A 55,005-nucleotide genomic window follows, 5' to 3' on the forward strand; every position below is an offset into this window, starting at 1 on the left:
GTGGCGCTCCCCCCGCCCGGGGGGGGGGCCACCCCCCCCCGCCCCCCCCGGGGGGGGGGCGGGCGCCCCCGGCGGGGGGGGGGGCCCCCCCCCGCCCCGGGGGGGGGGGGGGGGGCGCCCCCCCCGGCTGTGCGGCTACTGCTTGGGGAAGCGCAGGGTGGCCCCGCTCTCGGAGCTGGTCCGCCCGTGGTCGAGCAGCTCGGTGAACCCGGCGTCCGCCATCACCGCCGAGCGCAGCATCAGCGCGCTGGCCGGTGCCCGGAAGGCCGCGTTCGGATCGTCCAGGCCCTTGGGGTCGGTGTCCACGAGCAGCGGCTCGTTGAACGACCCCCACAGCTCGGGCTCCCCGTCGCGTTCGGCGCCCAGGAGGAGGGTCTCCACCCGTGCCTCCGACAGCATCGGCAGGATGGGCGTGGTCCCGCGCACCGCCTGGTCGTGGGCGAGCTTGCGCTGGTAGTCCTCCAGGAAGGCGTCGTGCCTCTCCACGACGAACTCGCGCAGGGCGTCCTCGGCGGCCTTGTGCAGCCGCTCCTCGGCGTCGGTTCCGCCGCGCCCTCCCGGGACCACCCGGATCGGGACGGTGAGCTGGCGCGGGCCCAGGTTGTCGCGCAGGTAGGCGATGGCCTCCTCGTCGCCGCCGACGATGATGATCTCGGCGCCGACCTTGCGGGCGGCCTCGCGCACGTGCTCGGCCACCTTCGCGGTGTTCTCCCGCCAGAGTTCCTGGGCGGCGTGCGAGTCGGCCCCCGGGCCGCCGGGGTTGTTGCGCTGGCCGCGGCCCCCGCGCCCGCCCAGGCCGTCGATGTTGCGGAGGGATTCCCCGGCGGAGTCGGCCTCCAGGACCGGTTCCCGGGTGGGTCGGGCGGCGTAGGCCGTGACCTTGGCGTTGACCCGGTCCAGGGCCACCAGCACGTAGGGCAGGCGGCGGCCCCGGTCGACGGCCAGGGGGAGCACGTCCGGGACGGGAAGGTACGAGGCCCGGTCCTGGAGGGGGGCTTCGCCCAGGGTGTGGGCGCCGAGGAGGGTCCCCTCGGAGGCGAAGAGGGCCTGACCGTGGTCGCCGTAGGCGCGGGACGTCTTCTCCCCGACCGCCTGTTCCAGGACGTCGAGGGTGGCCTCGTCCGTGCCCAGCGCGGCGAGCTCCTCACGCAGGTGCCGCCAGCGCAGTTCGATCTTCTTGTCGGCGTCGGTGGTGTCGCGGCTGGTGTCCATGTGAACCGAAGCCACCGGAGCGCCGCTCTCGTACAGAGGTCGCAGAAAACCCATGTCCATGTATCCGCGGGGCGTGGTCACCCCCGCCCCGCCCACCTCCTTCTCGGGGTCGGCCTGCGGGCCATCCTGGGGCCAATGGTGCTAACCGTACGTACGCCACGTCGAGGGAGACACGCTCCTTGCCCAAGGATTTCCACGATTTGCCCGAGAACGGAACGGCCGCCACCCGACCGGAGAGGGTCGCGGACTGTCGGGCGCGGAAGGGGGCCGGGTCCCTAACTTCGGTGGTGGAAGAAGGAGGCGGCACATGCTGGACAGGTTGAACCGGGCCCTGGAGCGGATCGAGGAGGACCCCGGGGCTCCGCCGGACGCAGCCGCGATGGCTCGGGACGCGCTGACCTCGGAGCACCACCTCCGGCGGCTGTTCTCGGCCCTGGCGGGGATGTCGCTGTCGGAGTACGCGCGGCGGCGGAGGCTGACGCTGGCGGGGGCCGAGGTGCTCCACGGCGACGTCCCCCTGCTCGACGTCGCGGTCCGGTACGGCTACGGGTCGGCTGAGGCGTTCGCCCGGGCGTTCCGCTCCATGCACGGGGTGGGGCCCGGCGAGGCCCGCCGGACCGGTGCGGTGCTCGCCTCCCAACCGCGGATGACGTTCCGCCTGACCGTCGAAGGGAGCACCACTGTGCGTTATCGGATCGTGGAGAAGAAGGCGTTCCGCCTCGTGGGGCCCAGGGCCCGGGTCCCCCTGGTGCACCGGGGACCCAACCCGGACATCGTCGCGTTCACGAAGGGGCTCGGACGGGCCGTGCTGGAGGAGGTGGGGCGGCTGTCCGACCAGGAGCCGCGCGGCGTCCTGTCGGTGAGCGTCCACCTCGGCTCCTCGCGGGAGGAGGGGACCGAGCTGGACTACTACCAGGCGGCCGCCACGACCGCTCCCGCGCCGTCGGGGATGGAGGTGCTGGAGGTGCCGGCCGGGACCTGGGTGGTCTTCCCGTACTCGGGGCCCTCGGAGGACTTCCCCGAGCCGTTGCAGCGGCTGTGGTCGGACGCGTTCGGGCACTGGTTCCCGTCCCACCCGTCCTACCGGACCGTCGAGGGGCCGTCGATCCTGCGGGTGGAGTACGGGGAGGGCCACGCGGACGCCGAGGCCGAGCTGTGGCTGCCCGTCGAGCGGGCGGACTGACCCGGCCGGACGGGCGCTCCCGCGGCTCCGCCCTGCCCGGGTCCGGACCCTCGGACGCGGGCACGGCCGCGCGGCGCGGACCGCGCCGCGCCCCGCCCGTAGGAGGGCGGGGCGCGGCGGCGTGCTGACCGGTGTGCCCCGCGCACGGGTCCGGGCTCCCGGGCAGGGCGGTGGGACTCCGGCCGCCCGGGGCCCTCCCCGGCCGAGGCGGGCGGTTCGCGGGGCCCTCGTGCGGGCGGACCGGGCGCGGGCGGCGCGAACCCACAGGTCGAGGGTGCGGTCTACGGCGCCGCGACCTCGGCTGAGGCCGCCCCGATGACGTCGTCGAGCAGCTTGCGGGAGCGCTGCAGGTCCCCGATCATCCGGTCGATGCGGTCGCGCTCCACCATCAGGTCCGCCACCAGGGTGCCGTCCGGCTCCGTCGGGCCGCCGTCGGCGTCGCGCATGCACGGCAGCAGGGTCGCGATCTTGGCACTGCACAGCCCCGCCGCGAACAGCTCCTGGATGCGCTCGACCCGGTCCTGCGCGGACTCGGCGTACTCGCGCTGACCTCCCGGCGTGCGCTCGGAGGACAGCAGGCCCTGCTGCTCGTAGTAGCGCAGCGACCGCGTGCTCACACCGCTGCGCCGTGCCAACTCACCGATTCGCATGGCACAGATCACACTCCCCGCACTTGAAGTTGACATTGGCGTCAACTCCTACGGTAGTCGCATGGACACCACATCCGGAACCTCCCCGCTGCTCGCCCCCGCCCGCCTGGCCGGCATCGACCTGCCCAACCGGCTCGTCATCGCCCCGATGACCCGCAACCGGGCCGAGCCCTCGGGCGCCGCGAGCGCGCTCATGGCCGAGTACTACGCCCAGCGCGCCTCGGCGGGCCTCGTCATCGCGGAGGCCTCCACCCCGAACGCGGTCGGCCAGACCTACCCCAACATCGCCGCCCTCCACCGTCCCGAGCACGTCGAGGGCTGGCGTGCGGTCACCCGCCGGGTGGCGGAGGCGGGCGGCCGCATGTTCCTCCAGATCCAGCACGGGGGACGCGTCGGCCACCCCGCCACCAGCGGGCTGACGCCGGTGGCGCCCTCCCCCGTGGCCCTGCCCGACACGATCCACACGCCCGGCGGACGTCAGCCGGCCGTGACGCCCCGGGAGATGGACCAGGAGGACATCGACGGCACCGTCGCCGACTTCGCCGCCGCGGCCCGCCGGGCCGTGGACGCGGGCTTCCTCGGGGTGGAGGTCCACGCCGCCAACGGCTACCTCCTCCACCAGTTCCTGGCTCCCACCACCAACCGGCGCCTGGACGCCTACGGCGGCGCCCCGCGGAACAGGATGCGGTTCGTGCTGGAGGTCGTCGGGGCCGTCGTCGACGAGATCGGCCCCGACCGGGTCGGTGTGCGCGTCTCCCCGGGCAACACCAGCAACGGCATCGCCGAGACCGCCGACGACATCGCGGCCCTGTACCCCGGGCTGACCGAGCGCCTGGACGCCCTGGGCCCCGCCTACCTGCACGTGGCCTTCGCCGACCCCGACAGCCGGATCTGGAAGGAGATCCGCTCCCGCTGGTCGCGGACCCTGGTCGGCAACCCGGTCCTGCCCGCCGAGGGGATCCCCGCCGACGGGGGGCGGGCCGCGGGAGAGCGGATGCTGGAGGCCGGAGCCGACCTGGTCGCCCTGGGGCGTCCCTTCCTGGCCAACCCCGACCTCGTCGAGCGCATCCGCACGGGTGCGCCGGTCAACCCGGTGCGCGACAAGTACCTGATGTACGTGGGGGGCGCCACCGGCTACACCGACTACCCCGCCGCGGCCGTCTGAGCCCGGCGCAGGGCGCCACGAGGCGGGCGGCCCCTCCTCGTTCCGGGCGCCGAGGGGCGGCCGGGCCTCGCCGGACGGGCCGGTCAGACGCGGGTGCGGCAGCGGTCCAGGAACCTGCGCAGCACCTCGTTGAAGCGGTCGGGGCGCTCCAGGTTGGGCAGGTGCCCGGCTCCCTCGATGATCTCCACGACGGAGTCGGGGATCAGCACGTGCATGGACTCGGTGAAGTCCGGCGGCGTGAACCGGTCGTGCTGGCCCGCCATGAGCAGTGTCGGCGCCGAGACGCGCCGGAGCAGGGGGGTGTAGTCGGGGCGCTGGGCGCGCCCGTACTGGGCGGCCGCAGCCCCCTCGGGCGGGGCGGCGTACATCATGGCGCGCACGTGGTCGGCCACCGCGGGCAGGTCGCGCACGTTGTCGGCGGTCATCATGCCGACGAGCATCTCGTCGGTGTAGCCCCGCATCCCCTCCCCCCGCAGCCGGTCGGCCATCGCGACCCGGGAGGCCCGGCCCGCGTCGGTCTCGGCGCGCGGGTTGGTGGCGGCCAGGGTGAGGGAGTCGACCCGGTCGGGGAAGAGCCGGTAGAACTCCAGGGCGACCTGCCCTCCCATGGACAGTCCCACCACCCCCGCCACGTCCAGGCCGAGGTGGTCCATGAGCGCGGCGAGGTCGCGGGCGAACGCGCTCATGGAGGTCGTCCCCGGGACGACGGTGCTGCGGCCGTACCCGCGCAGGTCCGGCACCACCACCCGGTATCCGCGCCCGGCGAACGCCTTGACCTGCGGGGCCCACATCGTCCGGTCGAAGGGGTGGCCGTGGATGAAGAGGACGGGGTACCCGGCTCCGCGATCGGTGTAACTCACGTCGATCCCGCTCACGGAGGCGGTGCCCGGGGCGTCACTGTTCGCGGTGTTCGTCGTCTCGTGTGCCACAAGAACCGATGCTATTCATCGGTGCAAGGAGCCGTTCCACCGGGATGGCCCTGGGAGCGCGCCCAGTCGGCCGGAATCCGTACCGCTTCCGCGAACCGGTCCCGCGCACACCCGCCGTCGCGGCCTCGCGCGGGGGCGGGCCGGACGCCACGTGCCCCGCGCGCACGCCTGCGCGCCCCGGAGGGGCTGCGCCGCAGTGCGGCCCCGCCGGGGACGGGCGGGCCGCAGACGGTCCCTCCGCACCTGCGGCCCGCCGCGCGCCGTGACCCGCCGTCCCCGGGCACGGTGCGCCGTGGCGGACGGGGCCGCCCGCCACGGGCGCCGGAGCGCGGAACGCCCGGCTACAGGGGGAGACGCCCCCGGGCGTCGTCGGGTTCGGCCCTGGTCGGGCCCCGTCTCACCCGGCCCCTCCCCGACGTGTCAGGGGATCGGTCCCGACGGACTCCCCTGCGGCGGGGCCGTCCTCCCGGAGCCCGGGGTCCCCGCCGGGGGAGGCCCCTGCCCGCTTCCTGCCCAGGACGAGGGCCGCGACCAGGTAGGGGGCGGCGAACAGGGCGAAGGCGAAGGCGTGGCCGGCCAGGGCGAAGACCGCCGCGTACAACAGGTAGGAGGCGCCGGTGAAGGCGTCGGAGCCGAGTCCGGCGAGCGAGGTGACCGTGGCCCGGCCGGCCCCGGTGATGCGCTCCTGGAGCCGGGCGTCGGCGACCACGTTCGCGATCTGGCACACGCCGAATCCGGCGCCGATCAGCACCCAGCTGGGGAGGCTGCCGAGCAGGGCGCCGACCGCGATGGCGACCGCCGCCAGGCCGAGCAGGACGGCGAGGAGCCGGACGGGCAGCCTGGACGCGGGTCCGGCGAGCAGGCCGCCCGCGGTGATGAACACCCACACCACCAGGACGACGAGGGGGATGTCGGCCGTGGGGACGCCGGCCTCGCCCGCGAGCAGGGGGACGTACTCCTCCAGCATCTCCCAGAAGGACGTGACCACGACGACGAGCACGATCGCGCCCCGGACGCCCCGGCTCGCGCGGGCCTCGGCCAGGCCCGCGCGCATGGTGGCGAGGTAGCCGGCGGGTCCGTCCCCGGTGTCGGGGCCTCCGGCGGCCCGCCGGTGCTCGGGCAGCGCCAGCGCGACCGCGGAGCACAGCACGCAGGCGGCCACGCTCGCCGCCCCGATGGCCGCGTAGCCGCCGTGTTCCATCACGGGGACCGCCAGCAGGGTGGAGGCGCCGACCGCGGCCACCCCCAGGGCACGGGCCACGCCCATGACCCGGGCGTAGCGGTCGGCCGCGCCGCGGTGCCCGAGTTCGGTGTACACCAGGGCCTCGAACGCGCCGGAGGAGAGGGCTCCGCCCACGCCCCACAGCACGAAGCCCAGGGCGAACGCCCAGTAGCCGGGCAGCAGGAGCCACAGGGCGAAGCCCGCGGCCGCGAACAGCGGTGCGGCGGCCAGCAGGTAGCGCCGGGGCACCACGTCGGCCCAGGCGCCGGCGGGGACCGAGGCGACGAGGGAGGTCAGGGACCAGAGCACGAACAGCGAACTGATCTGGGCGACCGTCAGCCCGGTCTCGTCGAAGAGGATCGCGTACAGGGGGTAGAGGAGGACGAACTCCTCCAGGACCGCGTACGCGTACAGGGGCCGGGTCAGGCGTGAGGGACGCGCGCCGGGGGCACGCGGTGGCAGAGTGGTCATGGAGGTCTTTCGGTCGAGCGGAACGAGGACACCGGGAGCGTGTTCGCCCGGTGGTCCGCGTGCTCGGTCCGAAGACCGGTTCGGGACTTAACGTCTCTTGCGCATGGCCCCAGGATAGGCGGTCGGCGCCCTCGGGGGCCAGTGCCCCGGCACAGGTCCCGACCTCCACGCCCGGGGGCCGGCGCGGCTCAGTCGGAGTGCACCTCGCGGGCCCAGGCCCGCAGGCCCGCGGCGAACCCCTCCCGCTCGGCGGGCGTGAGCCGCTCGAACGCCCGCAGCAGGGGCTGGGCCCGCCTGCTCGCGAACGCGCGCATGAGGCCCCGGTACTCCTCGGCCAGGGACAGCAGGACGCGCCTGCGGTTGGCCGGGTCCTGCCGCCGCACCACGAGGCCCACCCTGGACAGGTCGCCGACCAGCTCGCTGGTGGTGGGCAGTCCCACCTCCAGGCGGGCGGCGAGCTCGCCCACGCTGAGCTCCTGGCCGTGGGTGAGCTGGGTGAGGACCGACCCGTGCCGGGCGGTGAGGCGGTTCTCCTGGAACAGCCGCCGGAGCTCGTCGGGCATCTCGGAGTGGGCGCGGCGGTAGAACGTCTCCAGCAGGGGCACGAACCGCAGGGCGCCCTCGAACAGTTCGCGATCCGGCATCTCGGTGTCGTCCCCGACCGCGTCCTGGTTCATGGGCCGATGCTACCGATCCGCCGGGAAGAGTCCGCCCGTCCGCGGGCGGCCCGGCGCGGCCGCGGGTGCCTCAGTAGGCCACGCCGACGGCCCGCCGCACGGTCGCGGGGTCGTCCAGGACGCGGAGGAGGGCGTGCGCCAGGTCCGCGCGGCTGATCCTGTACCCGGAGGGCACGTTCCCGCCGACCACGAGCCGGTACTCCCCGGTGCCGGGGCCGTCGGTCAGCTGGGGCGGGCGGACCACGGTCCACGCCGCTCCGCCGGCGGACAGGACCGCCTCCATCCGCTCCAGGTCCCGGTAGGCGTCCCGGAAGACCAGGCCGACCAGGGGCGAGAGCACGAAGCGGTGGAACGGCGAACTCCCCTGCGGGTGCGGCCCGACGGGGGCCGCGCTCACCGCGACCAGGCGTGTGCCCGGTCGGTCCGCGAGCGCGGCCAGCACCGCGCCGGTCCAGGTGGTGGCCGGAGATCCGCCCTTGGCCGTGGCGGCGAGGCCCGAGACGACGGCGTCCGTCCGCCCGAGCAGTGCGCGCAGGGCCTCGGGGTCGGGGACCGGCATGCGGACCACGTCGAGGCGGTCGTGGGCGAGGGGCATCCGTGCCGGGTCGCGCACCAGCGCGGTGACCCTGCGCCCTGCGGCCAGGGCCTGTTCCACGACCTGGCGGCCGGTGCCCCCGGTGGCTCCCAGGACGGTGACGCGGGCGGTGCTCTCGTCGGCCATGACCGTTTCACTCCCCGGGGAAAGGACAGTTCGTTTTCACGAATCATAACCCCGGCGGTACCGGGACCGACGGCGCCACCGGGGTGTGCGCGTCCCACCGGTTCGGCTCCGTCCGCCCGGCCCGGACCGCCGCAGGCGGAGGGGGTGCTCCTTTCGGTTCGAGGGGTTCCCGTCGGTGCGGGTCCGGCGCGGAGGGGCCGGGCCCGCACCGGGAGGAGGTCAGGCGTCGCCGTTGAGCACGGCGGCGGTCAGGACGCCGCCGGCGACGCCCCAGCCGCCGTCGGCGACCTCGTCGATCAGCACGACGGTGGTGGCACGGGCCCGCTCGCCGTAGATCTCCGCGTACAGGTCGGTGGTGCGCTCGACGAGCTTCTTCTTGTCCTCCGCGGTGACGGTGCCCGCGGGGACCTTGAAGTTGGCGAAAGGCATGGGTGTTCCTCCCTGGATGGACTCTCCCGCGACGCGGAAGCATGTGTCCGAGAACGTGTGGCCGTGGCGCCGTTCCCGGCCGGTGCCGGCGCGGGGCGGCAGGCCGCCGAGGCCGGGCCGGTGGCAGGACTCCGCGCGGAGCGGTCGGCGGCCATGTCCTCCAGGATGCGCGGCTCCGCCCGGCGGAACCAGGGGATCCCATCCCCTGTGCCGGCGGCTCGGCCGGACGCAGAATGGACGGCATGGGATCTGTGAACCACACCGAGCTGGGGGCCTTCCTGCGCTCGCGGCGCGAACGCATCCGTCCGGTCGACGTAGGACTTCCCCACGGGCTTCGCCGCCGGGTACCCGGGCTGCGCCGCGACGAGGTCGCCCAGCTCGCCGGCGCATCGGTGGACTACTACAACGAACTCGAACGCGGCGCCGGATCCCAGCCCTCCGCGCAGATGATCGCCGCACTGGCGAGGGCCCTGCGCCTGACCGCCGATGAGCGCGACTACCTCTACCACCTGGCCGACCGCCCGGTGCCCGCGCACGGCGGACCGGCCTCGCACGTCCACCCCGGCATGCTCGACCTGCTCGTCCGTCTGACATCGACACCCGCGCAGGTCATCACCGACCTGCACGTCACCCTGGTGCAGAACCCGCTGGCGGTGGCGCTGCTCGGGGACCACTCGGGCCTTCGCGGCGCTCGGGCCAGCTTCATCCACCGGTGGTTCACCGACCCGGACGCACGGCGGATGTATCCCGAAGCCGACCATGCGGGCCAGTCCCGGGCCTTCGTCGCCGACCTGCGGGCAGCCGCCGCCAGAAGAGGCGCCAAGGACACCGAGGCCCGCTCGATGATCAGCTCGCTGACCGGCTCCTCCTCCGAGTTCGCCGCCCTGTGGGCCGACCACGACGTGGCCTTCCGGCGCGACGACCGCAAACGCCTCATCCACCCCGAGCTCGGCCTGATCGAGGTCAACTGCCTCCACCTGTTCAGCGAGAACGGCCGACAGCGGCTCCTCTGGTTCACCCCCGCGGTCGGCACCGACAGCGCCGACCTCCTCGGCCTGCTCGCCGTCCTCGGTACCCAGGAAGTCACCGGACCGACGGTCTGACGATCCCCCGTCCGCGGTGGCGGTGGTCGGCTTCGCGACCCCGCCGGGACGCCCCGCTTCGAGCGGGCGGCGCGCACCGACGGGGTCCCGCCGTCCGTGACCGGGATCGTCCCGCGTCCTCGGCCTCCGGGCACGCGCCCCCCTGGGCGGGCCCGGAGGGAAACCGCCGGGCGCCCTCATCCGCCCGGCCCGGACCGCCGCAGGTGGCGGAGGTACTCCTCCCGGTTCAACGGGTTCCCGTCGGTGCGGGCCCGGCGCGGAGGGGCGCCGACCACCGGCCGCACCCGGGAGCGACGGCTCAGCAGGAACCCCTCGCCCCGCGTCAGGCCGGGCAGCGCCGTGCGGAACCCGTGGACCGCGCGGGCGGGCAGTTCCCCCCTCAGCTCCCACGCGCCGCCTCCCGGGCGGGACTCGTGCACGTGGCCGCCCGAGGCGCCCAGGGCGGCCAGGACCGCGCTCAGCGCGTCGGAGGGGATCTCCAGCTCGAAGGCGTGCACGGGCTCCATCACCCGTGTGCCCGCGCGGTGCAGCGCCCGCATGAGCACCATCGGCGTCAGGCAGCGGAAGTCCCGCGCCGTGCTGGCCGGGGCCACGAACCCGCTGCGGACCAGGGTCACCACGCAGTCGGTGACCTGCCATCCGTACAGGCCCTGGGTCAGGGTGTCGCTGACCGTCTCCGCCACCGCGCGGTCGAACGACGGCAGCAGGGCGCCGAGCTCCACCTCCCTGCGGAACACGACGCCGCTCCCCTCCTCCCCCGGTTCCACCCGCAGGCCCACCGTGGCGACGAACCCGTCCGCGGGCTGGGAGCCGACCGTCTCGACGGCCTCGCCCACGCCGGCGGGGTGCTCGACGTGCACGATGGTGCTGCGGTCGAACACGGCGCGCACGCCGAAGTCGTCGGCCAGGGTCGCGGCGACGACCTCCTTCTGCACCTCCCCGTACAGCAGGACCGAGACGCCGCGGCCGGGCACGGTGCGCACGCCGATCAGCGGGTCCTGCTCGGCGAGCGCCGCCAGTGCGGCGTGCAGGAGCGGGCCCTCGCCCTCGCGCTCCGGACGGGCGACCGCCTCCAGGGAGGGGCGTGCGAAGCGGGGCCCGGGACCGCCGGGGGCGGGAGGGCCGAGCCGGTCCCCCACCCGCAGGCCCGGAAGCCCCCGGACGCGGCCGATGTGGCCCGCCGTCAGTACGCGCGTCCGGTCGCCCTCGGCGCCCACCACCTCCAGGCGGGTGACGCGGCCGCCGTGCGAGGACCCCCGGCCGTCGGGGTCCGTCGAGGTGTTGCGGTGCAGCACGACGCGGTCGCGCTCGGCCAGGCGGCCCGACCGCAGCCGCACGTAGCCGGTCTTCTCCCCGGAGGCCGAGCGCTCGACGGCGAACACCGTGCCCCGCGGTTCGGGGTCGGCGGTACCCGGGGCCGGGGCGGTGGCGGGGAACAGGCCGGTGAGGGCGCCGACCAGCGCGGGGGCGCCCGCGCCGGTGATGGCCGAGCCGAACAGCACGGGGTGCACCAGCCCCCGCGCCACCTGTGCCGCGAGCATCCTGTCCAGTTCGGGCGCCGGCGGGGCCGGGCGGCCGTCGACCAGGCGCGCCAGCAGGTCGTCGTCGTGCGCCGCCAGGACCTCGGCCAGCGCCTCCCCCGCGGCCGGGTCGTCCCGGTCCAGGGGCAGCGTGCGGGCGCCGGGCGTGCCCGCGCCGCGCACGCGGTTGAGCGCGACCGCGTCCGGGGAGAGCAGCCGCCGCACGTCCTCGAACACCCCGTCGGGGCGGGCTCCCCGGCGGTCGGTCTTGTTGACGAACAGCGCCACGGGCAGTCCCGCGTCCCGCAGGGTGCGCATCAGCACGCGGGTGTGGGCCTGGACGCCCTCGACCGCGGAGAGGACGAGTACCGCGCCGTCGAGCACGGTCAGGGCGCGTTCGACCTCGGCCACGAAGTCGGTGTGGCCGGGGGTGTCGACGAGGTTGATCTGCACGGGGCCGGCCCGGAAGGAGGCGACGGCCGTGCGCACGGTGATGCCGCGCTCGCGCTCGATGCGGCCGGAGTCGGTGCGGGTGTCCCCGGAGTCGACGCTGCCGAGCCGGTCGACGGCGCCCGCGTCGAACAGCAGGCGCTCGGTGAGGCTGGTCTTACCCGCGTCGACGTGCGCGACGATGCCGATGTTCAGGATGGTCGGAAGAGATGACAAGGGCGGAGGTGTCCTCGGGGATTCGTGTCCGGTTGCAGGGCTCGAAAACTCCGTAGGACCGGCGCATCCCGCTGTTCCTCTCCTCGGCTGTCGGTGGGCGGTCCGATTGTGGCCCCGCCCCCGGGACCCGCACAACTCGTTTTTCCCGCGTGGGGGCGCCGTCGACGGGAGGAGAACCGGGGGACGGGGCATCCGCAGGCGGCTTCCGGAACGGAGGCGCGTCCGCGAGGGCCGCGGGGAACCGAGATGCGGGAGAAACCGGAGAAGAGGGGAGGAAAAGGGGTGTGTTATTCCACTGGGGGGGCATTCATTGATTTCCAGTTGAATCGCGAACTTGCTTCCGATTTGACTGCCTTTATTTACAGTTCGATTAAGCGAACTATACGAAAGCCGGGGGATGCGGACCGTGGCAACGGCATTCTCCCGGGGCATCTTGGATCTCGGAGCTCTCCGTCACCCGATGGTCACCCGTGCGCATCCGACGTTCACCGGGCGGTGGTTGGGACGTTCCGTTTTCCGTGGCCGGATAGAGCACGGTCCCCGTCCGCCCCGACCGGGGCCGGACGCTCCACGAACTCCAGGAGACCGTGCATGCCGGGAACTCCCCTCGCCCCCGCTCCCTCCCCCGCCCCCCTGACAGCGGTGCCCGCCCCGCCCGCCCCGCCGGAGGGCGCCGCCGCCGTCTCCGCCTCCCTCACGGGAGAGGCCGCCCGCGCCACCCGCCGCCAGCTCCTGGTGGGCGGCGCCGCCACCCTGGGAGCCGTCGCCCTGGCCTCCGGCTGGGCCCCCGAGGCGCGCGCCGACGCGGCACCCCGGCCCGGTCGGGTCGCCGAACCCTTCACCCTCGGCGTCGCCTCCGGAGAACCCCTCCACAACGGCGTCGTCCTGTGGACCCGCCTGGCGCCCGACCCCCTGGCGGAGAACGGGCTCGGCGGCATGCCCGACCGGCGGGTCGAGGTCGAGTGGCAGGTCTCCCGGGACGAGAACTTCCGCCGCCTCACCGCCTCCGGCACCGTCGGGACCGGTCCCCGCGCCGCCCACTCCGTCCACGTGGAGGTCCAGGGGCTGCGGCCCGGAACCACCTACTACTACCGGTTCCGCCACGGCGCCGAGATCAGCCCCGTGGGCCGGACCAGGACCACGCCGGCGCCCAATGCGCGGACGGACCGCTTCGCGTTCGCGTTCGCCAGCTGCCAGAGCTACACCAACGGCCACTTCACCGCCCAGGAACACCTGGCCAGGGAGGACCTGGACCTGGTCGTGTTCCTGGGCGACTACATCTACGAGACCGGTGAGGCAGGGGGCGCCGGCCGTCCCCACGTGCCCGCCAGGGAGGTCCAGACCCTGGCCGAGTACCGCGTCCGGCACGCCCAGTACAAGGCCGACGCGGGCCTCCAGGCGGCCCACGCCGCCTTCCCGTGGGCGGTGGTCTTCGACGACCACGAGCTGGAGAACAACTGGGCCGACGAGACCCCGTACGGCGGCGAACCCTCGGAGGCCTTCCTCCAGCGCAGGGCCGACGCGCTCAAGGCCTACTACGAGCACATGCCGCTGCGCCGCTCCCAGATCCCCGCCGGACCGGACATGCACCTGTACCGCAAGCTGTCCTTCGGCAACCTCGTGGACGTGCACCTGCTCGACACCCGCCAGTACCGGGACGTGCAGGTGGCGGACTCCGAGCGCGGCGACCCCTCGCGCACCCTGCTCGGGGCGGACCAGCGGGCGTGGCTGCTGAACGGGCTGTCCTCGTCGCGGGCCCGCTGGAACGTGCTGGCGCAGCAGGTGTTTTTCTCCCAGCGCGACTTCGCCGCCGGGGCCGCCACCGACTTCAGCGACGACGCCTGGGACAACTACCAGGTCGAGCGGGACACCGTCCGCGACGCGCTGGCCCGTGTGCGCAACCCGGTCGTGATCACCGGGGACGTGCACGCCAACTACGTGTGCGACGTGAAGGCGGACTTCGACGACCCGGGTTCGGCGACGGTCGCCACGGAACTGGTGGGCACCTCGTTCACCAGCGGCGGGGACGGGGCTGAGCAGAACCCGGGCGACGCGGTGCAGCTGAGGGAGAACCCGCACATCCGGTTCATCAACCGCAGACGCGGCTACGTCCGCAACGTCGTGACCCCCACCGGGTGGACGGCCGACTACCGGACGCTCGACTACGTGACCGAGCCCGGTGCGCCCATCGCCGACCGGGCCCGGTTCGTCATCGACGACGGCGTCCCGGGCGTGCGTCCCGAGGGCTGACCGGTCCCCGGCTCCGGAGGCGGGCCGGCCCTGCTCCCCCGCCTTCGGGGCCGGGACGACGGGGGCGGTAGGCGCCCCGGTGCGCCGACCGTACTCCGCCCCGTCGGCCGAACGCCCGGCCGGAGAACTCCGGCCGGGCGTTGCGCGTGTCTGCCCGAGGGGCCATGGTGGGACGGCCCGGTGCCTCCTGCGGTCGGGGCAGGGGACGCTGTTCCGCTACGGGTGTCAAGGGGGACCGGGGTTGAAGACGGAGTGCGTGCCGACCCTGCGCCAGACGACGTGCGCCTTCCCAGGGAAACGCTCGTCCCCGTACTCCCACGTGGCGCGCCCGTCAGGCGCCCAGGTCATCTCATAGACCCCCGGAGCGCCCTGCACGCCCTTGACCCGCAGACCTGGTCGGAACCGTCCTTGCTCCACGTCGGGTGCGAACTCGGTGGTGACCACCTTGCGCAACCGCTCGACCTGTTGAGGCGTCAGCTTCTTGAAGTCGGCCCGGAACCGGGGGGTGGTGGCGAACGTGGCCAGTGCTCTCAGCGCTCCTCTTCGAGGGCGTCGAACATCGACTCCACGTCCTCGAACTCCTCGGTCCGGCCCTCGGTGATCTGCTCACTGGCCTCCCGTTCACCCCGCTGCCATTCGGGGTCCCAGAACCACGCCTGGTCGGCCGGCACGGCAGTCATGCCCCGAAGGGTGACCTGGCCGCTCTCCGTGATGGCGAACTCGACCTCGTCCCCCTCCCGGATGTGGAGGGCCTCCGCCACCTCACGGGGCAGTGTGACCTGGTTCTTGCGACGCATCACCGCGCGTCGGCGTCTCGACTTCGTCTCGCTCACCGGGGTGGCCTCCTCAGGGGTGTGAGAGCGCCGCGTTTCCCGTGCGGTCCCTCGGTTACAGCATGGATCAGAAAGTCGGTCAGTACAACTTTCCTACCGCGTTCCAGGGGAGAGAGCACCTGTGAGCCGGGCCGGGGCAGGAGTCCGGCGTGATCCGGCCGCCCTCGCGCTCCCCCTCGGTCCGGGGCGACGGGGGCTGTAGGCGCCCCGGTGCGCCGACCGGGGGCGGTAAAGAGTTCATCCGCGTACACCCGCGGGCAGAACCAGCGGCACGCCAAGGAGAAAGCGCTTTTTCTTTCCCTTCTCCACGGTTCTTCAACGGAAGGGAAGGGGGCGTCTTTCTTCCAGACATACATGAAGGCTACCTTTGCCAGGCGGTGCGCCCCCGGGTCTATAATCAGGGATAGGCCGAGCGCGCCCCCAGGAAAGCGAGCAGCCCGCGGGCGGCGGCGCTGGAACTGCGAGAAGACGCGCACCGGCCACACGCGGCGGAAGTCCTCGACAGGCCCGCTGCGATTCCCGGAGGATCCGGACGCGAACCCGGGACACAAGGAATGGTGAAGGCGGCGCCGAGGCCCATGTGCGCGTGACCGCGACCCGTGTCGTGAGGTCCGCCCCGGGGTGCTCGCGCCGGCGTGCACGCCCGATGGAGGCGCCCGTGCCGCCCGCGAGGGGGAGATCGAGGACGCCCTCCGCAGATTCGGGCGGCCGCCCTTCGTATGCGAATTCACGGGAAGGGGAGACTGTCTCCGACCTCGCGGAAAAGAGGCAGATTTGGCATCCTTTCCTGCCTTCATGCCGACCGTCGAACAATGGGCGCCCGCGCTTGTGGAGGCGGTGGGGTACCGGCAGGAAAAAGGCGTAGTCCGTCAAGGGTGCGTCCATTCTTGAGATGAACACGCCTGAGGCGGCCAGTCGCGGCACGGTGATCCTGCGATCCGCTGCGACACCACACCGTGGGGCTCCGACAGTCCCACTGGAAGACAAGGGGAATGACATGGTTGGGCTCAAGCAGGGCGACACTGGGGAAAACGTCGCGTACCTGCAGGAACTGCTCATCGCGGCGGGCCACCTGGACAAGACGCCCGGGGCCGACGGCAAGTACGGCCCCGAGACCACCGAAGCGGTCCGCAAGGCCAGGGCGGCGCAGGGGTCGAACAAGCCCGGGACGCCGATCACCGGGACCGCTGCCGGTCAGGTCATGAAGGAGTTCGTGGAGCGGGTGTGCAAGTAGCACGCACCCGTTTCCGAAGGCTGTGACGCCCTAAGCGTCGGCCCCCCGCGACGGAGACGCCGCGGGGGGCTCCCCTGTGAGCGGGCCGGGCCGCTGCGAGGCCGCCCCGGAACCGGTCGGGCCAGGAGCCTGGCCCGGACGCGGCCGAGGTCGTCCTCCCCCGCCCCCGCCTCCAGCAGGAGGGTGCGCGCAGTGCGCGGTGCCATTGCGCCGGTCCCCGAAGGCGAAGGCGCGTCCCGCCCGGTCCGTCCGCGGCGGACGCGCGCCCCGGTTCAGGCCGCGGTCCCCACGCCCATCTCCTCGCGCAGGCGCTCCAGGGTCGCCCGCAGCAGTCGGGAGATGTGCATCTGGGAGTAGCCCAGCCGTTCGGCGATCTCGGTCTGGGTGTGGTCGTGGAAGTAGCGCAGCATGAGGATGTGGCGTTCGCGCTCGGGAAGGCGGGCCAGGGCCGGTTTCAGCGCCTCCCGGTCGACCACCAGGTCCAGGAGGCGGTCCTCGCGGCCCAGGTGTTCCTCCAGCGAGGGTGTGACCTCCCCGTCGGCCTCGGAGCCGTCGGGGGCGTCCAGCGACAGGGCCCGGTAGAGGTCGCTGACCTGGCGGACCTCGTCCACCTGCTCGCGGGTCATCGCCAGCCTGCTCGCGAGTTCGTCGCAGGTGGGGGTGCGCCCCAGTGCCTGGGTCATCTCCTGCCGGGCCTGGTGCAGGCGGATCCGGTTCTCCTGGGCCGACCGGGGCACTCGCACGGCCCAGGTGTGGTCGCGGAAGTGGCGCTTGACCTCGCCGGAAGCGGTCGGCATGAGATAGCCGAGGAACGGTGCTCCCCGTGCGGGGTCGAAGCCGCGGATGGCCTTGCACAGCCCCACCATCGCCGTCTGGTAGAGGTCCTCCACCGGTTCGCCGCGGCCCCCGTAGCGGTGCGCGATCCGCTTCATGGCCGGCGCGTAGTGGGACACGACCCGCTCCTGGAGCTCGTGTTCTCCGGGGCCGCCCGAGTCCAGGGCCTTGAGCTGTCGCAGGAGGGCCTCGCCCGGGTCCTCCTGTTCGCCCGGTCCCGGTCGGCGCGGCGCCGGGATCATCGGACCTCGTGCGGCGGGAGCGTCGACCGGAAGCGCGTCGGTGTCGGTGTCGGACAAGAGAGCCCCCTGAGATCCGGCCTGCGTGTCACTGCCGCAACGGCAGGGCACGGCCCTCGAAGGCACGTGCCGCTGTCATCCTTCCCTCACGAAGGTGACTAAAAGGCACATAGGGAACCTTGGGCAACTCTTGCCGACAGAGATCAAAAAACAGGACATTCAGGGCGGACGTGTGGGGGTGGGCGAGCTACCGGCGTGCCCGGGACGCTCACCCGGGCCCGCGGGGGCGTGTCGGCGGTCTTCCTCTCCCGGCGTCGCGCGCCGTCGCCCCCTGCCCCGGTGCGCACGCTCCCCTGGTGCGGAGAGCGCCGACGGGGATCCCGTGCGGGAATCCGGTGCGGCCCTCCCCTGCTTCTCCGAAGGCGGAAAACACCAGGACGCCCCTGCGGCGGACCCGTACCATGCCCGGTGGCCGCCCTGCGGCGGTCGCCGGTCCTGCGCACCGTGCCAGGACGCGAACACACGAGCAGTCGGGGGAAGACGTTCGATGGCACCATCCGGTATCGCCTCCGTGGTCGGCGAGCACTACGCGCTGGAGGGGGCGGACCTCGTCCCGGTCGGCGGCGGCGCCGACCTGAACGCCTCGCTGTGGCGGGCCACCGACGCCCACGGGCGCCGCTTCGCCGTCAAGTGGAGCAGCGGGGGCTCCCCCGCGGGGCTCCTCCTGCCCGCCGCCCTCAACGCGGTCCGGCCGGGAAGCGCTCCGGAACCGCTGCCCGCACGCACCGGAGCCCTGTGGGTCGACACCGGCGGCGCACGCCTGTCGGTCATGGAGTGGGTCGAGGGCACGAGCGCCCTCGAAACGCCTCCGGGGCCGGCCGGATGGCGTGAGCTGGGCCAGCTCCTGGCCGCCCTGCACGGGGCGCCGCTCGGGGCGGAGGCGCTGGAGCGGGTCCCGCGCGAGGACTTCGACCCCGGCCGGTGGGCCGGGCTGTTCGAGCGCGTCGACACCGCACTCGACACCGGTCCCGCCGAGGGGATCGGGCGGGGACTGGCCGAGCTGTGGTCCGGGAACCGCGCGGCACTGCGCGAGGTCCACCGGCGCACGCTCGCCCTGGCCGCGCGCCTCCGGGAGCGGGACGACCTCCCCGGCTTCGCCGCCTGCCACGCCGATCCCCATCTGGGCAACCTCGTCATCGCCGCCGACGGGCGTCCGGTCCTCGTCGACTTCGACGACGCGGTCCTCGCCCCGCGCGAACGCGACCTGATGTTCGTCCTCGGGGGCGGTGTCCTGGCGGACCGGGCCGCCACGGAGGAGCAGCAGGGCCTGTTCCTCGACGGGTACGGGCACCACCGGGTCGACGCCGCACTGCTCGCCTACTACCGGGGCCTGCGCGTGCTGGAGGACGCCTCCGAACTCGCGGGGATCGTCATCGACCCCGCCTGCGACGAGGAGGAGCGGCGGGAGGCCTTCGGTCACGTCCGCGGCGTCTTCTCCTCGACGGGCCTGCTCGCCCAGGCGCTGTCCGCGTAGGGGACCGCCGGGATCGCCCCTGGTCGTGCCCCCGCAGGAGGCATGGGGAGCCTCGCGGGCGGGTAGCCGGGTGGGCACGGGCGAGGCCCCCGGCGGGGAGCCCTCCCCGCCGGGGGCCGGCAGGCGCCGCGGGCCGCGCCCACCGCCTCCAGGAGACGACCGGCCCACTCGAAGGAGCAGTGTTCATGAAGATCCTCATCGTCTTGACCTCGCACGACGAGCTCGGTGACACCGGACGCAAGACGGGCTTCTGGCTGGAGGAACTGGCAGCCCCGTACTACCGCTTCAAGGACGCCGGCGCCGAGCTGGTGCTCGCCTCGCCCCGGGGCGGGCGTCCGCCGCTGGACCCCAAGAGCAACGAGCCCGACGCCCGGACCGACCAGACCCGGCGCTTCGAGTCCGACCCCGAGGCCATGGCCGCCCTGGAGAACACGGTGCGCCTCGACTCGGTCTCGGCCGCCGAGTTCGACACGGTCTTCTACCCCGGCGGACACGGTCCGCTGTGGGACCTGGCCGAGGACGAGCACTCCGTCCGGCTCATCGAGACCACCCTGCGTGCGGGCAGGCCGATCGCCCTGGTCTGCCACGCGCCGGGGGCCCTGCGCCACGTCACCGGCGAGGACGGCAACCCGCTGGTCCGGGGCAGGCGGGTCACGGGGTTCACGAACTCGGAGGAGGCCGCCGTCGGGCTGAGCGAGGTGGTCCCGTTCCTGGTGGAGGACCAGCTCAAGGAACTCGGCGGCGTCTTCTCCAAGGTCGGGGACTGGGAGCCGTACGTCGTCCGCGACGGCCTGCTGCTCACCGGTCAGAACCCCGCGTCCTCGGGACCGGCGGCCGAGGCCCTGCTCGACCTGGTCGCCGAGGTGGACGGCGAAAGCGTATGAGCGCACCCGCCCGGATCGGGGCTACCCGGCCCCGAAGAGGGAGAGGAGCAGCTGCGCCAGGGCCACGAGCCAGCCCGCCGCGCCGAAGACCATCCCGGCCACCGCGACGCGGTGCGCCGCCACCGCCGACCGGTGCGCCTCTCGGGCCTGCTCGCGTTCGGCGCGGGCGCGCCGCTCCTGGAGTTCCACGTAGGCGTCCAGGCTCTTGGAGATGCTCTCCAGGAGAACGAGGTGGTGGTCCTCGGTGGGGGCGGCACGGTACCTGGCCAGGCTGCGGGTGAGGTCCCTGCGTTCCCCGGCGTGGGCGCCGGGCCCGTCCGGCGGAGTCCCGGCCGGTCCGGGCGGGCGTCTGACCAGGGCCACGAGCCGGGACGCCAGGCCCCTTCTGCGGGGCAGCCCGGCGGGGAGCGGGGGTCCGGGGGCCTTGTCGCCCCGGGGCGGACCGTAGCCAGAGCCTTGAGGCGGGGGCCGCCCCGGCATCGAGATGCCGGGGACCGGCACGGGGCCGCCGAGGAGGTCCAGGACGTGGGCGGCGTGCGCGACCACGGCGGGATCGTGGCGCGGATGGGGAGTGGCGTCCATGCGACCACTCAAGCAGTTCGCCGGAGGAGACGGAAGCGGTCTCCCGAAGCGCGTGCGGGGCCTCAGCCGGTCTCCGGTCCCTGTTCTCTGCGTCGGGCGCCGTCGGGCAGCACCGCCGTGCGGAAGGCACGCGTGCCCAGGGCCGCCGCCCCGGCCGCACAGCACCGCGCCCCGGAGGACGATCTGCCGGGCCTCCGGGGCGCGGCCCATGGACTCGGAGGGGACGCGTCTCACGAGGGGCAGGGCGCCCACGACACGGCCTCGCCCCGGCGGGGCGTGCGGGCCGTGCGCCCCTCCCCCCGGGGTCCTGGGATGATCGGGCCATGAACGACTTCATGACCCCGCAGGAGACCGCCCGCCGTGCCTCCGCCGCTGTCGACGCCGCCGTCGGCGCGGGGCGCGACCTCGGACTCACCGTGACCGACGCGACGGTGCTCCACGACCTGTTCTCCGTCGTGGTCCACCTCGCGCCCTCACCGGTCGTGGCCCGGATCCCCGTCGTCCTGCCGCCCGGAACCGACCTCGACGCCCTCGCACACCGCCAGCGCGCGGAACTGGACGTGACGCGGTGGCTGGCGGCGCGGGGAACGCCGGTGATCCCGCCCAGCCCCCTCGTCCCCCGGGAGCCGGTGCGGCGCGACGGGTTCTCGATGACGTTCTGGCGGTTCGTCGAGGAGGACCGGGGCAGGGAGCCCGACTACGAGGCGAACGCCGAGAGCGTCGCGGGACTGCACGCGGCGATGCGCGACTACCCGGGCCGCCTGTCGTTCCTGTCCGCGGCCGAACCGCAGACCCTCGCCGAGGACCTCGCCCGACTCGACGGGCGCCCCGACCTCATCGACCCGTCCGACCTCGACCGCGCGCGCCGCGAATGGCGTGTCCTGGAGCCCCTCGTGAGTTCGCGCGCGGCTTTCGAGAAGGCGTTCCCGGGGATCGACGTCCAGCCGATCCACGGCGACTCCCCTCCCGCGAACATCTTCTCCGGGGTGGACGGCGACCTCTACTCCGACTTCGAGCTGGTGACCCTGGGCCCCGTCGAATGGGACCTGGCCGCGCTCGGTCCGGAGATTGAATCCTCCTACGACCGCGGAGCCCGGCGCCACGGCGTTCGGGAGCTGAACGAGGACGTCCTGCGCTTCGTGAACGCCGTGGGGAGGCTGCGTGCCATCGCCGCCCTCGCCCTCGTACCGCAGCTGCCCGTGCTGGTGGAGTACCTGGGTCCGGCCCTCGACCAGTGGCGGACGACGCCGTTCGCCGGTGGGATGGCCGACTGACCCCGGACCCGGTGCCGAACCCCTGACCGGATGTGGTCGCCGCCCTTGCGCGGAGCCCCCGGGCGGGTAGCGTGGTCGCACCCCGGGACCAGGCGGCCGGGGGAAGGGCGGAGCCGATGAAGCCGAGTGACCCCACCTGCTCCCTGTGCGGACGGCAGTACGACGGCGAGTTCATGACCGGCCTGCCCTGCCGCGTGTTCAGCCCCGAGGACGTCGTGACTCCGGGATGCCCGGCCCAGGCGCACATGATCGCCGACCTGGAGTCGAAGGCGCCCCGGGGAGGCAACCCTCCGGCGGGGGGATGCCTCATGCTCCTCCTGGCGCTGCCGGCGTTGCTGGCCGCCCTGCCCTTGTGACCCTTCTTCCACGGCGGTCACAGCAACCGCTCCCGTTGCTCGGGGACGACCGCCCCGGGCCGGGCTTCGGAAAGTGCGTCTCCTTCCTCCTGGAGGACCTCGCCCAGGCTGACCTGTTCCGTCAGGAGGCGCCGTACGAAGGCGGGGTCCTGCACGCGATGCTCCAGGAGCCGCCACCCGTGGTAGTAGGCGAAGATGTACTCGCCGAGGAAATCCGGCGCGACGGAGAGCTCGTCGTCGTCGAGCAGTGCGTGCTCCGCCAGGTAGGCGCGGACCCGGCTCGGTGATCCACCCTCATCGGCCAGCAGGGCGGCGTTGCACCACGAACCCCAGAGGATGTTGCGGGCACGGTGGATGTCGGCGTGATCGCTCCCGTCGTGGGTGAAACCCTCGATATTGTCCACGAGCCACTTCTGTGCCTCGTCCCGGGGGAAGACGATCTGCTGGGCGTGCAGTCCCAGACCCTCGCTGAGGACATAGGACGGTGCGGGCATGAAACGAACGCCGAGCTCGGGGTGATCGGACAGAAGTGCCTCCTTGAGCATGAACTCTGCGATATGCCCCGGAAAGGCCTCGTGGGTCACCACGTAGAGCAGATCCGCCGTGTTGAAGGGCAGGTCCCCGTCGACCAGGACGGTGCCCCGCGATCCGCCACGGTGCAGGCCCCTGAACGGGCCAGGTGCCAGTTCACAGTCCACGCGGACCTGCGGGGGCAGCTCGACCAGAGCCCGGGTGCGCTCGATGCTCTCCGTGATCGCCGCCCGCACCATGGCGGAGAAGTGCGGGGATCGCGCGGGCACGATGCTGTGGGCGGCGCGCCAGCCGACCAGTCGCTCACGCAGCGTTCCACCGCTCCTCGGGAGTCCCCGGTCCAGCAGTTCGTAGGCCTCCTCGAACCGCTCTTCGGCGATCCAGCCGACCTCCAGACCGAGCCCGCCGCGTACACGTTCACGCAGTGCCCCCGTCTTTCCCGTGAGACGCCGGGCCGCTGCGGCCAGTGCTCCCACCTGCTCACGCATCCAGGCAGCCCGTGGGCCCTCCCACGACGCGGCCTCGGCCGCGAGCGCGTCGGCCGCGACCACCACTTCCTCCGCGAGCGGCTCCGGTTCGGCCGCGACCTGCTCTCTCCACCGGGCGGGTCCCCGGTAGTCGAGGATCCATGTTCCCGGATGGTGCTTGTCGAGCAGCCGGGCGAGGCGCAGGGCGAGAAGTGCGTAGTCGGAGGCGAATTCGTTCATACACGTCATGGTGCGGAACACCTCCCCGGAACGGCAACGGCACGGGAGGCCGAGGTGGGTTCCATTTACCGCGTCAACTTCTCCTCGGACGCCCTGGCATGATCTGTTCATGACCGACGCGAAGGAGGCCCCGTTCACCACGGCGCCGGTGGAATACGGCGCCGCAGTGGAGCGCTACCTCTCCCTGCTTCGCCTGGGCGACGGCTCCCGCCGCGTCTACCGGATCGCGCTCGCCACGTGGGCCTGGCCCCTGATCGGAGAACCTCCTCCCGCGGACGCGGAGCGACCGGGAGCCCCGGTGCCGACCGTCGCACTGACCGTGCTCGAAGACCCGCGGAGCGCCGGACGCCTGCGTGCCGCTGCGGCCGATCGTGCGATGCGGACACGGCCGAGGACCCTGCAGCGGGAACTGTCGATCCTGCGCGGAGCGGTCTCGTGGTGGTGTTCCCAGGGGTGGATCCGACACGATCCCACCCGTGGTCTTCACGGGCCTGCGGTGCCCGCACCGGAGCGCCCGTTGAGCCCTCGACAGGTGCGGTCCGTGTTCGCGCTGCCCGCGGGGTTGCGTGAACAGACCCTGTGGCGCTTGGTGTACGAAACCGCCGCGCCGGTCGGACGTCTTCTCTCGCTCAGTGTTCCCGAGATCGACCATGTCGGCCGGCGCTCCCACTGGTCCCCGGACATCTGCTGGGGGCAGGACTCGGCCCGCCTGCTCGCCCTGGTGACACTGGGCCGTGTCCAGGGGCCGGTCTTTCTCACCGAACGTCGCGTTCGTGCCTCCGGACCGGGGCAGGGGTGTGTCTTCACCGGCCGGGGACGCCTCTCGCACCGGCGGGCGGCGGAGCTCTTCACCGGGGCGACACGCGGTCTGGACCCCCTGGGCCGCGGCTGGCCCTTGCGCCGCCTGCGCGTGGCCGGTCGGCTCCATACCCGGGCCGTCCGAGGTGCGGCCGACCCGGCGCAACCCTGAACAGCCGCCGGTGAGGGCCGACCGGATCGTGGACGTGGTCTCCGCGTGACCGTGACCTGCTCGGAGCTTCTGGAGCAGTCCTCCCGCTCCCCCGCATCCAGGTTCCTGCTGCGCCCGGATCCGCGCCCGGCCGGAGGAGAGCGCCTACCCGGCGAGGGCCCCGTTGATCTGGCGGGTGGTCTGCTCGGCGACCCGCGCGTCGTGCGCCGCGTAGGCGGTGTAGGCGCTCAGACCCGAGGCCAGCGCCCAGCCCCGCCCCCGGGTCCAGGTGGCCTCGTCCACACCGAGCGCGGCGCGGAAGGCGGCCCGGCTCCCGGTCGACATCAGGGTGAAGGCGATGGTCAGGTCGCACGCCGGGTCCCCGACCCCCAGTTCGCCGAAGTCGATGACCGCGCTGAGGCGGCCGCCGTCCATCAGCAGGTTGCCGGTGTGGAAGTCGCCGTGGAACCAGACGGGCGGCCGGTCCCATCCGGGAGCGCCGAGCGCCGCCTCCCACAGCCCGGTCATGGCCGCGGCGTCGAACACGCCGCCGACCTCCGCGATGGCGGCCCGCGTCTGCCGGTCCCGTGCGGCCAACGACCTGTCCTCGGCCGTCGCGTCCGCGGCCCCGGCCGGATCCCCCTCGGGCGCGAACCGCTGAAGGGCGGTCAGGAACCCGGCCAGTTCGATAGCGGCGCCGCGGGAGTCCCCCAGCGCCTCGACGGTCGCCACCTCGCCGTCCATCCAGCGCGACACCGCCCACGGCCACGGGTAGCCGAGGTCGGGTTCGCCCACCGCCACGGGCGCCGGCACGGCCAGGGGCAGGTGCGGGGCGAGCCGGGGCAGCCACGCGAACTCCTTGCGGGCCTGGCCTCGGGCGCCGGCGTGGCGTGGCAGCCGGACCGAGAGCTCCTCGCCCAGGCGGTGGATGACGTGGTCCGAGCCGGCCGGGCCGAACGGCCTGAGCGGTAGCGCGGACCACTGGGGGAACTGGGTGTCGACCAGGCGCCGGACGAGCGCGGTGTCGATGAAGGGTCGGGGGTCCGGGGGCGTGCCGGTCGTCAAGGGCGGCTCCAGTCGTCGGCCCGCTGCGTCCGGCGGGCATCGGGGCCATCACAGCGCCCGGCACGCCCCGTGTCCACCGGTTTTCGGATCGGCGGGACGACGACCGTCACCCCCGCGCCCCCCTCTCACAACCTCGTCTGCTCGTCGGTGAGCGCCTCCCCGGAGTCCCAGTACTGGATGTATCCCTCGTCGACGCAGAAGTCGGAGAAGTCCATGTTGGAGATGGACAGGTTGTTCTCGATCGCCTGGATCGCGGCGGGGGCGGCGCGGAAGGACAGGCCGGGCTCGTCGTACAGGTCCACGAGCAGGAGCGGGTGCCTCGGGTCGCCCATGGTCGTCCTGTCGGCGATGATCAGGAAGGTGTGCTCGTAGTCCCGCGGGACCAGGGAGAGGACCTGCTCCGTGGTGGCGCCCGCGTACCGGGGGTCGTCGAGGACGTCCACGTAGGCGCGGTAGAACTCTTCCTCCTCCCCCTCCTGGCGGAAGGCGCCGTCCGGCACAGGGGCGCGGACCTCCGCGACCACGGCCTCCCAGACCGCGTCGTCGGTGTGGTCGGTGCGGACGATCAGCGCGTCCTCGGTGCGGGGCAGCAGTTCCATGCGCGTGTCCGGCGCCCGGTACGGGACCGTGTGGGCCGAGAGCTCCATGCGGGCCCCGAAGACGTCGTCGGGCTCCGGGGAGGCGTCCTGGTCCTCCGCGAAACCGTCCGCGAAATCCTCGTCGAGCGCCTGGACCAGCAGGTGGAACACGGCCGCGGCGCGCGGGCCGATCCGGTAGGAGTCCTCCCCTTCCCGGAGGGCCAGCAGGGGGCGCAGGCGCGCGTCGGCCATGGTCGCCCCGTCGGCGAGCAGGACCAGACCGGGGGCCCACGTCCCGGCGCGGTGCAGGGCGGCGCGGACCTCGTCGGGACCTGCTCCGTTCCAGGCGGGGTCGTCCACCACGACCAGGTGTTTGGGGTTCTTCTCCAGGATCGCGGCTTCCTGCGCGCTCACCGGTCCCGGTCCGGGCGGGTACGCGCCGGGCAGGTCGCCCAGGCGGGAGCGCACGTCCGCCCAGGCGCCGTCGTCGGCGTAGTGGGTGCGCACGATCAGGGTCCCGGACACGGGGGTTCCGTCGGTGACCGGGGGGAGGTTCAGGGTGGGGTGCATCGGAGGCCATCTCGTGGGAGGGGCGGGACCCCTCGGTTCTAGCAGGGAGGGCCGACGATCCGACCGGGCCCCGCACACGGCGTACCGGCGGAGGAGGCGGGGCGCGGCGCCGGGTCCCCGGAGGCAGGGCCGGGGTCCGCGCCCCCCGGGGCCCTCGACGGGGGCAGCGGCCCCGGTCCGTCCGACCGGAACCCGCGCCCGCCCGCTCAGAAGCGGAAGCGCAGCACCCGCATCATCCCCCGGGCCCACGGCCACCGGGACAGCACCCGGTACAGGGAGCGGAAGGGCTGCTCGGGCACGGAGGCGTGGTCCCCGACCACCTCGTAGTCGCCGGTCAGCGACAGCCCCGGATACCAGCGCTCCGGAAGACGGGGGTCCTCCAGACCGTACATCTGCCAGCCGAACACCCCGGCCAGGCGGCCCACCCCGGGGGACACGACGTCGAACACCATCTCGCCCCCGCCGGGGAAGCACGCCAGGAGGCGGCCGAGCAGGGCATGGGTCTCCTCCGGCCGCAGGTACTCCACCAGGCCCTCGGCGACCACCAGGACGGGCGCGTCGTCCGGGACCTCCTCCAGCCAGTCGGACTCGGTCGCCGAGCCGGCGAGGAGCCGGTAGCGCGGGGGCTCGGGCAGGACCCTGCGGCGCAGGGCGACGACGTCGGGAAGGTCCGTGTCGATCCAGCGGCCCCGCTCGGGGGCGCCGACGCGCAGGGCGCGGGCGTCCAGCCCGCAGGCCAGCTGGAGGACGGTCCCCCCGGGGTTCGCCGCGATCCACTCGCGCACCCACGCGTCGATGCGGCGGGCGCGCAGCAGGACCATGTAGCGGTCCCCCGAGGTGCCACGGAGGTGGCGCCGGTCGAACTCCAGGCGGTCCATCACATCCACGGCCCACACGTCGCCGAGGACCGGTTCGGCGTTGCGGAAGTCGAGGACCTTGTGGTGGACGGTCCACAGCAGGGTGCTCTCGACCTTGCCCAGGCGGACGTCGACCTTGTCCGTCGTGCGGTTCCCGGATCCGCCCTCGCCCATGCCCGGTGTCCTCTCGTCCGGCGATCGGTGACCGGTTCCCTACCCGTTGGCGTCCTCCGGACGCGCGGAACCGTCGCCCGGTCGCCGGCGCCGGGCGCGACCGGGGCGCCGTGACGGCCGCGCGGTGGGGCGCGGGGCGCCCGGCCCGGCCGCTACTTGGTCTCGGGGCTGATCCACAGTGCCTCGGCGGCCACGAGGCCGAGGGCCTGGGAGCGCTCGGGGGCGCCCTCGCCGGGGCGTACCGCGATCTGGAGGGATCCCGCGAAGGGCTGGCGCTCGACCACCTCCACGTTCATCCCGATGCCGATCTCGATGTCGGCGAGGTAGCGGAGCAGTTCGGGGTCGGTGTCGTTGACCCGCACGATGACGCCGCTGACGCCCTCGTCGGCGTTGGACAGCAGCACGGACTCGCGCTCGACGATGTGCCCGTCGCGGGTGGGGATGGGGTCGCCGTGGGGGTCCACCACGGGGTTGCCCAGGTGGGCGGCGATACGGTCGACGAACTTGTCCGACACGACGTGTTCGAGGATCTCGGCCTCGTCGTGGACCTCGTCCCACGAGTAGCCCAGCTCGGCGACCAGGTAGGTCTCCAGGAGGCGGTGGCGGCGCAGCACCGACAGCGCGGCCCTGGTCCCGGCCTCGGTGAGGTTGACGGCGCCGTAGCGCCGGTGCTCGACCAGGCCGAGCTCGGTGAGCTTGCGGAGCATCCCCGAGACCGAGGAGTTGGACACCGACAGGCGTTCGGCCATCCCGGAGATCGTCACCGGGCCGGTGCCGCGCTCCTGTAGGTCGTAGACGACCTTCACGTAGTCCTCTGCCGACGTGGACGGCCGTGCCGGTGTGTTCCCCATGGCCATAACCGTATCGCGGACCGCCCGTCGGAAACGATGTCCGTACCGCCCTGTGGACGGGGACCCGAACCTCCCCGAACAGCCGCGAAGGACCTCACCCCGGACAGTTCTGACCGGACGGCCGCCCCAGCGCCGGACGCCCCCGCGAGACGATCCGTGTCCCGGCCGGGCCGACCTCGCGCACCTGCACGGAACCGCAGGCGCACCGCACCCACACCGTCAGGCCGAGGCCGGTGGCGTGTCGGGACACCACCAGGAACGGCTGGTCGTCGGGCCATCCGCAGTGGGGGCAGAGAGTCGTCATCGCGCACCTTCTCCATCGGGGTCTCCCACCAGCCTCACGGCCGAGACCGTTAATGTCCAGGTTGAGTTTCCGCATGGTTATGTGAAGAATCATGTACATGATCGACCTCAGGCGTCTCCGTATCCTGCGGGCCGTCGCCCACTACGGGACGGTGACCGCCGCCGCCAGGGCCCTGCACTTCACCCCCTCCGCCGCCTCCCAGCAGATCCGCCAGCTGGGCCGGGAACTCGGCGTCACGCTCCTGGAGCCCAACGGACGGGGCGTGCGGCTCACACCCGCCGCCCGCACCCTGCTCGACCACGCCGACGCCATCCACACGCGGTGGGAGCAGGCCGAGATCGAGATGCGCGGTCTGGGCACCGAGCCCTCCGGGCCCCTGCGGGTGGCCGCCTTCCCCATGGCCCTGTCACGGCTGCTCGCCCCCATGGCCGCGACCCTGTCCGCCCGCCACCCCCGGCTCGACGTGCGCGTCCTGGAGGCCGAGCCCGGGGAGTGCCTGGACCTGCTCTTCCAGGGGGAGATCGAGCTGACGGTCATCGAGGCCGCACCGGGTGCGCCGCCCCGCACCGACGCCCGTTTCGACCAGACCCCGCTCCTGGACGACGTGTTCGACCTCGTGGTGTCCGACCGCCACCGCCTCGCGGGGAGGGAGAGCGTGGCGCTGGCCGAGACCGCCGCCGAGTCGTGGATCCTGCCGACCCCCGGCACGACCTGCCACGCGCACACCGTGACCGCCTGCGCCGCGGTCGGTTTCACCCCCGACGGTCCCCACCAGGCCCTGAACTGGGGCGCCGTCGCCAGCCTCGTCGCGCACGATCTGGGGGTGGCCCTCATCCCGCGCATGACCGACCTCTCCCCCGACCTGCCCGTCGCACGGGTGCTCCTGGAGGGTCCCTACGTCCCGGCGCGCAAGATGCTCACGTGCGTCCGGGAGGGTTCGCGCCGCAACCCGGCGGTGGCCGCCGCCCAGGCGGAGCTCCAGAGGCTCGCCGCCACCGCCGCCGTCTCCACCGCCGTCCCCGCCTGACCGCCTGCGTCCGACGCCGGGTCCTCACCGCGTCTTGAGGGTTTTTCCTTGCTCGTAGGCGTGAACGGCGGCAAAGCCTACACCAGTATTTCACGGATAAGATCAAGGTGTCTCCTCCCCTCCGCAGAAGGGCGGCACCATGGCGGACGCCTCCACGGCCATCGAACTCGACCGGGCCGAACTCCGCGAGGTCACCGGCTTCGCGGTGGCGTGCGCCCGCCCCTCGCTGGCGCTCTTCGAGAGCGAACGCCCCGGCGACCGGCGCCCCCGGGCCGCGATCGAGGCCGCGCTGGCGTTCGCGGACGGGGCCGAGCGGACCAAGGCGATCCGCGACAACGCGTGGGCGGCGCACCGCGCCGCCCAGGAGACCCGCGACGCGGGCCGGGGCGCGGCGAGCGCCGCCGCGCGCGCCGCCGCCAACACGTGCGGTGCGGCGTTCCTCCACCCCCTGGCCGAGGCGACCCAGGTCAAGCACATCCTCGCGTCGGCCGCGTACACCGCCCACGCACTGGAGCTCTCCTCCGGGGACGGCCCCGACGCCGCCGACGACCACCTCGCGCGGCTGGGACGCCTCGCCACCCCCGTCGTGGTGGACGTCCTGGGGCGCTACCCCGACGCCCCGCCCGGCGGCGGGCGCGTCGGGGAACTCGTCCGCCGGTTGGACGCGTCCCTCCGGCGGCCCCCGCCGGCGCGCTGACGGAGGGGCCCTGTCAGCGGCCGATCCCGTCCAGCTCGGCGATGTCCTCGGGAGAGAGCCGGAGTCCCGCGCCGGCGACGTTCTCGCGCAGGTGCGCCCTCGACGAGGTCCCGGGGATGAGCAGGATGTTCGGCGACCGCTGGAGCAGCCAGGCCAGGGCGACCGACATCGGCGTCGCGTCCAGGCGCTCGGCCACGGCGGAGAGCGACGAGGACTGCAGGGGACTGAAGCCGCCGAGCGGGAAGAAGGGCACGTAGGCGACGCCCTGTCCGGCGAGCTCGTCGATCAGCTCGTCGTCCTGTCGGTGGGCGAGGTTGTACATGTTCTGCACGCACACGATCGGCGCCGCAGCGCGCGCCTCGGCGACCTGCTCCGCCGTCGCGTTGCTCACCCCCAGGTGCCGGATCAGACCCTGCTGCTGGAGTTCGACGAGGGTCGCGAGGGGTGCGGCGAGCGAGCCGGGACGGGGCCCGCGGGCGTCACCGAGTCGGAGGTTGACCAGGTCCAGGACGTCGAGGCCGAGGTCGTCGAGGTTCTCGTGGACGGCGCGGCGCAGGTCCTCGGGCTCGCGGGCCGGGGGCCAGCCGCCGTGCCGGTCGCGGTCGGCGCCGACCTTGGTCACCAGGCGCAGCTCCGGAGGATAGGGGTGCAGTGCTTCCCGGATGAGCTGGTTGGTGAAGCGCGGCCCGTAGGCGCCGGCGGTGTCGATGTGCGTGATCCCGAGGTCGACGGCCTCGCGCAGGACGGCGAGTGCGGCGTCGCGGTCGGCCGGCGGACCCATGACCCCGGGGCCGGCGAGCTGCATGGCCCCGTAGCCGAACCGGGAGACGGACAGCTCTCCCAGGGCCCAGGCGCCGCCGGGGAGGGGGATGGAGGGCGTGTTCATGTTCGTGCCTTTCGTCGCGTGCGGGGGTGGTGCCCGTGGGCGCCTTGCATCAGTATGGGAAGGCAACTTCCTGCTGGGAAGTAGGCACTTCAGGGTGCGTAAGTCACCCACGGGTGAGGGGAGCAGGCGATGGCGACGAGGACGGCGGCCCAGAAGAGGGCACTGGCCAAGGCCGAGTACGACGCCTTCCTGGCGGCGTGTCCCAGTCGTCGACTGCTCGACCGCATCTCCGACAAATGGGTCACGCTGATCCTGTGCGCCCTGGGCGGGGACGGCTCACACCAGCCGGGCTCGGACGGTCCCGGCGGGCCACGGCCGATGCGCTACTCCGAGCTGTCGCGCCGGCTGGCGGGCGTCAGCCAGAAGATGCTCACCCAGACGCTGCGATCGCTGGAACGCGACGGACTCCTCACCCGCACCGCGGTGCCGACCGTGCCCGTCACGGTCACCTACGAGCTGACCGACCTCGGCCTCTCGCTGCACCTGGCGGTGCGCACCGTCAAGGCCTGGGCCGAAGCGCACATGGACGACGTGCTCGCCAACCGCGAGGCGCACGACGCCCGCGACGCCTGAACCGCCCCCTCCCGCGGGGCGGAGTCAGAGCCCCGCTCCCAGGACCCGGCTTCCCGACCGGAGCGGCCGGACCCCCGACCAAAGAGACGGCTCCGGTAACGAAAGGAGGATGTGTCCGCGCCCGCCGCACCCCAGGCTGGGCGCATGACCACGTTCTCCGAGGCCGGCCGGGCGCCGGACCTCTCCGGCTTCCCCGGCCGCCGCATCGGCGGCGCGGCGCTCGTCGCCGCTCCGCTCCTGTGGTGCACCGGCCTGTCCCTGCGCTGCCTCGCCCTGCGCGGAGGCGCCTTCACCGACGCGGAGCTGCGCGCGTTCGAGGCCCAACCCTTCATGGCGGCCTCCCAGCTCGCCGCCTACGCGGAGACGCCCCTGGTGGCCACGGCCGCACAGGCCCTGTTCGCCTCGGGGACCATGCTGCTGGTCCTCGCGTTCGCCGCCCTCGCGCGCCTGGCCGCCCCGGGGTCTCCGCGCCTCGCCGCGACGGGCGCCGCGCTGATCGCGCTCGGGCTGCTCGCCCGCATGTACGCGGTGGGCGTCGACTCGGCTGCCTTCGCCCTGGTGGACGAGCTCGGCCTCGGCCCGGCGACGGCGACCGTGACCGCCGCCTACGCCGATCTCTCCTACGGCCCCTGGCGTGTGCCGGTGACCGCGTACTTCGGCCAGTACACCGGGGTGCTGCTGCTGGCGGTCGGCGCCCACCGCTCGGGGGTGCTCGGCACCGGCCGCGCCTTCCTGCTGCTGTCGTGGGGGGCGCTCTGGAGCGGGGTGCTGAAGGAGGCGACACTGTGGGACTGCGCTGTGGCAGCGGCAGCGGCCGGGCTGGTGTTCGCACCGCTCGGGGTCCGCGTCCTGAGGGGGACGGCGCCCGGCCGCGCGGCGGAGCCGAGCGGAGCGCCCGCGAACACGCGGTCGCGCCTCCTCAGCTGGTGACCGGACGGTGGCGGGCGACGGCGCTGCGGCTAGGGTGTGGCGAGTGAGCGTCGAGTACCGTGTCCGCCCTCGGTTCGGCCGCGTCGACCGGGTGCTCGGCGGGGCGGCGGCCGCCGCCCTCCCCCTGGGGGCGTTCTGCGGTGCCTTCTACCCCCTGCTGCACCCGCCGTCCCACGCCGCCCTGGTCACCGGGTTCACCTCGGTGCCCCCCGTCGCCGCGGCCCTGGTGGTCGGTGCGGCGGCCGCAGCCGCTGCCCGGACGGCTCCGCACCCGCTCTGGCCGCTGGTGGCGCTGGCAGCGGCGGACGCCGTGTTCCGCGCCCCCGGGCCGGTGACCGCCGTCGCCCTCTACCTCGTGGCGGTCCACGGCCGGTCTCCGGTCGTCGCCGCGGTCGCTGCGGGGACGACCGTCCTGTCCGTGGTGCCTCGGCCCGGGGTGGACTGGGCCTCGGCTCTCGGCAACGCACCCCTGTTCGTGTGGCTGCCACTGGCCTTGGGAGCGTGGACCGCCGTTCGCGCCCAGGTGCTGGCCGGGCTGGTGGAGAGGGCCGACCGGCTCGAACGTGAGCGGTCCGCCCTGGCGGCGCAGGCCCGTGCCGAGGAACGGACCCGCATCGCCCGCGACATGCACGACGTCGTCGCGCACCGGGTGTCGCTCATCGTGCTGCGGGCCGGGGCTCTGGAGGTCGGAGCGTCCGACGGGGCCACCGCGGCGGAGGCGGAGCTGATCCGCCGGACCGGCCAGGACGCCCTCCTCCAACTGCGCCATGTGCTCGGGGTGCTCGGTCGGACGGGGGAAGCCGCGTCCGGTGCCCCGGACCTCCTGCGCCCCCTGCCCGCACTCGCGGACCTCGCGGAACTCGTCGACCGGTCACGGTCGGCGGGCGTCCCGGTCGAGCTGGAGGTTCCGGACGGGCGCGGAGCGGACACGGTCGACCCCGTCGAGGAGCACGCCGTGTACCGGGTCGTGCAGGAGGCGCTGACCAACGTGCACAAGCACGCGGGAGGCGCCGCGGCCCGCGTGACGGTGCACCGGGAGCCCGGAGCCGTCGAGGTCACGGTGGAGAACACACCGCCCGAGCGGGCTCCCCTGGACCTGCCCGGGGCCGGAACAGGCCTCATCGGGTTGCGCGAGCGCGTCGAAGCGCTCGGCGGCGACTTCCGGGCGGCGCCGACCCCGCGGGGCGGGTTCCGGGTGTGGGCGAGGCTGCCGACGTGATCCGGGTCCTCCTCGCCGACGACGAGACGCTGGTCCGCACCGGACTGCGGATGATCCTCGAGACGGCCGACGACCTGGAGGTCGTGGGCGAGGTCTCGGACGGCGCCGAGGCACTCGCCGCCGTACGCGGCCTTCAGCCGGACGTGGTCCTGATGGACGTCCGCATGCCCCGGATGAACGGGGTGGCGGCGCTCAAGGCGATCAACCGCGAGCCCGATCCGCCCAAGGTCGTCATGCTGACCACGTTCGACCTGGACGAATACGTGTACGGTGCCCTGCGCGCGCGGGCTGCGGGGTTCCTGCTCAAGGGCAGCGGTCCCCGTGAACTGATAGCGGCGGTCCGCGCGGTGGCCGACGGCACCGCGATCCTCGCACCGGCTCTGACCCGTCGGTTGGCCGACGCCTTCGCCGGACCCCGTCCGGCCGGAGGACACGACGCACGCGACCGTTTGGCGAGGCTCACCGCCCGGGAGCGCGACGTCGTCGACGGCGTGGCGCGGGGGCTGGCCAACGCGGAGATCGCCCGGGAGCTGGTGATGACCGAGACCACGGTCAAGGCCCACGTCAGCCGGTCCCTGGCCAAACTGGGCCTGGCCAACCGGGTCCAGATCGCCCTGCTCGTGCGCGACGCCGAGCGGTGAGGGCGCACCCGTCCGGAGCCCCGGGGGCCGTGGTGCGGCAGGGGTCTTCGGGAAACGGCCGGGCCCCGGAGCCCGCCCGCCCCCGGTCAGGCGCGGCCGGGCGGGTCCGGACCCGTCGGCGGGCCGACGGGCGGGTCCCGTCCGCGGACCGTGGCGGGCCGGCCGGGGCCTCCCCGGAACCGTGGCTCCGATCGGGGCGGCCGTCCCCGGGCTCCCCCGGGGAGGCGGTGTCCACGGGAGCGGCTCCGCTAGCATCACGCGGATGAGCGCTCCCCACCGCGGTTCCGGGCCCGGCGTCGTCCCGGGCACCGAGAACGAGCACGCCGCCTGCGCCGACCTGTGGACGCGCGCCCTCGCCCACCGCGACGGGACGGCGCCCGACCCCGCCGTCAGGGACCGGGTGCTGCGCAAGCTCGGCACGCCGCCCCACCTGCTCCTCGTGCTGCGCCCCGAGGAGGGCTGCGCCCCGGCCGGGTTCTCACTGAGCCTCCCGCCCGCCGCAGGAGACCCGTCGCACACCGCGTACCTGGCCTTCCTCGCGCTGGACCCCGACCACCAGGGGCGCGGATGGGGCCGCCGCCTCCTGGCCGCCACCCTGGACCGCCTGTCGGGGGCGGCCGACGCGGTCACCCTGGAGGTCCTCCCCGACAACGCGGCCGCACGCGCCCTCTACGAGTCCACGGGGTGGCGGGCGACCGGTGAGGGGCGGTTCGAGGGCTCCGGCCGGTCCAGCGTCGTCTACCGCCTCGACCTCGACCGGGGCTGACCGCCACGGGTCTCCACGCGTGCGCGCGGTGCCCCCCGGCCCGGGCCCCCTCAGGGCGCGAAGGTGGGATCCGGGGCCACGGCCACGTCCAGGACGAGCGGCTCGCCGCGGTCGGCGAGCCCCGGGACGACCTCGTCCAGGACCCGTACGAGGTCGCCGTGGGCGCGGACCTCCACCGCCGGGCAGCCCAGCCCCCGGGCGAGGGCCGCCAGGGAGACCTCGCCGAACGCGGGCCAGGGCGGCTTGCCTCCCCTGTGCTCGGCGAGGCGGTCCATGATCGCGTAGCGGCCGTTGGCCAGGACGACGAAGAGGACCCCGACCCGGTAGCGGTGGGCGCTCCACAGCGCCTGCACCTGGTACAGCGCGGACCCGTCGCCGACGACCGCGACCACGGGGCGCCCGGGGGCGGCCATGCGGACCCCGGTGGCGGCGGGGAGCGCGAAGCCGAGCCCGCCCATGGCGGCCGACAGGAAGCCCAGCGGTGCGCGGGCGGGCAGCAGCCGGTGCAGCTGGGGCCGGCTGGAGGGGGTCTCCTCGACCACGACCGTGTCCGGTGCGATCCGTTCGGCCAGCGCCCGCAGGACGTGGGCCGCGCGCAGCGGCTCGCCCTCCGCCGGAGGCGCCGTCTCCTCGGGCGCCGCCGCGGGCCGGGGCGCCGGTGACGCGGGGCGTTCGCGCACCAGGTCCGCGACCACCGCCGCGAAGGGCGCGACGGGGGCGACGACGGCGATCCCCGCGGGGCCGCGGTGGACCTCCGCTGGGTCCTCGGAGACCATCGCCAGGCGGGTGCCGGGGTCCACGAGGGGGCCGTCCGCGTAGATGTACTGGCGGAAGACCGGGGCGCCCGCCGTGAACACCGCGTCGTGGCCGCGCAGCGCCTCCCGCAGCCGGGAGCGCTCGGCGGGCAGGTGTCCGGCGAACAGCGGGTGGTCCTGGGGGAACCCGGCGCGGGCGCCGAAGCTCTCCTGGTAGACGGGGGCGCCCAGCCGTTCGGCGAGTGCGGTCAGGGCTGCCCACGCGGGCGCGCTGTCGGCGCCGGCCCCCACCACCAGGGCGGGGTGGGCGGCGCCGTCCAGGAACGCGGCGACCTCGGCCGCCGCGCCGTCGTCGGGGGCCACGTGCGCGGGGCGGGCCACCCGCACCGCCGCGGCCCGGGGCTGCCCGGGGTCCACCGGATGCGCCCAGTCGTCCATGCACACGACGACCAGGACGGGTCCGCGTCCGTGCGAGGCCTCGTGGTGGGCGCGCACGATCGCGGCGGGCACGTCCTGGGCGCGCGGAGGCCGGTGGACCGCCACCGGGTAGTCCCCGGCGAGGCCTTCGAGCCGTCCTGCCAGGAAGGGCTCGTGTTCCAGGTGGCGGCGGTCCTGCTGGCCGACCAGGACCACGAGCGGCGCGCGGTTGACGCGGGCCGTGGCCAGTGCGCCGACCGCGTTGCCCAGGCCGGCGGTGGTGTGCAGCAGCACCAACGCGGGCCGGTCGCGGGCCAGGGCCCAGCCCGTGGCCATGCCGACCACGGAACCCTCGTGCAGTCCCAGGACGAAGTCGATGTCATCGGGCAGGTCCACCAGGAACGGGACCTCGGTGGAGCCGGGGTTGGCGAAGACCGTAGTCGTCCCCAGCTCACGCATGGCCCCCAGGGTCTGCTCGCGCACGGTTGGCCTCGTCCGGTCGGACACGGCGCCCCTTTCCTCGGTCGGTGCGGCTCGGCGGCGGCAGGCCCGGTCAGCGGTACAGGGCGGCCAGGTCGGCCTCGCTCCCGATGAGGCCGTCCTCCAGCATCAGGTCGGCGAGGACGCCCACGGACTCCTCGTTGACGGCCTCGGGCCAGCGGGGCAGGCGGATGTCGGTCAGGGCGGCCCCGTCGATCTCGGTGTACTCGCCGAGGATGCGGCGCACCTCGTCGGGGTTGGCCTCGGCGTAGGCGAAGGACTCCTGGAGGGCGGCCTCGACGTCGTCGACGAGTTCGGGTTCCCGGGCCAGCATCTCCTCGGAGGTGAAGTAGGCGGCCACGGAAAGCTCGGGGTGGGTGTCCACGAAGTTGGAGGCGATCTCGCGGTTGCCCGCGTCGAGGGCGGCGCTGGTGAAGGGCTCGACGAGCCAGGCGGCGTCGATCTGGCCGTTCTCCAGGGCGGGGACCATGTCGGGGAACGCCATCTCGACGAACTCGATGTCGGAGGGGTCGCCGCCGGCCTCGCGGACGGACTCCCGGACGGTGGTGTCGCCGATGTTGAGGAGGTTGTTGGCGGCGACCGTCATGCCCTCCAGGTCGGCGGCGGTCTCCACGGGGCTGTCGTCGCGGACGAACACGGCGCTGAAGTCCGCGCCCTGCTCCCCGTTGCTGGAGACGCCGTTGGCGAAGACCTTGAGGGGCAGCCCCTGGTCACGGGCGACGAGGAGGGAGACGGTGTTGCCGAAGGCGAACTCGAAGTTCCCGCTGACGACGCCGGGGATGGCGGCGGCTCCGCCCGAGCCGGGCTGGATCTCCAGGTCGATGCCGCGGTCGGCGAAGAAGCCCTGGTCGACGCCGAGGTGGAGGGGCGCCACGTCCACGATGGGGATGGCGCCCGCGGTGATCCGGCGCAGACCGCCCTCCCCCTCCCCTTCGCCACCGCCGCCGGAGCAGGCCGTGGCGAGGACGAGTACGGCGATACCGATGAGGGCGGTCGACTGTCGGCGCATCTGTGTCTCCTGAGTCGGTCGGCGGTCGGGGAGGGGTCGCCGCACCGGGGGTCGGGGGCCGGCGGGGGCGGGGCCCGGACTCACGACAGGCCACGGATGTACGTTTTGCGAACAACTGTGCTGAAGGCGAACTTAAGTGATCCAGGTCACCGGGTCAAGGGTGCGGCCCGGGTTCCCGGCCTCGTGACACCGGGGCTCCCGCCGACCGATCGGCCACAGGCAGGACGCGTTGTCACTGGTCTCCTACGCTCCACGCGGCGCCTTGGCAGTCAACGGGCCTCGACGAGGAAGGTCCCTTGTCCTGCATCGCCGGTCCCAGATCCCGCGTGCCGAGCGGCTCCACGCCGAATGCACCGACGAGCCGGAGGAATGGGCACGGCCAAGCGCACACCGGAGGACCGGGAGTCCCTGGAGGAGAAGCCGTACTCGGCGGGCGTCGGCCCCGAGGAGATGGAAGAGGGGACCCGTCTCCTCCTGGCCGAGGCTCGCGGGCACCGGCCCGCCCTCACCAGGAACCGGCCCGTCCATGGTCGGCAGGTCGGCCAGCATCGCCTGACGGTCCCACCGCCTCCCCGACCCGCCGACCTCGGTGAACTCCGGGTCCGGCAGCTCCCCCGCCAGGCGCCGTGACGCGCGCACCCGGGGGCCGACAGCCGCAGCTCCCCCTCGATCGCCCGCTCGACACCGTCGCCGTCCATGCCGTACTCCTCACCCGGGGGAAGGCCCGGGGCCGGGCGCGCCCGTGAGGGCGCACCCGGTCGCCGCGACCGGAACCGGCGCCGATCGCGCCGTACGGGCCGCCGTCAGCCGCCGGTGAGGACGACCAGGCGCTGCGTCGCGCGGGTCATGGCGACGTAGCGGTCGACCGCCCCCTCGATCCCCTCCCCGAACTCCTGCGGGTCGACGAGGACGACCAGGTCGAACTCCAGCCCCTTCGCCAGCTGCGGTGTCAGGGAACGCACGCGCGACGTCGCCCGGAACGCCGGATGGCCGATGACGCAGGCGGTCCCCTCCGCGTTCCCGGCGAGCCACGCGTCGAGGACCTGGTCCAGGTCCTCGACGGGTCCGTGCGTGACGGGGATCCCGCCGGCGCGCACCGAGGTCGGCACGTTGGCGTCCGGCAACGCGGTCCGGATGACCGGCTCGGCCTCCGCCATGACCTCCTCCGGCGTCCGGTAGTTGATGCTCAGGGAGGCCATCTCGATCCGGTCGAACCCGACCCGTTCGAGCCGTTCCCGCCACGGCTCGGTGAACCCGTGCCTGGCCTGGGCGCGGTCCCCGACGATGGTGAAGCTCCGGGAGGGGCAGCGGAGCAGCAGCATGCGCCACTCCGCGTCGGTCAGCTCCTGGGCCTCGTCCACGACGATGTGCGCGAACGGTCCGGCGAGCAGGTCCGGGTTCGAGGAGGGCAGGGCGGCCTCGTCGACCAGGGTGTCCTGGAGGTCCCGTCCGTGCAGCATCGTCACGATGCCCTCGCCGTCGTCGTCCGCCGCGAGCAGGTTGTCGATGACGCCCGACATGCGCTCGCGCTCGGCCGCGACGGCGGCCCTGCGCCTGCGTTCGCGCAGTGACGCCCCCGGGTCGCCCAGGCGCCGGCGCGCCGCGTCCAGGAGCGGCAGGTCGGACACGGTCCAGGCCTGGGCGTCCTCCCGCTGGAGCCCGCGGACCTCGTCCGGGCCCAGCCAGGGCGCGCACAGGCGCAGGTAGGCGGGGACGGACCACAGGTCGCCGACGAGGTCGGTCGGCTCGATCACGGGCCACGCGCGCTGGAGGGCCGTGACGAGCTCCTCGTCCCGCATGAGCGAACCGCGCACGAGGTCGGGGGTGACGTCCTCGTCGTCGTGCTTGTCGGCCACGATCGACGCCAGCTCCTCCCAGATCTGCTCACGCGCCTCGTTGTGCGGGGTCCCCGGCCCGGGGGCCGAGAACGCCTCGGCCCAGTCGTCGGCGCCCAACCAGACCTCGGACCAGTCCGTGGAGACCGTCATCCCCTCGGCGGGCGGCCTCTCGTAGAACCTGACGGCCGCCTCGATCGCGTCGACCAGGCCCGCCGACGACTTCAGCGCGGCGACCCCGGGGTCCTTCTCCGGCTCCGCCGAGGCGCCCTCCGGGACGAGGTCCCGCAGGGTGCAGGTCTGCACGCCCTCCTCCCCGAGGCTGGGGAGGACGTCGGCGACGTAGGCCAGGTAGGGCTGGTGGGGGCCGACGAACAGCACGCCGCCCCGGCGGTGGCCGAGCCGCGGGTCGGAGTACAGGAGGTGGGCGGTGCGGTGCAGGGCGACGACGGTCTTCCCCGTGCCCGGTCCACCGTCGACGACGAGGGCGCCGCGGGACCCGGCGCGGATGATGGCGTCCTGGTCGGCCTGGATGGTGCCGAGCACGTCCCTCATCCGGGACGACCGGTTGTCGCCCAGGCTGGCGATGAAGGCGGACTGGTCGTCCAGGGCGGCGTGCCCCTCGAACCCGTCGGCGGTGAACACCTCGTCCCAGTAGTCGCTGATCCGACCGCGGGTCCACCGGTACCGGCGGCGGCTGGCCAGCCCCATCGGGTCGGCGTGGGTGGCCGCGAAGAACGGCTCCGCCGCCGGGGAGCGCCAGTCGATCAGGAGGCGGCGCCCCTCGCCGTCGGTGAGGCCGAGCCGCCCGATGTAGACGGGATCGGATCCGTCCGCGCCGACGATGTGCCCGAGGCACAGGTCCAGGCCGAAACGGCGCAGGGCGCGCAGGCGGTTGGCCATCCGGTGGATCTCCAGGTCCCGGTCCAGGACCTCCCTCCCCTTGCCGACGGGCGCGCTGCGCCGGGCGTCCAGGCGGGCGGACAGTTCGGAGACCGACTGTTCCAGGCTCTGCGCGATGGACGCGAAGTGCCGTTCGTCGTCGGCGATCAGGGCCGGGTCGGCCTTGGCGGCGAGGTGCTCGGGGAGGTCGAACGCACTGGTGGTGAGGCTGTTCACGCCGTCTCCCATGTCGTCGGTGCTGGTCACGGACGACGATTCTGCAGCACGACGGGGGTCTTGCCGCAAGCCCCCGGGTGCGCTATAAGTTGAGAGTGGAGAGGAGTTCCCAGAACCCTCTCCTTTTTCGTGCGCCGGGGGCGGTCCCCCCTGGGGGCGCCCGGCGGGCCGCCGCGCGCGTACGGCGGTCGGCGGCCTCAGCCTGCGGGACGCAGGTGGTCCAGGGCCTCCGGCGCGACCGGGTAGGGGCGCTCCTCGGGGAGCAGGCCCGCGGCCGCGGCCGTGTCCCCCTCACGGACGAGCGCGTGCACCCGCCGGACCAGCGGGGTCACGTCGGTGATGGACACGGTCCACTCGTCGGCGTAGCGCCGCGAGGCATGCCCGGACAGCCCCAGCTGGAGGGAGCGGTGGGCCAGCGGGGCCAGGAACAGGTCGCGTTCGGGGTCCCACTGCACGCGCGCGGAGGACTCCCGCAGCCGGCGCCTCCAGGTCTCCCGGTCGGCGTGCACACGGGGCTCGAAGTGCGACAGGCACGCGTCGCGCAGTGCCAGCTCGAACCCCTCGCGGCTGATCTCCACCGCCAGCACGGTCTCCTGGTCCTTCTTGAGCCCCCACCCGCAGCGGTACATCATCCACATGAACGACGGCTTGATCCAGGTCATCCGCTCCCTCTTCCAGGAGGAGGGGAAGCGGCCCTCCTGGGCGGCGGGGAACCCGATGGAGGGGGTGTAGGCCTGGTAGACGGTGACGGTGGTGTCGGTGTGCAGGGCGCGGATCTGGTGGCGCGGGGCGTCGGGGGCGTTCATGACCGCTCAGGGTGGTGCCCCGACGGGTCCCGGGGCAACCGGTTTTCCGGGGCGGCCGCCCTCCCCGGCGGGGCACGGGCCCCTCAGGCGACCGCGGGCGCGGCCCGCATGCCGACGTAGGCGTACCGCGTGCCGTCGGCGGACGTCGTGAGGACCACCGGCAGCCATTCCTCCCCGAAGGAGGTGCCGTCGACGGACGCCGCGAACACGGTCTTCGCCGCCGTCGCCTCCACCGGAACCAGGTCCGCCTCCAGCGGCGAGGAGAAGCGGCTCATGCCGTCCACGAACTCGTAGACCATGCGAAGGCCGTCCCCGCCCCCGGTGGCGGTGATGACGACCCCCCGGACGGCGGTAGGCGCCGGTGAAGCGGGCCGTGTCCACGGCGGGAGGCCGCGCCGGAGGGGCGAAGCGGTCGGGCACGCGCAGCCGGCCGGGGTGGGGAGCAGCTCCCCGAACAGGTCGGCGTAGAGGCCCTGGGCCCCTCCCCCGGAGGAGCCGGTCCGGAACCTTCCGAGGCTGCGTGCCGGACACGCCGCGCAGGAGGGCAGGAGCCTGGAGGAGATCCGCGACAGCGGTTTCGACTACGGCCTCCAGCGGGTCCCGGACGGGCTGGAGGCGCGGCTCGCCCGCCTCGGCGGCGACGGCTGAGGCACGGGTCAGAGGCCGCGGGCGGGGACGGCTGCCTTGAGCAGCATCTCCTCGTACTCCTCCTCCGGGTCCGAGTCCAGCACGATCGCGCCCCCGGCCCCGATGGTCAGCTCCCCGTCGGCGCTCACGGCCGTGCGGATGACGATGTTCAGGTCGGCGGTACCGGTGTGCGACAGGTAGCCCAGCGCGCCGGAGTAGACGCCGCGGGCCGAGGACTCCAGGCGGTCGATGATCTCCATGGTGCGCACCTTGGGAGCTCCGGTCATCGACCCCCCGGGGAAGCAGGCGCGCACCGCGTCGACGGTGGACACGTCCGGACGGAGCCTCCCGCGTACCGTGGACACCAGCTGGTGCACGGTCGCGTAGGACTCCGTGTACATGAACGCGGGCACCTCCACGCTGCCGACCTCGCACACCCTTCCCAGGTCGTTGCGGAGCAGGTCCACGATCATCAGGTTCTCGGCGCGGGTCTTGGCCCCCGTGCGCAGCTCCTCGGCCGCGCGCGCGTCGGCGTCCGGGTCGGGGTGGCGCGGCGCGGTACCCTTGATCGGCCGGCTCTCGGCGGTGCGGTCCGCGTCCACCCGCAGGAACCGCTCGGGCGAGGCGCTGAGCACGCTCACGCCGCCCAGGCGCAGCAAGGCGGCGTAGGGCGCGGGGCCGGCGGCGCGCATCCGTCGGTAGAAGTCCAGGACGTCGCCGTCGGCGGGCCTGCGGACGCGGTTGGTCAGGCAGATCTCGTAGCTCTCCCCCGCCGTGAGCTGTCCCAGGCACTCCTTCACGTCGCTGACATAGCCCTCCCGGGGGCGCTCCAGCAGGAGGGCCAGGTCTTCCGCCGGGGCGGGGGGCGCGGGCGGGGCCGGCGGCGCGAGCCCGTCCAGGGCGGCCAGTGTGCGGGCCAGCCAGTCGTCGCCGTCGGGGAGCCCGTCGGCGCAGACGGCGTAGGTGCGTCCGAGGACGTGGTCCACGGCGACGAAGCGGTCGCAGCGCAGCCACACGGCGTCGGGGGTGGACGCCGTGTGCGCGGCGGCGCCCCCCGTGTCGGCCTTGCACTCGTAGCCCAGGTAGCCCACGTAGCCGCCGGTGAAGTCGAAGGGCAGCCCCGTGGGGGCGGTGCCCCCGGTGGGATCGGGGCGTCCGACCCTGCGGTCGAGGGCGTCGAAGACGTTCCCGGGTTCGTCGCGCTCGGCGCCGTCGGCGTCGCGCACGCGGACGGGGCCGCCGACCCTGTAGGTGAGGACCTCTCCGGTGGCGGCGCCGAGGAAGGAGAAGCGGGCGGGCCCCTGGGGGCGGGAGCTGTCCAGCCAGAACGCGTACTCGGCGTCGCCGTACAAGTGGCAGAAGGCGGCCTCGGTGTCGACCGCGCGCGGCAGTTCGAGGGTGCGCGGCGCGCCCGGCGGGCGGGGGGCGGTCGCCTCGGGAGCCCGGGGGTCCACCGCTCCGGGAGGGGCGGGGGCGGCCCCGGCGGCGGACGCGCGCACCCCCGCCGACGCCCGTGCGGGGCGGGACGCGGACAGGTGTGCGCGGGCCATGTCCAGGAAGTTCGCGACCAGGTCCGCACCGAAGTCGCTGGCCACCGACTCGGGGTGGAACTGCACCCCCCATCGGGGCAGGCTCCGGTGCTCCAGCGCCATGACCACGTCGTCCTCCGCCCAGGCGGTCGCGGCCAGGGTCCCGGGCAGGGGGGCCGGGACGGCCAGGGAGTGGTAGCGCACGGCGGTGAAGTCCTGCGGTACGCCCGCGAAGAGGCCGCGGCCCGTGTGCCGGACCCGCGTCAGGTGGCCGTGGCGGGGTTGGGGGGCGGAGACCACGTCCGCTCCGGCCAGGTGCGCGATGGCCTGGTGGCCCAGGCACACGCCCAGGACCGGAAGGCGCCCGTCCTCCAGGAGGCGGGGGACGCGGCCCAGGTCGCGGGGGTTCTGGGGGCGGCCCGGCCCGGGCGAGACGACGACGGCGTCCACGGAGGACGCGTCGAACGCGGCCCAGCGGGGGTCGTCGTTGGCGAGGACCAGGGGGGTGTCGCCGAGGACGCGCGCCACCAGGTGGACGAGGTTGTACGTGTAGGAGTCGTGGTTGTCGATCAGCAGCAGTCTCAAGAGGGAATCCGCAGGTAGAGGGTCTAGGCGGTCCCGGTCTCATCCGGTCTGCCGGGGGTTCCCGGGATCTCCGCTCCAGGTCCGCTCCACGAGGAGAACGCGCATCCCGCCCTTTCTGTCCCATTTTGACACCTCAGGTCGCGGCCCGACCCTCTCGTGGCTGTCACGGGGCCCTTCCGCCGGGCCCCAGGGGTGGGGGCCGGGGCACGGGGCGCGCTTCCGACGGCCGCCGCAGGAGGCGGGGCCGGGGCGAACGGGCGGGGAGGGATCCGGGCGGCCCGGCGCCCACGGCCCGCGGGAACGGCGGGCGATTCCGTCCACAGGCACGGGAGGGGCCTGGTGGCGGGGTGCGGGTCCGGGTAGACAGGTAGTCAGAGGTGGAAGGCGGCTCCTCCACCGGACAGGGAGTGGACGATGTCCTACGTGATGGCCATGGCCGTGATCCTCATCATGGTGGCGCTGGGCGCCCTCCTCGTCGGGGCGGTGACCACCGTGTCGGGCTCCGCGCGTTTCGACCACCCGCGTGCGGAGTGGAGGCAGCGCCCCACCGCGCCCGGACGCGAGGCCCCGGACGCGGCGGAGGAGGAGCTGCGGCTGAGATACGCGCGCGGCGAGATCGGCCGCGAGGAGTTCCTCCAGCGCAAGATCGACCTGGAGCGCTGACAGCCCGGCCTTCCAGCGCCCGGGTCAGCCGGTCATCTCCTCCAGGGTCTTGCCCCGGGTCTCCTTCACGCACTTCCAGACGAAGAAGAACGAGATCGCCGCGAAGGCGGTGTAGATCAGGTACGACCCGCTCAGGTTCCAGTCGCGCAGGCTCGGAAAACTCACGGTGACCAGCCAGTTGGCCAGCCACTGCGTGGCGGTGGCCACGCCCATCGCCGCCGCCCTGATGCGCAGCGGGAACATCTCCCCCAGCAGCACCCACACGACCACACCCCACGACAGGCCGTAGAAGAGGACGAACGAGCTCGCACCGGTGAGCGCCACCACCCCCCAGCCGAAGCTCAACTGCGCCGTGTCGCCCACCACCGTGGCATGGCTGAACGCGAACGCGGTCGCCGCCAGGGTCACCGTCATGCCGGCGGAGCCCACCAGCAGCAGGGGCCGGCGGCCGATCCGGTCCACCAGCAGGATCGCCACGACCGTGCCGACGATGTTGATCACCGAGGTGAACAGGCTCAGCAGGAGGGAGTCCCCCTCGGGGACCCCCACGGACTGCCACAGGGAGCTGGAGTAGTAGAAGATCACGTTGATGCCGACGAGCTGCTGGAACGCCGAGAGCGCCATGCCGACCCACACGATCGGCAGCAGGCCGAACCGCCCGCGCAGGTCACGGAGCCGGGTGGGCCTCTCCGAACCCAGCGCCTCCCGGATCTCCGCGATCCGCCGGGCCACCTGCCGGTCTCCGCCGCCCTCCACGCGGGCCAGGACGTCCCGGGCCTCGTCGGCGCGGCCGACCCGCACCAGGAAGCGCGGGGACTCGGGGATGACCAGACTGACCAGGAGGTACACCAGGGCGGGCACGAGTTCGGCCGCCAGCATCCACTGCCAGGCCTGGACCGGTCCGAGCATGTTGTGCGCGCTGCCGCCCGCCACACCCGCCAGCAGGTAGTTGACCAGCTGGGAGGCGGCGATGCCCAGGACGATGGCCAGCTGCTGGAGGGAGGCCAGGCGGCCGCGGTAGGCGGCCGGGGACACCTCCGCGATGTAGGTCGGCGCGATCACCGAGGCGATGCCGATCGCCACACCGCTGAGCACCCGCCAGGCGGTGAGGTCCCAGATGGAGAAGGGCAGCGCCATCCCCAGGGCGCTCACGGCGAACAGCACGCCCGCGATCCGCATCGTGCTGATCCGGCCCCTGCGGTCGGCCAGCCAGCCGGTGATCGCCGCGCCCACCACCGAGCCGAGCAGGGTGGAGGCCACGGTGAACCCCAGGACGGCGGAGTTCACCCCGAACCGCTGCTGGATGGCGTCCACGGCCCCGTTGATGACCGCGCTGTCGTAACCGAACAGGAACCCGCCCATCGCCGCCGCGGCGGCGATCAGCGTCACCCGTGCGAGGCCCGCTCCCCCGTCCGCCCGTCCCGTGCCCCCGGCTCCGGGCCCGTCCGTTCTCGTCATCCCCGCTCCCCCCTCGGCGGCACGCCGCCGTCGGCCGTCACCGACAGGGTGAACGCGGCGCGGGGGCAGGGGGACGGACGAAACGCCCACGGGGAAAAAGATGCCCGGCGCTTGGGCCCCAGCCGACCGGCCGCCCGCCAGGACGGGGGCACGGACGGGTCAGCCGGTCATCTCCTCCAGGGTCTTGCCCCGGGTCTCCTTGACGCACTTCCACACCAGGAAGAACGAGATCGCCGCGAAGGCCGCGTAGATCAGGTAGGCCCCGCTCAGGTTCCAGTCGCGCAGGCTCGGGAAGCTGACCGTGACCAGCCAGTTGGCCAGCCACTGCGTGGCGGTGGCCACGCCCATCGCCGCCGCCCTGATGCGCAGCGGGAACATCTCCCCCAGCAGCACCCACACGACCACACCCCACGACAGGGCGAAGAACAGCACGAACAGGCTGGCCGCGGTCAGGGCCACCGCTCCCCACACGAACGGCAGGGACACCTCCTCACCCTCCACGACCGCGTTGGAGAACGCGTAGGCGGCCAGGGCGAGCGCACCGGTCATGCCCGCGGAGCCCACCAGCAGCAGGGGCTTGCGGCCGATCCGGTCCACCAGCAGGATCGCCACGAAGGTGCCGACGATGTTCACGACGGAGGTGAACAGGCTCAGCAGCAGGGAGTCGGTCTCGGCCACACCGACCGACTGCCACAGGGAGCTGGAGTAGTAGAAGATCACGTTGATGCCGACGAGCTGCTGGAACGCCGACACCGCCATGCCGATCCACACGATGGGCAGGAGGCCGTGGCGTCCGGTCAGGTCGCGCAGCCGGGGCCGGACCTCCGAGCCCAGGGCCTCGCGGATCTCCCCGATCCTGCGGTTCACCCGTTCCGTCCCGCCGCCCTCGACGTCGGCGAGGATGCCGCGGGCCTTGTCCACGCGTCCCACACGGACCAGGTAGCGGGGGGACTCGGGGATGAGCAGGCTCAGACCCAGGTAGACCAGGGCCGGGAGCATCTCGACGCCCAGCATCCACTGCCAGGCCTGGAGCGGTCCGAGCATGTTGTGCGCGCTGCCGTCGGCCATCTGCGCGATCCCGAAGTTGACCAGCTGGGAGGCGGCGATGCCCAGGACGATGGCCAGCTGCTGGAGGGAGGCCAGGCGGCCGCGGTAGGCGGCCGGGGACACCTCCGCGATGTAGGTCGGCGCGATCACCGACGCCAGTCCGATCGCCGCGCCGCCCACGATGCGCCACGCGGTCAGGTCCCACACCGTGAAGGGCAGGGCCGACCCCACGGCGCTCACCGCGAACAGCACGCCCGCGATCTGCATGACCCTGATACGGCCGAGCCGGTCGGCCAGTCCGCCGGCGACCGCGGCGCCCAGCACACACCCCAGGAGCGCCGACGCGACCGTGAAGCCGAGTGTGGCCGCTCCGACGTCGAACCGCTGCTGGATGGCGTCCACGGCCCCGTTGATGACCGAGCTGTCGTAACCGAAGAGGAAACCGCCCATCGCCGCCGCAGCGGCGATCATCGTCACGTGGACGATGTTGCCCTCCCCCTCCGGCGTCTTCCCCGTCCCGGACTGACTGGCTCCGCTCACGTCCACTGCCCCCAGCGCCATGTTGGTCGATAGCCCTCCAGGGTGAGCACACAGGGCGGTCGAGGTCACGGACAAAACGCCCACGGGCCAAAAGTTGTCCGGCGATTGGCGCTTCCGGAACCCGGTTCGCCCCCGGCAGCCGCGCCTCCGCGGCTGCCGGGAGCCGCCCCTCACGGTCGGGACCGCACGCCCGACGGGCGCCGGGCGGGAAACGGCGCTCCCGCACAAGACATGCGCCGCGTTTTTGGCTCGTCCGGTGGCTGCGCGCTCCCGGCCCGCCCCTCCAGGATCATGACGTGACCACTTATGCCGCCCTGGCCGAGAAGGCCGTCCGCCGACAGAAGCCCACCCGGGAAGAGCTCCTCGCGGTCCTGTCCGGGCCCGACGACGACCTGCTGGACCTGGTCGCCGCCGCTTTCCGGGTCCGGCTGCGCTACTTCGGGCGCCGCGTCAAGCTCAACTACCTCGTGAACATGAAGAGCGGCCTGTGCCCCGAGGACTGCTCCTACTGCTCCCAGCGCCTGGGCTCGCGGGCAGGCGTCGTCAAGTACACCTGGCTCAAGCCCGACGAGACCCGTGCGGCCGTGGCAGCCGGGGTCGGCGCCGGCGCCACCCGCGTCTGCCTGGTGGCCAGCGGTCGCGGTCCCACCGACCGCGACGTGGCCCGGCTCGCCCCCGCCATCGAGGACATCAAGGCCGAGCACCCGGGCGTGGAGGTGTGCGCCTGCCTCGGCCTCCTCTCCGAGGGGCAGGCCGAGCGCCTGCGCGAGGCGGGGGCGGACGCCTACAACCACAACCTCAACACGTCGGAGGAGCGCTACTCCGACATCTGCACCACCCACGGGTTCGCCGACCGGGTGGACACGGTCGAGAAGGCCAAGCGGGCCGGCCTCTCCCCCTGCTCCGGTCTGATCGCGGGCATGGGGGAGAGCGACGACGACCTGGTCGACGCCCTCCTGGCCCTGCGGGAGCTGGGCCCGGACTCGGTTCCGGTCAACTTCCTCATGCCCTTCGACGGCACCCCGCTGGAGGGCACCTGGGAACTGACACCGCAGAGGTGCCTGCGCATCCTGGCCGCGGCCCGGTTCGTCTTCCCCGACGTGGAGGTGCGCCTGGCGGGGGGACGTGAGATCCACCTGCGCTCCCTCCAGCCGCTCGCCCTGCACATCGCCAACTCGGTGTTCCTGGGCGACTACCTCACCAGCGAGGGGCAGGCGGGCCGGGCCGACCGGGAGATGATCGAGGACGCCGGCTTCGCGGTGCAGGGCGCGGGCGGGCCCGTTCGGCCGGGCGACCGCAGCGACCTGCTGAAACCGCGGCTGCGGGGCGCGGGGACGGCTCTTCCGCCCAACGTCTGAGGCGCGTGCGCCCCTGGGGTCGGAACCCGGCGCCGCGGGGGCTCCGTGGAATCGTGCCCGCGGGCCCCGCGGCCGTCCGCGCCCGCGTCCCGGGGCGCCGGTCAGCGATGGACGGGCTGCTCGGCGCCGTTCCAGAGGGGCGCCTGCTGGTAGCTCTGGGCCAGTTCGGCGGCCACCGCGTCCTCCTGGCGGTCGCGCACGCACTTGGCGAGCGTGAACGTGGACGTGACGACGTAGAGCAGGCCGAGCCCGAGGAACGCGCGGATCCAGAGGTCGACGGGGAGGTAGGCGATTCCCGTGCCGACGCCGACGAAGGAGACCCCGAAGGAGATCGCGGACTGGAGGTAGAAGTGGGGGGAGGACTTGGGGGTGAAGGTGTTCATGCCCCCAGGGTGCCCCGCCCCCCGCGTCCACGCCTGAGTACAGCTGCTCACATGTCCGAGTACCGCTGCTCAACGGACCGTCGCCGCGTCCCCGTCCGGCCCGGGCGGTCGCCCCGGCGGACCGGGGCGGCGCCCGGCCGGGTCAGGCCGGGCTCGTCGACCGGTCGGGACGGAAGGCGGACAGGTCGATCCCCGGGTCCTCCCCCATGGCCAACCGGGCCGCGACCACGCCCTGGAAGGGGCCGAAGGTCAGCCCCTGTCCGCCCAGGCCCGTGGCCACGAGCACCCCGGGAAGCCGCTCCACCGGGCCCAGCAGCTGCAGACCGTCGGGTGTGCCCGGCCGGAACCCCACCCGCGTCTCCACGACCGTCGCCTCCCCCAGCTCGGGCAGCACCTCCAACGCGGTGGAGAGGTTGTGCAGCAGCCCCGAGGCCGTCACCCTCCGGTCGAACCCGGCCCCGGGTTCCAGCGTGCCTCCCGTGACCACCCGGTCCGGGCCGAACGCGGACACGAAGTAGTCGCGTTCGCCGAAGCGCACCACCGGCCACGCCCGTGTGTCCCGGCCGGGGAGCGCGAAGTGGGTCGTCTGGCCGCGCACCGGGTGCACCGGCAGGTCGACCCCGGCGACCGCGAGCAGCCCCGCCGACCAGGCCCCCGCCGCGACGATCACCACGGGCGCCTCCAGGTCCTCGGAGCCCACCCTGACCCCGGTGACCCGGTGGCCGTTCCAGAGCAGGCGGGAGTCGCCCTTGAAGTAGCGCAGGCCCCGCTCCTCGGCCGCGTTGAACAGCGCCGCGCGGGCGGCCCGGCCGTTCAGCCTCGCCATGCCCCCGATGTACAGGCCGCCGTAGGGCTCGGGCACCAGGGGGAACCGGGCGCGCGGCTCCCCGGGGGCCAGCCGCTCCACCCGGCCCATCGTCGCGAACTCCGGGCGCTCGGACAGGGTGCGCATCAGGTCGAACCCGCCGTCGTCCCCCTCCAGGTCCACCGACATCCCGCCGACCACCTCGTAGCCGGGGGCGTGCCCGTCCTCCGAGAGCTCGGCCATGAGCAGCGGGTAGTGCTCCGCGGCGCGGGCCTTGAAGTCCCACACCGGCGCGGCGTCCCACGGGAACGGCCAGGGGAAGACGATGCCCGTCCCGGCCGCCGTGGCCTGTCCCAGGTGCGAGGCGTCCACCAACGCGGTGGACACGCCCTTCTTGGCCAGGTGGAACGCCGCGCTCGTCCCCACGATCCCGCCACCGACCACGATCACGTCCATGCCCCCACCCTGCCCCGCCCGGCCCCCCGGGACAAGCCGGACGGCCCGCGTGCCGTGACCGGGAAAGGGGTAGGGGTGCGCGATAGGTTGTGCTCTCCCGAGAGCCGACCCCCGATCCCCTGGAGGACGTGTACGTGGACGGATACACCTACTACGGGGTCGCCCTGATGCGCCGCCCCGGCCCCGGGCTGGCGCAGGGCATCGTCACCCACACGGAGCGGACGCCCGTGGACCCGATCCTGGCCGCACGCCAGTACACGATCTACCAGGAGACCGTCGCCTCGGCGGGGTGGCGGGTGCACGAGGTCGAGACGGCTCCGGCCCTGCCCGACTCGGTGTTCGTGGAGGACCCGGTGGTGGTGTGCGAGGACCTCGCGATCCTGGCGCGGCCCGGCGCCGAGGCCCGGCGGGGCGAGGTCGACGGGGTGGAGGCGTCGGTGCGCCTGCTGGGGCTGCGGGTGGCCCGGATCGAGGCGCCCGGGACCCTGGACGGCGGCGATGTGCTCCAGGTGGGATCGTCGGTCTACGTGGGGGTGGGCGGACGCACCGACGCCGACGGCGCCGCCCAGCTCGAACAGCTGCTCAAGCCCCTGGGCCGCGAGGTCACCCGCGTGGAGCTGGGACGCGCGCTGCACCTGAAGTCCGCGGTGACCGCCCTGCCGGACGGCTCGCTGATCGGACTGCCCGAACTGGTGGACGCCGACGCCCTGCCACCGGTCCGCCGCCCGCCGGAGGAGCGGGGCGCGCACGTTCTGCCCCTGGGAGGGCGGGACGTGCTGGTGAGCGCAGCCGCGCACGAGACCGTCCACGAGCTGGCGGCCGAGGGGTGGCGGGTGCTGCCGGTGGACATCTCGGAGTTCGAGAAGCTGGAGGCGTGCGTGACCTGTCTGAGCGTCCTGATCCCGGACCGGGCGCGCTGATCCGGGAGGCCGTGTGCGCGGGCGGCGGGGGCCGGGACGCGTCCGGTCCCCGCCGCCCCGAATGTCCGTGGCGGGGCGTAGCGTCGCGGGCGCGGCAGAGCGCACCGGTGCCGCATCCCGTTCCCCGCACGGGATCCGCGTCCGGAGGGAGACCACCATGGCCTACACCGACGCCAACGGCGTCCGCACCTACTACGAGGAGGCCGGCTCGGGAGAGCCCCTGCTCCTGATGCACGGGGGCTTCGGCACGGCGGACGACTTCCAGGGCGGTCTCGCCGCGCTGTCCGACACCTACCGCGTCCTGGTCCCGGAGCGCCGCGGGCACGGGCGCACGGCCGACGTGGAGGGCCCCTACGCCCTGGAGACCCTGGCCCTGGACACCGCCGCGTTCGTGGAGAAGGTCGCGGGCGGACCGGTCCGCGTCGCCGCCTACAGCCACGGCGCGATGGTCGCGCTGACGCTGGCCGTGCTGCGTCCGGACCTGGTGTCACGCCTGGTGCTGATCAGCGGGGTGTTCCACCACTCCGCGCTCCTCTCCAAGCCCGGTCCCGAGGGCGAGCTGCCGGAGATGGTCGCCGGGCCCTACGCCGCCCTCTCCCCGGACGGTCCCGACCACATCCGCGTGGTCCTGCGCAAGGTGGCCGAGTCCATGGCCGTCGAGCCCGCGATGGAGAGCGCCGACCTGGCGGGGGTGAGGGCGCCGACGCTGGTGATGGTGGGCGACGACGACATCGTGCCCGTCGAACACGCCGTGGCGGCGTACCGGGGCCTGCCCTCGGCGGAGCTGGCGGTGGTGCCGCACGCCTCCCACGCGCTGCTGTGGGAGCGGCCGGAGGAGTGCGTCTCCCACGTGCGGAGGTTCCTGGCCGGGGACGGCCCGCCCACCTTCATGCCGGTCAGGCGCGGGGCCTGACTCCGGTCGGCCGCGGGGCCGTTCTGCCGTCGGCAGAGGCGGAAACCCCGGCCGGGCCCGGGGCGTTGTCCCGTACGCACAGACGAACGAGCACACGGGAGCACGATGAGCGCTGTGAGGCTGATCCGCAGCCAGACCCTGACCGAACACGTGGACTACGCCTACGCGGCCACGGCGAGCACCCCGGCCCGGGTCGTGTGGACCGCCGGGGCGTGCCCCCTGGACGAGGACGGCGGCACCGTCGCCGTGGGCGACTACGCGGGCCAGGCCCACCAGGTCATGCGCAACCTGCGTACCGCTCTCAACGACGCCGGGGCCGACCTCACCGACGTCGTCCGGACGACGGTGTACGTGGCGTCCGCCAGACAGGAGGACCTGGTGAAGGCCTGGGACGTGGTGCGCGAGCACATGGCCGGTCACGACGCGCCCAGCACCCTGCTCGGCGTGGCCGCGCTCGGCTACAACGACCAGCTCGTCGAGGTGGAGGCGGTCGAGGTCACCGCGGACTGAGCGACCGCCCGGGCCCGGGTGCGTCGGCCCGGGAACCGCCTCCCCGCTCCGTCCGGGGGACCGCCCGCCGGTCCCGGACGGAGCGGGAGCGCGGCTGCGGGGATCCCCGGGCGGCCCCGGAGTCCAGGACCGTGACTGTCCTGGACCCCTGGCAGACTGCGGGCATGAAAGCGACCTCCGCACGCCTGCTGCGCCTGCTGTCCCTGCTCCAGACCCGCAAGGACTGGCCGGGAGCGGACCTCGCCGACCGCCTGGAGGTGAGTCCGCGCACCGTGCGCCGGGACGTGGACCGGCTGCGGGAGCTGGGCTACCCGATCCGGGCGACCATGGGCACCGGCGGCGGCTACCAGCTGGGGGCGGGCGCCGCCCTGCCCCCGCTGCTGCTGGACGACGACGAGGCCGTGGCGGTCGCCGTGGGCCTGCGCACGGCGGCGCAGGGCGGGGTGTCGGGGATCGAGGAGACCTCCGTGCGCGCCCTGGCCAAACTCCTCCAGGTCCTGCCCTCGCGCCTGCGCCGGAGGGTGGACGCCCTGGGCGCCTTCACCGTCCCCATGCCCGGCGCCGGGCCCACTGTCGATCCCGAGGTGCTGACCCTGGTCGCGTCGGCCTGCCGGGACAGCGAGCGGCTGCGCTTCGACTACGAGAGCCACGACGGAACCCTCTCGCGGAGGATCGTCGAACCCCACCGGCTGGTCTCCCGGGGACGGCGCTGGTACCTGGTGGCCTGGGACACCGCCCGCGAGGACTGGCGGACCTTCAGGGCGGACCGGATGCGCCCCCTCACCCCGATCGGTCCCCGCGTGCCGCCGCGCGACCCTCCCCCGCAGGGGGTGGCCGCCTACCTGGCGGAGCGGATGAGCGTGCACATGTGGCCGCACCAGGCCCGTGTCAGGCTGGCCGTCCCCGCAGGGGAGGCGGAGCGCCGCGGTATCGGCGGCTACGGCCGGATCGAACCCGGGGACGAGTACTCGTGCGTACTCGTGTGCGCGGGGGACTCGTTCCGGATCATGGCCTGCTACCTGGCCATGCTCGACGTCGAGATGGAGGTGGAGGAACCCGACGAGCTGCGCGCCGAGATGGCCCGTCTGGCGATCCGGCTCAACCGCGCCGCCTCGGGCTGAGCGTCCCGGCCCCTGGACCCGGCCGGGTCGATGCCCATGGGATACGGCTCGCCGGCCTCGACAGGGCCGTGGCGGACGCCGGCGGGTCCGCGGCAGGGGCAGGACCCCTCCGTGGGACGAGGACGTCCGGCGCCGCGCCGTGGAAGTGCCTCTGCGGTCACGTGGGGACGAGGCTCCCGTCGGTCGGTTCGGTGCGCGGGGGTCCTGCGCCCGGAAGCCTTCGGTCGGAGGGAGGACCCGGCCCGGCACCGGTCGCGCGCACATGGCCGCCCGCGCGCGGGGGTTCCCGGATCCCGGGCCTCCCGTGGTCCTGCCGGAGGACTTGTCCCCCGTGCGCGGGGTTCCCCAGTTCGCC

Annotated in this window: 53 protein-coding genes; 24 read left to right on the forward strand and 29 right to left on the reverse strand. The window is 73.9% G+C overall.

What is annotated here, in order from left to right:
- Positions 1-135: 135 nt before the first annotated feature.
- Positions 136-1,272 carry a hypothetical protein gene (locus tag ACIRPH_RS06585; protein ID WP_402910187.1) on the reverse strand — a complete coding sequence of 379 codons (1,137 nt, stop codon included), beginning with the start codon at positions 1,270-1,272 and terminating at the stop codon, positions 136-138.
- Positions 1,273-1,519: 247 nt separating this feature from the next.
- On the opposite strand from ACIRPH_RS06585, the gene ACIRPH_RS06590 reads away from it, so the two are divergent.
- A complete protein-coding gene (locus ACIRPH_RS06590; protein WP_402910190.1) occupies positions 1,520-2,395 on the forward strand; it encodes a helix-turn-helix domain-containing protein in 876 nt (291 codons plus the stop codon).
- 281 nt (positions 2,396-2,676) lie between these two features.
- On the opposite strand, the gene ACIRPH_RS06595 is transcribed toward ACIRPH_RS06590, so the two are convergent.
- Complete coding sequence (locus tag ACIRPH_RS06595) at positions 2,677-3,045, reverse strand: MerR family transcriptional regulator (RefSeq protein WP_402910192.1); 369 nt, start codon at positions 3,043-3,045, stop codon at positions 2,677-2,679.
- Positions 3,046-3,106: 61 nt separating this feature from the next.
- Between ACIRPH_RS06595 and ACIRPH_RS06600 the strand changes: the two genes are divergently transcribed.
- Complete coding sequence (locus ACIRPH_RS06600) at positions 3,107-4,210, forward strand: alkene reductase (RefSeq protein ID WP_402910195.1); 1,104 nt, start codon at positions 3,107-3,109, stop codon at positions 4,208-4,210.
- 83 nt (positions 4,211-4,293) lie between these two features.
- Here the strand turns inward: ACIRPH_RS06600 and ACIRPH_RS06605 are convergent, their stop codons facing one another.
- The 5 genes from ACIRPH_RS06605 to ACIRPH_RS06625 all read right to left on the reverse strand — a co-directional run bounded on the left by ACIRPH_RS06605 (position 4,294) and on the right by ACIRPH_RS06625 (position 8,659).
- Positions 4,294-5,139, reverse strand: coding sequence for an alpha/beta fold hydrolase (locus ACIRPH_RS06605; protein ID WP_402910198.1), 846 nt, complete (start codon positions 5,137-5,139; stop codon positions 4,294-4,296).
- Positions 5,140-5,536: 397 nt separating this feature from the next.
- The gene (locus tag ACIRPH_RS06610; protein ID WP_402910201.1) at positions 5,537-6,832 is read right to left on the reverse strand and encodes an MFS transporter; all 1,296 of its coding nucleotides are present in this window, start codon (positions 6,830-6,832) and stop codon (positions 5,537-5,539) included.
- A gap of 188 nt (positions 6,833-7,020) precedes the next feature.
- On the reverse strand, positions 7,021-7,509 hold the full coding sequence (locus ACIRPH_RS06615; RefSeq protein WP_402910203.1) for a MarR family winged helix-turn-helix transcriptional regulator: 489 nt from the start codon (positions 7,507-7,509) through the stop codon (positions 7,021-7,023).
- A 70-nt stretch (positions 7,510-7,579) separates the two neighbouring features.
- Positions 7,580-8,230 carry an NAD(P)-dependent oxidoreductase gene (locus tag ACIRPH_RS06620; RefSeq protein WP_402910206.1) on the reverse strand — a complete coding sequence of 217 codons (651 nt, stop codon included), beginning with the start codon at positions 8,228-8,230 and terminating at the stop codon, positions 7,580-7,582.
- Positions 8,231-8,449: 219 nt separating this feature from the next.
- The gene (locus ACIRPH_RS06625; protein ID WP_402910209.1) at positions 8,450-8,659 is read right to left on the reverse strand and encodes a 4-oxalocrotonate tautomerase family protein; all 210 of its coding nucleotides are present in this window, start codon (positions 8,657-8,659) and stop codon (positions 8,450-8,452) included.
- 242 nt (positions 8,660-8,901) lie between these two features.
- On the opposite strand from ACIRPH_RS06625, the gene ACIRPH_RS06630 reads away from it, so the two are divergent.
- On the forward strand, positions 8,902-9,762 hold the full coding sequence (locus tag ACIRPH_RS06630; protein ID WP_402910212.1) for a helix-turn-helix transcriptional regulator: 861 nt from the start codon (positions 8,902-8,904) through the stop codon (positions 9,760-9,762).
- Positions 9,763-9,938: 176 nt separating this feature from the next.
- On the opposite strand, the gene ACIRPH_RS06635 is transcribed toward ACIRPH_RS06630, so the two are convergent.
- Positions 9,939-11,948, reverse strand: coding sequence for a GTP-binding protein (locus ACIRPH_RS06635; protein ID WP_402910215.1), 2,010 nt, complete (start codon positions 11,946-11,948; stop codon positions 9,939-9,941).
- Positions 11,949-12,539: 591 nt separating this feature from the next.
- On the opposite strand from ACIRPH_RS06635, the gene ACIRPH_RS06640 reads away from it, so the two are divergent.
- Complete coding sequence (locus ACIRPH_RS06640; RefSeq protein ID WP_402910218.1) at positions 12,540-14,198, forward strand: alkaline phosphatase D family protein; 1,659 nt, start codon at positions 12,540-12,542, stop codon at positions 14,196-14,198.
- Positions 14,199-14,423: 225 nt separating this feature from the next.
- Here ACIRPH_RS06640 and ACIRPH_RS06645 read toward each other — a convergent pair whose 3' ends face one another.
- Together ACIRPH_RS06645 and ACIRPH_RS06650 are read right to left on the reverse strand one after the other, a co-directional pair.
- Positions 14,424-14,642, reverse strand: a complete 219-nt coding sequence (locus ACIRPH_RS06645; protein ID WP_402911617.1) for a hypothetical protein — start codon at positions 14,640-14,642, stop codon at positions 14,424-14,426.
- 86 nt (positions 14,643-14,728) lie between these two features.
- Positions 14,729-14,995 (reverse strand): AbrB/MazE/SpoVT family DNA-binding domain-containing protein, encoded by a 267-nt coding sequence (locus ACIRPH_RS06650; protein ID WP_402911620.1) that lies wholly within the window; start codon positions 14,993-14,995, stop codon positions 14,729-14,731.
- 1,033 nt (positions 14,996-16,028) lie between these two features.
- Between ACIRPH_RS06650 and ACIRPH_RS06655 the strand changes: the two genes are divergently transcribed.
- Entirely contained in the window at positions 16,029-16,265 is a 237-nt protein-coding gene (locus ACIRPH_RS06655; protein WP_402910221.1) for a peptidoglycan-binding protein, read from the forward strand.
- Between the two features lie 272 nt (positions 16,266-16,537).
- Here the strand turns inward: ACIRPH_RS06655 and ACIRPH_RS06660 are convergent, their stop codons facing one another.
- Positions 16,538-17,341, reverse strand: a complete 804-nt coding sequence (locus ACIRPH_RS06660) for a SigB/SigF/SigG family RNA polymerase sigma factor (RefSeq protein WP_402911622.1) — start codon at positions 17,339-17,341, stop codon at positions 16,538-16,540.
- A gap of 544 nt (positions 17,342-17,885) precedes the next feature.
- Here ACIRPH_RS06660 and ACIRPH_RS06665 point away from each other — a divergent pair.
- Both ACIRPH_RS06665 and ACIRPH_RS06670 read left to right on the forward strand, forming a co-directional pair.
- Complete coding sequence (locus tag ACIRPH_RS06665; protein WP_402910222.1) at positions 17,886-18,872, forward strand: phosphotransferase enzyme family protein; 987 nt, start codon at positions 17,886-17,888, stop codon at positions 18,870-18,872.
- A gap of 185 nt (positions 18,873-19,057) precedes the next feature.
- On the forward strand, positions 19,058-19,756 hold the full coding sequence (locus ACIRPH_RS06670; protein WP_402910224.1) for a type 1 glutamine amidotransferase domain-containing protein: 699 nt from the start codon (positions 19,058-19,060) through the stop codon (positions 19,754-19,756).
- 21 nt (positions 19,757-19,777) lie between these two features.
- On the opposite strand, the gene ACIRPH_RS06675 is transcribed toward ACIRPH_RS06670, so the two are convergent.
- A complete protein-coding gene (locus ACIRPH_RS06675; RefSeq protein WP_402910226.1) occupies positions 19,778-20,338 on the reverse strand; it encodes a hypothetical protein in 561 nt (186 codons plus the stop codon).
- 323 nt (positions 20,339-20,661) lie between these two features.
- Here ACIRPH_RS06675 and ACIRPH_RS06680 point away from each other — a divergent pair, with 323 nt between their 5' ends.
- Both ACIRPH_RS06680 and ACIRPH_RS06685 read left to right on the forward strand, forming a co-directional pair.
- Positions 20,662-21,612, forward strand: a complete 951-nt coding sequence (locus tag ACIRPH_RS06680) for an aminoglycoside phosphotransferase family protein (RefSeq protein WP_402910228.1) — start codon at positions 20,662-20,664, stop codon at positions 21,610-21,612.
- A 116-nt stretch (positions 21,613-21,728) separates the two neighbouring features.
- On the forward strand, positions 21,729-21,968 hold the full coding sequence (locus tag ACIRPH_RS06685) for a hypothetical protein (protein ID WP_402910230.1): 240 nt from the start codon (positions 21,729-21,731) through the stop codon (positions 21,966-21,968).
- Positions 21,969-21,985: 17 nt separating this feature from the next.
- Here ACIRPH_RS06685 and ACIRPH_RS06690 read toward each other — a convergent pair whose 3' ends face one another.
- Positions 21,986-23,206: a hypothetical protein gene (locus tag ACIRPH_RS06690; protein ID WP_402910233.1), complete on the reverse strand. Its 1,221-nt coding sequence runs from the start codon at positions 23,204-23,206 to the stop codon at positions 21,986-21,988.
- Between the two features lie 109 nt (positions 23,207-23,315).
- On the opposite strand from ACIRPH_RS06690, the gene ACIRPH_RS06695 reads away from it, so the two are divergent.
- Complete coding sequence (locus ACIRPH_RS06695) at positions 23,316-24,176, forward strand: hypothetical protein (RefSeq protein ID WP_402910235.1); 861 nt, start codon at positions 23,316-23,318, stop codon at positions 24,174-24,176.
- Between the two features lie 144 nt (positions 24,177-24,320).
- On the opposite strand, the gene ACIRPH_RS06700 is transcribed toward ACIRPH_RS06695, so the two are convergent.
- From ACIRPH_RS06700 to ACIRPH_RS06720, 5 genes are all read right to left on the reverse strand, one after another.
- Positions 24,321-25,220 (reverse strand): aminoglycoside phosphotransferase family protein, encoded by a 900-nt coding sequence (locus tag ACIRPH_RS06700; protein WP_402910237.1) that lies wholly within the window; start codon positions 25,218-25,220, stop codon positions 24,321-24,323.
- Between the two features lie 125 nt (positions 25,221-25,345).
- Positions 25,346-26,368, reverse strand: a complete 1,023-nt coding sequence (locus ACIRPH_RS06705) for a DUF6924 domain-containing protein (RefSeq protein ID WP_402910239.1) — start codon at positions 26,366-26,368, stop codon at positions 25,346-25,348.
- Positions 26,369-26,574: 206 nt separating this feature from the next.
- Positions 26,575-27,399 (reverse strand): class I SAM-dependent methyltransferase, encoded by an 825-nt coding sequence (locus tag ACIRPH_RS06710; protein ID WP_402910241.1) that lies wholly within the window; start codon positions 27,397-27,399, stop codon positions 26,575-26,577.
- Between the two features lie 152 nt (positions 27,400-27,551).
- Positions 27,552-28,250, reverse strand: coding sequence for a metal-dependent transcriptional regulator (locus tag ACIRPH_RS06715; protein WP_402910243.1), 699 nt, complete (start codon positions 28,248-28,250; stop codon positions 27,552-27,554).
- A 94-nt stretch (positions 28,251-28,344) separates the two neighbouring features.
- Positions 28,345-28,554, reverse strand: a complete 210-nt coding sequence (locus ACIRPH_RS06720) for a hypothetical protein (protein WP_402910245.1) — start codon at positions 28,552-28,554, stop codon at positions 28,345-28,347.
- A 97-nt stretch (positions 28,555-28,651) separates the two neighbouring features.
- On the opposite strand from ACIRPH_RS06720, the gene ACIRPH_RS06725 reads away from it, so the two are divergent.
- Both ACIRPH_RS06725 and ACIRPH_RS06730 read left to right on the forward strand, forming a co-directional pair.
- On the forward strand, positions 28,652-29,581 hold the full coding sequence (locus ACIRPH_RS06725; protein WP_402910247.1) for a LysR family transcriptional regulator: 930 nt from the start codon (positions 28,652-28,654) through the stop codon (positions 29,579-29,581).
- Between the two features lie 139 nt (positions 29,582-29,720).
- On the forward strand, positions 29,721-30,278 hold the full coding sequence (locus ACIRPH_RS06730; RefSeq protein ID WP_402910249.1) for a putative immunity protein: 558 nt from the start codon (positions 29,721-29,723) through the stop codon (positions 30,276-30,278).
- 13 nt (positions 30,279-30,291) lie between these two features.
- Here the strand turns inward: ACIRPH_RS06730 and ACIRPH_RS06735 are convergent, their stop codons facing one another.
- On the reverse strand, positions 30,292-31,164 hold the full coding sequence (locus tag ACIRPH_RS06735; RefSeq protein ID WP_402910251.1) for an oxidoreductase: 873 nt from the start codon (positions 31,162-31,164) through the stop codon (positions 30,292-30,294).
- A gap of 129 nt (positions 31,165-31,293) precedes the next feature.
- Between ACIRPH_RS06735 and ACIRPH_RS06740 the strand changes: the two genes are divergently transcribed.
- From ACIRPH_RS06740 to ACIRPH_RS06760, 5 genes are all read left to right on the forward strand, one after another.
- Positions 31,294-31,737: a winged helix-turn-helix transcriptional regulator gene (locus tag ACIRPH_RS06740; RefSeq protein ID WP_402910253.1), complete on the forward strand. Its 444-nt coding sequence runs from the start codon at positions 31,294-31,296 to the stop codon at positions 31,735-31,737.
- A 144-nt stretch (positions 31,738-31,881) separates the two neighbouring features.
- On the forward strand, positions 31,882-32,667 hold the full coding sequence (locus tag ACIRPH_RS06745; RefSeq protein WP_402910255.1) for a hypothetical protein: 786 nt from the start codon (positions 31,882-31,884) through the stop codon (positions 32,665-32,667).
- A 43-nt stretch (positions 32,668-32,710) separates the two neighbouring features.
- Positions 32,711-33,886: a sensor histidine kinase gene (locus ACIRPH_RS06750; RefSeq protein ID WP_402910257.1), complete on the forward strand. Its 1,176-nt coding sequence runs from the start codon at positions 32,711-32,713 to the stop codon at positions 33,884-33,886.
- Positions 33,883-34,527, forward strand: coding sequence for a response regulator (locus ACIRPH_RS06755; RefSeq protein WP_402910259.1), 645 nt, complete (start codon positions 33,883-33,885; stop codon positions 34,525-34,527). Before ACIRPH_RS06750 ends, ACIRPH_RS06755 begins: the two co-directional genes overlap by 4 nt.
- 262 nt (positions 34,528-34,789) lie before the next feature.
- Positions 34,790-35,293, forward strand: a complete 504-nt coding sequence (locus ACIRPH_RS06760; RefSeq protein ID WP_402910261.1) for a GNAT family N-acetyltransferase — start codon at positions 34,790-34,792, stop codon at positions 35,291-35,293.
- A 50-nt stretch (positions 35,294-35,343) separates the two neighbouring features.
- On the opposite strand, the gene ACIRPH_RS06765 is transcribed toward ACIRPH_RS06760, so the two are convergent.
- On the reverse strand, positions 35,344-36,948 hold the full coding sequence (locus tag ACIRPH_RS06765; RefSeq protein ID WP_402910263.1) for a thiamine pyrophosphate-dependent enzyme: 1,605 nt from the start codon (positions 36,946-36,948) through the stop codon (positions 35,344-35,346).
- Between the two features lie 70 nt (positions 36,949-37,018).
- Positions 37,019-37,975, reverse strand: coding sequence for an ABC transporter substrate-binding protein (locus tag ACIRPH_RS06770; protein WP_402910266.1), 957 nt, complete (start codon positions 37,973-37,975; stop codon positions 37,019-37,021).
- A 369-nt stretch (positions 37,976-38,344) separates the two neighbouring features.
- Between ACIRPH_RS06770 and ACIRPH_RS06775 the strand changes: the two genes are divergently transcribed.
- The gene (locus ACIRPH_RS06775; RefSeq protein ID WP_402910268.1) at positions 38,345-38,605 is read left to right on the forward strand and encodes a hypothetical protein; all 261 of its coding nucleotides are present in this window, start codon (positions 38,345-38,347) and stop codon (positions 38,603-38,605) included.
- Between the two features lie 173 nt (positions 38,606-38,778).
- Here the strand turns inward: ACIRPH_RS06775 and helR are convergent, their stop codons facing one another.
- The 4 genes from helR to pabB form a co-directional block, all read right to left on the reverse strand.
- Complete coding sequence (gene helR / locus ACIRPH_RS06780) at positions 38,779-40,941, reverse strand: RNA polymerase recycling motor ATPase HelR (RefSeq protein ID WP_402911625.1); 2,163 nt, start codon at positions 40,939-40,941, stop codon at positions 38,779-38,781.
- 185 nt (positions 40,942-41,126) lie between these two features.
- Positions 41,127-41,735, reverse strand: a complete 609-nt coding sequence (locus ACIRPH_RS06785) for a DUF4291 domain-containing protein (RefSeq protein WP_402910271.1) — start codon at positions 41,733-41,735, stop codon at positions 41,127-41,129.
- An 83-nt stretch (positions 41,736-41,818) separates the two neighbouring features.
- Complete coding sequence (locus ACIRPH_RS06790; RefSeq protein ID WP_402910273.1) at positions 41,819-42,034, reverse strand: hypothetical protein; 216 nt, start codon at positions 42,032-42,034, stop codon at positions 41,819-41,821.
- A gap of 357 nt (positions 42,035-42,391) precedes the next feature.
- Complete coding sequence (pabB, locus tag ACIRPH_RS06795) at positions 42,392-44,476, reverse strand: aminodeoxychorismate synthase component I (RefSeq protein ID WP_402910276.1); 2,085 nt, start codon at positions 44,474-44,476, stop codon at positions 42,392-42,394.
- A gap of 414 nt (positions 44,477-44,890) precedes the next feature.
- Between pabB and ACIRPH_RS06800 the strand changes: the two genes are divergently transcribed.
- Entirely contained in the window at positions 44,891-45,139 is a 249-nt protein-coding gene (locus ACIRPH_RS06800; RefSeq protein ID WP_402910278.1) for an SHOCT domain-containing protein, read from the forward strand.
- A 24-nt stretch (positions 45,140-45,163) separates the two neighbouring features.
- Here the strand turns inward: ACIRPH_RS06800 and ACIRPH_RS06805 are convergent, their stop codons facing one another.
- Both ACIRPH_RS06805 and ACIRPH_RS06810 read right to left on the reverse strand, forming a co-directional pair.
- The gene (locus tag ACIRPH_RS06805) at positions 45,164-46,597 is read right to left on the reverse strand and encodes a sugar porter family MFS transporter (RefSeq protein ID WP_402910280.1); all 1,434 of its coding nucleotides are present in this window, start codon (positions 46,595-46,597) and stop codon (positions 45,164-45,166) included.
- Positions 46,598-46,756: 159 nt separating this feature from the next.
- Positions 46,757-48,184 carry a sugar porter family MFS transporter gene (locus ACIRPH_RS06810; RefSeq protein WP_402910282.1) on the reverse strand — a complete coding sequence of 476 codons (1,428 nt, stop codon included), beginning with the start codon at positions 48,182-48,184 and terminating at the stop codon, positions 46,757-46,759.
- A gap of 296 nt (positions 48,185-48,480) precedes the next feature.
- Here ACIRPH_RS06810 and bioB point away from each other — a divergent pair, with 296 nt between their 5' ends.
- A complete protein-coding gene (gene bioB, locus ACIRPH_RS06815; protein WP_402910284.1) occupies positions 48,481-49,542 on the forward strand; it encodes a biotin synthase BioB in 1,062 nt (353 codons plus the stop codon).
- Between the two features lie 101 nt (positions 49,543-49,643).
- Here bioB and ACIRPH_RS06820 read toward each other — a convergent pair whose 3' ends face one another.
- Entirely contained in the window at positions 49,644-49,925 is a 282-nt protein-coding gene (locus tag ACIRPH_RS06820; RefSeq protein WP_402910286.1) for a YiaA/YiaB family inner membrane protein, read from the reverse strand.
- Positions 49,926-50,067: 142 nt separating this feature from the next.
- Positions 50,068-51,186, reverse strand: a complete 1,119-nt coding sequence (locus ACIRPH_RS06825; RefSeq protein ID WP_402910288.1) for an NAD(P)/FAD-dependent oxidoreductase — start codon at positions 51,184-51,186, stop codon at positions 50,068-50,070.
- Positions 51,187-51,320: 134 nt separating this feature from the next.
- Between ACIRPH_RS06825 and ddaH the strand changes: the two genes are divergently transcribed.
- From ddaH to ACIRPH_RS06845, 4 genes are all read left to right on the forward strand, one after another.
- Complete coding sequence (gene ddaH / locus ACIRPH_RS06830; protein WP_402911628.1) at positions 51,321-52,106, forward strand: dimethylargininase; 786 nt, start codon at positions 51,321-51,323, stop codon at positions 52,104-52,106.
- Between the two features lie 157 nt (positions 52,107-52,263).
- Positions 52,264-53,019: an alpha/beta fold hydrolase gene (locus tag ACIRPH_RS06835; RefSeq protein ID WP_402910291.1), complete on the forward strand. Its 756-nt coding sequence runs from the start codon at positions 52,264-52,266 to the stop codon at positions 53,017-53,019.
- A gap of 105 nt (positions 53,020-53,124) precedes the next feature.
- Entirely contained in the window at positions 53,125-53,529 is a 405-nt protein-coding gene (locus ACIRPH_RS06840; protein WP_402910294.1) for a RidA family protein, read from the forward strand.
- A 164-nt stretch (positions 53,530-53,693) separates the two neighbouring features.
- Positions 53,694-54,650, forward strand: a complete 957-nt coding sequence (locus ACIRPH_RS06845) for a helix-turn-helix transcriptional regulator (RefSeq protein ID WP_402910297.1) — start codon at positions 53,694-53,696, stop codon at positions 54,648-54,650.
- Positions 54,651-55,005 lie beyond the last annotated feature (355 nt).

The sequence above is a fragment of the Nocardiopsis sp. NPDC101807 genome (assembly GCF_044766605.1).
Taxonomy (GTDB): Bacteria; Actinomycetota; Actinomycetes; order Streptosporangiales; family Streptosporangiaceae; genus Nocardiopsis; species Nocardiopsis tropica.

Bases quoted from the DNA above. Each gene is read 5' to 3' on its own strand.
- ACIRPH_RS06585 (WP_402910187.1), bottom strand. From the start codon at position 1,272: ATGGACATGGGTTTTCTGCGACCTCTGTACGAGAGCGGCGCTCCGGTG.
- ACIRPH_RS06590 (WP_402910190.1), top strand. From the start codon at position 1,520: ATGCTGGACAGGTTGAACCGGGCCCTGGAGCGGATCGAGGAGGACCCC.
- ACIRPH_RS06595 (WP_402910192.1), bottom strand. From the start codon at position 3,045: ATGCGAATCGGTGAGTTGGCACGGCGCAGCGGTGTGAGCACGCGGTCG.
- ACIRPH_RS06600 (WP_402910195.1), top strand. From the start codon at position 3,107: ATGGACACCACATCCGGAACCTCCCCGCTGCTCGCCCCCGCCCGCCTG.
- ACIRPH_RS06610 (WP_402910201.1), bottom strand. From the start codon at position 6,832: ATGACCACTCTGCCACCGCGTGCCCCCGGCGCGCGTCCCTCACGCCTG.
- ACIRPH_RS06615 (WP_402910203.1), bottom strand. From the start codon at position 7,509: ATGAACCAGGACGCGGTCGGGGACGACACCGAGATGCCGGATCGCGAA.
- ACIRPH_RS06620 (WP_402910206.1), bottom strand. From the start codon at position 8,230: ATGGCCGACGAGAGCACCGCCCGCGTCACCGTCCTGGGAGCCACCGGG.
- ACIRPH_RS06625 (WP_402910209.1), bottom strand. From the start codon at position 8,659: ATGCCTTTCGCCAACTTCAAGGTCCCCGCGGGCACCGTCACCGCGGAG.
- ACIRPH_RS06630 (WP_402910212.1), top strand. From the start codon at position 8,902: ATGGGATCTGTGAACCACACCGAGCTGGGGGCCTTCCTGCGCTCGCGG.
- ACIRPH_RS06640 (WP_402910218.1), top strand. From the start codon at position 12,540: ATGCCGGGAACTCCCCTCGCCCCCGCTCCCTCCCCCGCCCCCCTGACA.
- ACIRPH_RS06650 (WP_402911620.1), bottom strand. From the start codon at position 14,995: ATGCGTCGCAAGAACCAGGTCACACTGCCCCGTGAGGTGGCGGAGGCC.
- ACIRPH_RS06655 (WP_402910221.1), top strand. From the start codon at position 16,029: ATGGTTGGGCTCAAGCAGGGCGACACTGGGGAAAACGTCGCGTACCTG.
- ACIRPH_RS06660 (WP_402911622.1), bottom strand. From the start codon at position 17,341: ATGATCCCGGCGCCGCGCCGACCGGGACCGGGCGAACAGGAGGACCCG.
- ACIRPH_RS06665 (WP_402910222.1), top strand. From the start codon at position 17,886: ATGGCACCATCCGGTATCGCCTCCGTGGTCGGCGAGCACTACGCGCTG.
- ACIRPH_RS06670 (WP_402910224.1), top strand. From the start codon at position 19,058: ATGAAGATCCTCATCGTCTTGACCTCGCACGACGAGCTCGGTGACACC.
- ACIRPH_RS06675 (WP_402910226.1), bottom strand. From the start codon at position 20,338: ATGGACGCCACTCCCCATCCGCGCCACGATCCCGCCGTGGTCGCGCAC.
- ACIRPH_RS06680 (WP_402910228.1), top strand. From the start codon at position 20,662: ATGAACGACTTCATGACCCCGCAGGAGACCGCCCGCCGTGCCTCCGCC.
- ACIRPH_RS06685 (WP_402910230.1), top strand. From the start codon at position 21,729: ATGAAGCCGAGTGACCCCACCTGCTCCCTGTGCGGACGGCAGTACGAC.
- ACIRPH_RS06690 (WP_402910233.1), bottom strand. From the start codon at position 23,206: ATGAACGAATTCGCCTCCGACTACGCACTTCTCGCCCTGCGCCTCGCC.
- ACIRPH_RS06695 (WP_402910235.1), top strand. From the start codon at position 23,316: ATGACCGACGCGAAGGAGGCCCCGTTCACCACGGCGCCGGTGGAATAC.
- ACIRPH_RS06705 (WP_402910239.1), bottom strand. From the start codon at position 26,368: ATGCACCCCACCCTGAACCTCCCCCCGGTCACCGACGGAACCCCCGTG.
- ACIRPH_RS06710 (WP_402910241.1), bottom strand. From the start codon at position 27,399: ATGGGCGAGGGCGGATCCGGGAACCGCACGACGGACAAGGTCGACGTC.
- ACIRPH_RS06715 (WP_402910243.1), bottom strand. From the start codon at position 28,250: ATGGGGAACACACCGGCACGGCCGTCCACGTCGGCAGAGGACTACGTG.
- ACIRPH_RS06720 (WP_402910245.1), bottom strand. From the start codon at position 28,554: ATGACGACTCTCTGCCCCCACTGCGGATGGCCCGACGACCAGCCGTTC.
- ACIRPH_RS06725 (WP_402910247.1), top strand. From the start codon at position 28,652: ATGATCGACCTCAGGCGTCTCCGTATCCTGCGGGCCGTCGCCCACTAC.
- ACIRPH_RS06730 (WP_402910249.1), top strand. From the start codon at position 29,721: ATGGCGGACGCCTCCACGGCCATCGAACTCGACCGGGCCGAACTCCGC.
- ACIRPH_RS06735 (WP_402910251.1), bottom strand. From the start codon at position 31,164: ATGAACACGCCCTCCATCCCCCTCCCCGGCGGCGCCTGGGCCCTGGGA.
- ACIRPH_RS06740 (WP_402910253.1), top strand. From the start codon at position 31,294: ATGGCGACGAGGACGGCGGCCCAGAAGAGGGCACTGGCCAAGGCCGAG.
- ACIRPH_RS06745 (WP_402910255.1), top strand. From the start codon at position 31,882: ATGACCACGTTCTCCGAGGCCGGCCGGGCGCCGGACCTCTCCGGCTTC.
- ACIRPH_RS06760 (WP_402910261.1), top strand. From the start codon at position 34,790: ATGAGCGCTCCCCACCGCGGTTCCGGGCCCGGCGTCGTCCCGGGCACC.
- ACIRPH_RS06770 (WP_402910266.1), bottom strand. From the start codon at position 37,975: ATGCGCCGACAGTCGACCGCCCTCATCGGTATCGCCGTACTCGTCCTC.
- ACIRPH_RS06775 (WP_402910268.1), top strand. From the start codon at position 38,345: ATGGGCACGGCCAAGCGCACACCGGAGGACCGGGAGTCCCTGGAGGAG.
- helR (WP_402911625.1), bottom strand. From the start codon at position 40,941: ATGGGAGACGGCGTGAACAGCCTCACCACCAGTGCGTTCGACCTCCCC.
- ACIRPH_RS06785 (WP_402910271.1), bottom strand. From the start codon at position 41,735: ATGAACGCCCCCGACGCCCCGCGCCACCAGATCCGCGCCCTGCACACC.
- ACIRPH_RS06790 (WP_402910273.1), bottom strand. From the start codon at position 42,034: ATGGTCTACGAGTTCGTGGACGGCATGAGCCGCTTCTCCTCGCCGCTG.
- ACIRPH_RS06800 (WP_402910278.1), top strand. From the start codon at position 44,891: ATGTCCTACGTGATGGCCATGGCCGTGATCCTCATCATGGTGGCGCTG.
- ACIRPH_RS06805 (WP_402910280.1), bottom strand. From the start codon at position 46,597: ATGACGAGAACGGACGGGCCCGGAGCCGGGGGCACGGGACGGGCGGAC.
- ACIRPH_RS06820 (WP_402910286.1), bottom strand. From the start codon at position 49,925: ATGAACACCTTCACCCCCAAGTCCTCCCCCCACTTCTACCTCCAGTCC.
- ACIRPH_RS06825 (WP_402910288.1), bottom strand. From the start codon at position 51,186: ATGGACGTGATCGTGGTCGGTGGCGGGATCGTGGGGACGAGCGCGGCG.
- ACIRPH_RS06835 (WP_402910291.1), top strand. From the start codon at position 52,264: ATGGCCTACACCGACGCCAACGGCGTCCGCACCTACTACGAGGAGGCC.
- ACIRPH_RS06840 (WP_402910294.1), top strand. From the start codon at position 53,125: ATGAGCGCTGTGAGGCTGATCCGCAGCCAGACCCTGACCGAACACGTG.
- ACIRPH_RS06845 (WP_402910297.1), top strand. From the start codon at position 53,694: ATGAAAGCGACCTCCGCACGCCTGCTGCGCCTGCTGTCCCTGCTCCAG.